The organism is Cellulomonas sp. P5_C5, from assembly GCF_054049655.1.
In genome coordinates, this window is record NZ_JBFULY010000027.1 from 1 (window position 1) to 52422 (window position 52422).

Annotated in this window: 41 protein-coding genes and 1 riboswitch; of the genes, 14 read left to right on the top strand and 27 right to left on the bottom strand. The window is 72.8% G+C overall.

Going from position 1 to position 52422, the window contains the following annotated elements; all coding sequences use genetic code 11:
- Positions 1-428: DegV family protein (locus ACXJKF_RS17810; protein ID WP_456789054.1), on the bottom strand; the 428-nt coding region annotated here is incomplete at its 3' end.
- 4 nt (positions 429-432) lie between these two features.
- Positions 433-3336: a leucine--tRNA ligase gene (gene leuS, locus ACXJKF_RS17815; RefSeq protein ID WP_456789055.1), complete on the bottom strand. Its 2904-nt coding sequence runs from the start codon at positions 3334-3336 to the stop codon at positions 433-435.
- Positions 3337-3414: 78 nt separating this feature from the next.
- Between leuS and ACXJKF_RS17820 the strand changes: the two genes are divergently transcribed.
- Positions 3415-5172, top strand: a complete 1758-nt coding sequence (locus ACXJKF_RS17820; RefSeq protein WP_456789056.1) for a helicase HerA-like domain-containing protein — start codon at positions 3415-3417, stop codon at positions 5170-5172.
- On the opposite strand, the gene ACXJKF_RS17825 is transcribed toward ACXJKF_RS17820, so the two are convergent.
- The 5 genes from ACXJKF_RS17825 to ACXJKF_RS17845 all read right to left on the bottom strand — a co-directional run bounded on the left by ACXJKF_RS17825 (position 5110) and on the right by ACXJKF_RS17845 (position 11211).
- Positions 5110-6342 carry an MFS transporter gene (locus tag ACXJKF_RS17825; RefSeq protein ID WP_456789057.1) on the bottom strand — a complete coding sequence of 411 codons (1233 nt, stop codon included), beginning with the start codon at positions 6340-6342 and terminating at the stop codon, positions 5110-5112. The genes ACXJKF_RS17820 and ACXJKF_RS17825 overlap by 63 nt on opposite strands.
- Before the next feature lie 69 nt (positions 6343-6411).
- Positions 6412-7104, bottom strand: coding sequence for a metal-dependent transcriptional regulator (locus ACXJKF_RS17830; protein ID WP_456789058.1), 693 nt, complete (start codon positions 7102-7104; stop codon positions 6412-6414).
- Positions 7105-7123: 19 nt separating this feature from the next.
- Positions 7124-8698, bottom strand: a complete 1575-nt coding sequence (locus tag ACXJKF_RS17835) for a D-alanyl-D-alanine carboxypeptidase family protein (protein WP_456789059.1) — start codon at positions 8696-8698, stop codon at positions 7124-7126.
- A gap of 80 nt (positions 8699-8778) precedes the next feature.
- Entirely contained in the window at positions 8779-10404 is a 1626-nt protein-coding gene (locus tag ACXJKF_RS17840; protein ID WP_456789060.1) for a metallophosphoesterase family protein, read from the bottom strand.
- 30 nt (positions 10405-10434) lie between these two features.
- Positions 10435-11211, bottom strand: a complete 777-nt coding sequence (locus ACXJKF_RS17845) for an LLM class F420-dependent oxidoreductase (protein WP_456789061.1) — start codon at positions 11209-11211, stop codon at positions 10435-10437.
- 108 nt (positions 11212-11319) lie between these two features.
- Between ACXJKF_RS17845 and ACXJKF_RS17850 the strand changes: the two genes are divergently transcribed.
- Positions 11320-11688 (top strand): VOC family protein, encoded by a 369-nt coding sequence (locus tag ACXJKF_RS17850; protein WP_456789062.1) that lies wholly within the window; start codon positions 11320-11322, stop codon positions 11686-11688.
- Here the strand turns inward: ACXJKF_RS17850 and ACXJKF_RS17855 are convergent.
- Positions 11675-12115 carry a MarR family winged helix-turn-helix transcriptional regulator gene (locus ACXJKF_RS17855; RefSeq protein WP_456789063.1) on the bottom strand — a complete coding sequence of 147 codons (441 nt, stop codon included), beginning with the start codon at positions 12113-12115 and terminating at the stop codon, positions 11675-11677. The two genes, ACXJKF_RS17850 and ACXJKF_RS17855, sit on opposite strands and share 14 nt — an antisense overlap.
- A gap of 56 nt (positions 12116-12171) precedes the next feature.
- On the opposite strand from ACXJKF_RS17855, the gene ACXJKF_RS17860 reads away from it, so the two are divergent.
- Positions 12172-12387: a hypothetical protein gene (locus ACXJKF_RS17860; protein ID WP_456789064.1), complete on the top strand. Its 216-nt coding sequence runs from the start codon at positions 12172-12174 to the stop codon at positions 12385-12387.
- Here ACXJKF_RS17860 and ACXJKF_RS17865 read toward each other — a convergent pair.
- Complete coding sequence (locus tag ACXJKF_RS17865; protein WP_456789065.1) at positions 12374-14194, bottom strand: hypothetical protein; 1821 nt, start codon at positions 14192-14194, stop codon at positions 12374-12376. The two genes, ACXJKF_RS17860 and ACXJKF_RS17865, sit on opposite strands and share 14 nt — an antisense overlap.
- Before the next feature lie 51 nt (positions 14195-14245).
- A riboswitch (TPP riboswitch) is annotated at positions 14246-14363 on the top strand.
- 137 nt (positions 14364-14500) lie between these two features.
- Here ACXJKF_RS17865 and ACXJKF_RS17870 point away from each other — a divergent pair.
- Genes ACXJKF_RS17870 through ACXJKF_RS17890 form a run of 5 tightly spaced genes read left to right on the top strand, consistent with a single transcriptional unit; the run spans position 14501 to position 19014 of the window.
- The gene (locus ACXJKF_RS17870; RefSeq protein WP_456789066.1) at positions 14501-15127 is read left to right on the top strand and encodes a YkoF family thiamine/hydroxymethylpyrimidine-binding protein; all 627 of its coding nucleotides are present in this window, start codon (positions 14501-14503) and stop codon (positions 15125-15127) included.
- Positions 15124-15735, top strand: a complete 612-nt coding sequence (locus ACXJKF_RS17875) for an ECF transporter S component (RefSeq protein WP_456789067.1) — start codon at positions 15124-15126, stop codon at positions 15733-15735. The genes ACXJKF_RS17870 and ACXJKF_RS17875 overlap by 4 nt, the downstream gene beginning before the upstream one ends.
- The gene (locus ACXJKF_RS17880) at positions 15732-17303 is read left to right on the top strand and encodes an ABC transporter ATP-binding protein (RefSeq protein WP_456789068.1); all 1572 of its coding nucleotides are present in this window, start codon (positions 15732-15734) and stop codon (positions 17301-17303) included. The genes ACXJKF_RS17875 and ACXJKF_RS17880 overlap by 4 nt, the downstream gene beginning before the upstream one ends.
- Positions 17300-18097: an energy-coupling factor transporter transmembrane component T family protein gene (locus tag ACXJKF_RS17885; protein WP_456789069.1), complete on the top strand. Its 798-nt coding sequence runs from the start codon at positions 17300-17302 to the stop codon at positions 18095-18097. The genes ACXJKF_RS17880 and ACXJKF_RS17885 overlap by 4 nt, the downstream gene beginning before the upstream one ends.
- Positions 18098-18138: 41 nt before the next feature.
- Positions 18139-19014, top strand: a complete 876-nt coding sequence (locus ACXJKF_RS17890) for a CHAD domain-containing protein (protein WP_456789070.1) — start codon at positions 18139-18141, stop codon at positions 19012-19014.
- Here the strand turns inward: ACXJKF_RS17890 and ACXJKF_RS17895 are convergent.
- The 3 genes from ACXJKF_RS17895 to ACXJKF_RS17905 are packed head-to-tail and all read right to left on the bottom strand — an operon-like array spanning position 19011 to position 23000.
- Positions 19011-19652 carry a hypothetical protein gene (locus ACXJKF_RS17895; protein ID WP_456789071.1) on the bottom strand — a complete coding sequence of 214 codons (642 nt, stop codon included), beginning with the start codon at positions 19650-19652 and terminating at the stop codon, positions 19011-19013. The two genes, ACXJKF_RS17890 and ACXJKF_RS17895, sit on opposite strands and share 4 nt — an antisense overlap.
- 55 nt (positions 19653-19707) lie before the next feature.
- On the bottom strand, positions 19708-22254 hold the full coding sequence (locus ACXJKF_RS17900) for an ABC transporter permease (RefSeq protein WP_456789072.1): 2547 nt from the start codon (positions 22252-22254) through the stop codon (positions 19708-19710).
- The gene (locus tag ACXJKF_RS17905) at positions 22254-23000 is read right to left on the bottom strand and encodes an ABC transporter ATP-binding protein (protein ID WP_456789073.1); all 747 of its coding nucleotides are present in this window, start codon (positions 22998-23000) and stop codon (positions 22254-22256) included. The genes ACXJKF_RS17900 and ACXJKF_RS17905 overlap by 1 nt, the downstream gene beginning before the upstream one ends.
- 215 nt (positions 23001-23215) lie before the next feature.
- Between ACXJKF_RS17905 and ACXJKF_RS17910 the strand changes: the two genes are divergently transcribed.
- The 3 genes from ACXJKF_RS17910 (at position 23216) to ACXJKF_RS17920 (ending at position 26121) form a co-directional block, all read left to right on the top strand.
- Positions 23216-24601, top strand: a complete 1386-nt coding sequence (locus ACXJKF_RS17910; protein ID WP_456789074.1) for a DEAD/DEAH box helicase — start codon at positions 23216-23218, stop codon at positions 24599-24601.
- 136 nt (positions 24602-24737) lie between these two features.
- Entirely contained in the window at positions 24738-25340 is a 603-nt protein-coding gene (locus tag ACXJKF_RS17915; protein WP_456789075.1) for a sulfite oxidase-like oxidoreductase, read from the top strand.
- Positions 25341-25374: 34 nt separating this feature from the next.
- Entirely contained in the window at positions 25375-26121 is a 747-nt protein-coding gene (locus ACXJKF_RS17920; protein WP_456789076.1) for a ferredoxin reductase, read from the top strand.
- A gap of 64 nt (positions 26122-26185) precedes the next feature.
- Here ACXJKF_RS17920 and ACXJKF_RS17925 read toward each other — a convergent pair whose 3' ends face one another.
- Complete coding sequence (locus tag ACXJKF_RS17925) at positions 26186-28867, bottom strand: phosphoenolpyruvate carboxylase (RefSeq protein WP_456789077.1); 2682 nt, start codon at positions 28865-28867, stop codon at positions 26186-26188.
- A 127-nt stretch (positions 28868-28994) separates the two neighbouring features.
- On the opposite strand from ACXJKF_RS17925, the gene ACXJKF_RS17930 reads away from it, so the two are divergent.
- A complete protein-coding gene (locus ACXJKF_RS17930; RefSeq protein WP_456789078.1) occupies positions 28995-29990 on the top strand; it encodes a ketopantoate reductase family protein in 996 nt (331 codons plus the stop codon).
- Between the two features lie 61 nt (positions 29991-30051).
- On the opposite strand, the gene ACXJKF_RS17935 is transcribed toward ACXJKF_RS17930, so the two are convergent.
- From ACXJKF_RS17935 to ACXJKF_RS17950, 4 genes are all read right to left on the bottom strand, one after another.
- Entirely contained in the window at positions 30052-31473 is a 1422-nt protein-coding gene (locus tag ACXJKF_RS17935) for an endo-1,4-beta-xylanase (RefSeq protein WP_456789079.1), read from the bottom strand.
- Between the two features lie 253 nt (positions 31474-31726).
- Positions 31727-32149, bottom strand: coding sequence for a DUF3237 family protein (locus ACXJKF_RS17940; RefSeq protein WP_456789080.1), 423 nt, complete (start codon positions 32147-32149; stop codon positions 31727-31729).
- Entirely contained in the window at positions 32146-33072 is a 927-nt protein-coding gene (locus tag ACXJKF_RS17945) for an alpha/beta hydrolase (RefSeq protein WP_456789081.1), read from the bottom strand. Before ACXJKF_RS17945 ends, ACXJKF_RS17940 begins: the two co-directional genes overlap by 4 nt.
- Before the next feature lie 139 nt (positions 33073-33211).
- Entirely contained in the window at positions 33212-34237 is a 1026-nt protein-coding gene (locus ACXJKF_RS17950) for a LacI family DNA-binding transcriptional regulator (RefSeq protein WP_456789094.1), read from the bottom strand.
- A 219-nt stretch (positions 34238-34456) separates the two neighbouring features.
- On the opposite strand from ACXJKF_RS17950, the gene ACXJKF_RS17955 reads away from it, so the two are divergent.
- A complete protein-coding gene (locus ACXJKF_RS17955) occupies positions 34457-35893 on the top strand; it encodes an endo-1,4-beta-xylanase (protein WP_456789082.1) in 1437 nt (478 codons plus the stop codon).
- Between the two features lie 292 nt (positions 35894-36185).
- On the opposite strand, the gene ACXJKF_RS17960 is transcribed toward ACXJKF_RS17955, so the two are convergent.
- The 6 genes from ACXJKF_RS17960 to ACXJKF_RS17985 all read right to left on the bottom strand — a co-directional run bounded on the left by ACXJKF_RS17960 (position 36186) and on the right by ACXJKF_RS17985 (position 43235).
- A complete protein-coding gene (locus ACXJKF_RS17960; protein WP_456789083.1) occupies positions 36186-36332 on the bottom strand; it encodes a hypothetical protein in 147 nt (48 codons plus the stop codon).
- A 90-nt stretch (positions 36333-36422) separates the two neighbouring features.
- Positions 36423-37040 (bottom strand): CG0192-related protein, encoded by a 618-nt coding sequence (locus ACXJKF_RS17965; RefSeq protein WP_456789084.1) that lies wholly within the window; start codon positions 37038-37040, stop codon positions 36423-36425.
- 59 nt (positions 37041-37099) lie between these two features.
- The gene (locus tag ACXJKF_RS17970; RefSeq protein WP_456789085.1) at positions 37100-38383 is read right to left on the bottom strand and encodes an RICIN domain-containing protein; all 1284 of its coding nucleotides are present in this window, start codon (positions 38381-38383) and stop codon (positions 37100-37102) included.
- Between the two features lie 33 nt (positions 38384-38416).
- Positions 38417-39886: an RICIN domain-containing protein gene (locus ACXJKF_RS17975; RefSeq protein ID WP_456789086.1), complete on the bottom strand. Its 1470-nt coding sequence runs from the start codon at positions 39884-39886 to the stop codon at positions 38417-38419.
- 188 nt (positions 39887-40074) lie between these two features.
- Positions 40075-42015, bottom strand: a complete 1941-nt coding sequence (locus ACXJKF_RS17980) for a glycosyl hydrolase 53 family protein (protein WP_456789087.1) — start codon at positions 42013-42015, stop codon at positions 40075-40077.
- 182 nt (positions 42016-42197) lie between these two features.
- Positions 42198-43235, bottom strand: coding sequence for a LacI family DNA-binding transcriptional regulator (locus ACXJKF_RS17985; protein ID WP_456789088.1), 1038 nt, complete (start codon positions 43233-43235; stop codon positions 42198-42200).
- Positions 43236-43354: 119 nt separating this feature from the next.
- Between ACXJKF_RS17985 and ACXJKF_RS17990 the strand changes: the two genes are divergently transcribed.
- Positions 43355-45463: a beta-galactosidase gene (locus ACXJKF_RS17990; protein ID WP_456789089.1), complete on the top strand. Its 2109-nt coding sequence runs from the start codon at positions 43355-43357 to the stop codon at positions 45461-45463.
- Here the strand turns inward: ACXJKF_RS17990 and ACXJKF_RS17995 are convergent.
- The 4 genes from ACXJKF_RS17995 to ACXJKF_RS18010 all read right to left on the bottom strand — a co-directional run.
- The gene (locus ACXJKF_RS17995) at positions 45406-47415 is read right to left on the bottom strand and encodes a beta-galactosidase (RefSeq protein ID WP_456789090.1); all 2010 of its coding nucleotides are present in this window, start codon (positions 47413-47415) and stop codon (positions 45406-45408) included. The two genes, ACXJKF_RS17990 and ACXJKF_RS17995, sit on opposite strands and share 58 nt — an antisense overlap.
- A gap of 232 nt (positions 47416-47647) precedes the next feature.
- Positions 47648-50665: a glycoside hydrolase family 2 TIM barrel-domain containing protein gene (locus ACXJKF_RS18000; protein WP_456789091.1), complete on the bottom strand. Its 3018-nt coding sequence runs from the start codon at positions 50663-50665 to the stop codon at positions 47648-47650.
- Positions 50662-51474: a carbohydrate ABC transporter permease gene (locus ACXJKF_RS18005; protein WP_456789092.1), complete on the bottom strand. Its 813-nt coding sequence runs from the start codon at positions 51472-51474 to the stop codon at positions 50662-50664. Before ACXJKF_RS18005 ends, ACXJKF_RS18000 begins: the two co-directional genes overlap by 4 nt.
- Positions 51467-52422: carbohydrate ABC transporter permease (locus ACXJKF_RS18010; RefSeq protein WP_456789093.1), on the bottom strand; the 956-nt coding region annotated here is incomplete at its 5' end. The genes ACXJKF_RS18010 and ACXJKF_RS18005, both read right to left, overlap by 8 nt.

Sequence of the window (52422 nt, forward strand, 5' to 3'; positions counted from 1 at the left end):
ACCGAGAAGCGTGCCGCGTCCAGCACCGCGAACCCGAGCGCCATGGCGACCGCACGGGAGTCGACCACGTGGACGGGCACGGGCGACGCCTCGGCAGCGAGCTGGGCCGCCCGGACGGTGCCCGACAGGTCGCCCGACAGGTGGATCGAGACGATCTCCCGTGCACCGGACGCCGCCGCGCGGTCGTAGGCCGCGGCGAAGGCGGCGGGCGGCGGTTGCGACGTCGACACCTTGGCACCCGCGGTGAGCGCGGCCAGGAGGTCGCCCGGCGTCAGGTCGACGCCCTCCACGTGCCGGGAGCCGTCGACCACCACGTCCAGCGGGACGACGCCGATGCCCCACCGTTCCGCCGCGCCCTCCGGGAGGGACGCGGTCGAGTCGGTGACGATGGCGACGGACGGCTGCTCGACGTGGCGTCGCGAGGGCATGCGGTCAGGCCGGGACGACGTTGACGAGCTTCGGCGCCCGCACGATCACGGTGCGGATGTCGCGGCCGTCGAGTGCCCGCTGGACCCCGGCATCGGCCAGAGCCAGCGCGCGCAGGTCGTCGTCGCCGACGTCGGGAGCGACGTCGGCCCGGCCGCGGACCTTGCCCTGCACCTGGAAGATGCAGGTCACGGTGTCCTCGACCAGGTACGCCGGATCCGCCACCGGGAAAGGCTCGTGCGCGAGCGAGCGCTCGTGCCCCAGCCGCGACCACAGCTCCTCGGCGACGTGCGGGGCGACCGGGGCCGTCATCAGCACGAGCGCCTCGACGGCCGCACGCGGCGTCGTCGGGAGCGTGGTCAGGTGGTTGTTCAGGACGATCAGGCGGGAGATGGCGGTGTTCAGGCGCATGGCGGCCATGTCCGCCGTCGTGTCGGCGATCGCGCGGTGCAGCACCTTGAGGGTCTCGACGGACGGCGCCTCGTCGGACACGACGGTCTCGCCGGTCCCCTCGTCGACCACGTTGCGCCACAGCCGCTGCAGGAAGCGCTGCGACCCGACGACCGCGCGGGTCTCCCACGGGCGCGACAGGTCGAGCGGGCCCATCGACATCTCGTACACGCGCAGGGTGTCCGCGCCGTACTCGGCGTACATCTCGTCGGGCGTCACCATGTTCTTCAGCGACTTGCCCATCTTCCCGTACTCACGGTGGACGGGTTCGCCCTGCCAGCTGAAGCCGGTCTCGGAGGCGGTGTCCTCGACGACCTCCTCGGCGGGCACGTACACGCCGCGCGCGTCGGTGTAGGCGTACGCCTGGATGTAGCCCTGGTTGAACAGCTGGTGGAACGGCTCGCCGCTGGAGACGTACCCCAGGTCGTGCAGGACCTTGTGCCAGAACCGCGCGTACAGCAGGTGCAGGACGGCGTGCTCGACGCCGCCGACGTACAGGTCGACGCCGCCGATCGAGCCGGGCTTCTGCTCACCGTGCCCCGGGCCCATCCAGTACTGCTCGAGCCCGGCGTCGACCACCTGGGTCTCGTTCGTGGGGTCCAGGTAGCGCAGGTAGTACCAGCAGGAGCCGGCCCAGTTGGGCATGGTGTTGGTGTCACGGCGGTACTGCTTCGGCCCGTCGCCCAGGTCGAGCGTGACGTTCACCCAGTCCTCGTTGCGGCCCAGGGGCGGCTCGGGGGTGGAGTGCGCGTCGTCGGCGGCGAACGTGCGCGGCGAGTAGTCCGGCACCTCGGGCAGGTTCACCGGCAGGGCGGACTCCGGGACGGCCAGCGGCAGGTCGTGCTCGTCGTAGACGATCGGGAACGGCTCGCCCCAGTAGCGCTGCCGGCTGAACAGCCAGTCCCGCAGGCGGTAGTTGATGACACCCTCACCGACGCCCTTGGCCGACAGCCAGTCGGTGATCGCGGCCTTGGCGTCGGCGACCCCCAGACCGTCCAGGCTGATCTCCTCGTTCGAGGAGTTGATCGCGGTGCCGTCGCCGGTGCGCGCGCCGGGTCCGGTGCCCTCCGGGGCGTCGATCGTGTAGATCACCGGCAGGTCGAAGGCCTCGGCGAACGCGAAGTCGCGCGCGTCTCCGCCGGGCACGGCCATGATCGCGCCGGTCCCGTACCCCATGAGCACGTAGTCGGCGGTGAACACGGGCAGCAGCTGGCCGTTGACCGGGTTCGCGGCCAGGTGGCCCGTGAACACGCCGGTCTTGCGACCCGCGTCGGCCTGGCGCTCGACCGCGGTCTTGGCTGCGGTCTCCGCGCGGTAGGACGCGACGGCGTCCGCCGGTGTGCGGTGCCCACCGGTCCACACGTCCTTGGTGCCGTCCGGCCAGGCCGTGGGCACCTCGTCCAGCAACGGGTGCTCCRGGGCGACGACGACGAACGTGGCACCGAACAGGGTGTCCGGGCGGGTGGTGAACACCTCGACCTGGTCGCCACCCTGCACCGCGAAACGCACGCGGGCGCCCGACGAGCGACCGATCCAGTTGCGCTGCATCGCCTTGACCTTGTCCGGCCAGTCGATGTGCTCCAGGTCGTCGATCAGGCGGTCGGCGTACGTGGTGATGCGCATGTTCCACTGCCGCAGGCTGCGCTGGAACACCGGGAAGTTCCCGCGCTCGGAGCGCCCGTCCGCGGTGACCTCCTCGTTGGCCAGCACCGTGCCCAGACCCGGGCACCAGTTCACGGGAGTCTCGGAGACGTAGGCCAGCCGGTGCGTGTCCAGCACGCGGCGTCGCGCCACCTCGTCGAGGTCGGCCCACTCGCCGCCGTTCGTGACGCTGCGCGACCCGGACTCGTACTCCGCCACCAGCTCCGCGATCGGGCGGGCGCGACCGACGCCGCCGTCGGGACGCGGGGCGGTCTCGTCGTACCAGGAGTCGAAGATCTGCAGGAAGATCCACTGCGTCCAGCGGATGTAGGCCGGGTCGATCGTGGCGAAGGTGCGGCGCGGGTCGTGCGCCAGACCCAGCCGGCGCAGCTGGCGCGCCATGATCACGATGTTCGCCTCGGTGGTGGTGCGCGGGTGCTGACCCGTCTGCACCGCGTACTGCTCGGCGGGCAGCCCGAACGCGTCGAAGCCGAACGCGTGCAGCACGTTGTCGCCCTGCATGCGCCGGAACCGGCCCACCACGTCCGTGGCGATGTACCCGAGCGGGTGCCCCACGTGCAGGCCCGCACCCGAGGGGTACGGGAACATGTCCATCACGAAGTACGCCGGCTGCGCCGGGTCCGCGTGCCGGCCGTCCCCGTCGGTGAGACCGCCCACGGGGTCGGCCGCGAAGAACGTGCCGCGGTCCGCCCACTCGTCCTGCCAGCGCAGCTCGATCTGGCGCGCGAGCTCCGGGGTGTACCGGAACGGGACGTCGTCGGTGGCAGTGGTGGCGGTGGGGGCGTCCGGCGAGGTCACCCGGCGAGTTTACCGACCGCGAGTCGGGGCGCCGTACCCGACCGGGTGGCGTGGGACGCGCGGTCGTATGCTCCGGACATGTCGGACAGCACGCCGTCGTCGGCTCCCCCCTCGTCCGCCGCCGACCTGGCCGCCCTGCGTGCAGCGGCCGCCCAGGCCGCCGCAGAGGCTGCGGAGGCGAAGGCACTGGCAGCCGCAGCCGCGMTCGCGGCGGCCGAGGCAGCGGCCGCGGCCGCAGAAGACAGCGACCCCGCGGCGGCTCCGGCGGCCGCCGCTCCGGCGGACGTGCCGGCGCTGTCCGAGCACGCCGCGCAGATCGTCGCGGGGTACACGTTCGCCGGGCCGATGCTCCCGGTCGGTGCTCTGGTCGAGGACGACGTCGCGATCCCCGGCGCCCCGGTCGGCATCCCGCTCGCGATGATGAACCGCCACGGACTGGTCGCCGGCGCGACCGGKACCGGCAAGACGAAGACCCTCCAGGTGCTGACCGAGGGCCTGTCGGCCGCGGGTGTGCCGGTCTTCGTCGCGGACATCAAGGGCGACCTGTCCGGGCTGGCCGTCCCCGGGGCGTCGAACGAGAAGCTGCTGGCACGGACGGCGAGCCTCGGGCAGCCGTGGGCGGCGACGGCGTCACCGGTGGAGTTCCTCAGCCTCGGCGGGCTGGGCGAGGGGTCGCCGGTGCGGACGACGGTCACCGACTTCGGGCCGCTGCTGCTGGCCAAGGTGCTCGGGCTGAACTCGACGCAGGAGTCGAGCCTCGGCCTGATCATGCACTGGGCGGACACGCAGGGGCTGGCGCTGCTGGACCTCAAGGACCTGCAGGCGACGATCGCCTACCTGGTCAGCGACGAGGGCAAGCCGCTTCTCAAGGGCATCGGCGGGCTGTCGGCGGCGACCGCGGGCGTGATCCTGCGCGAGATCGTGTCGCTGCAGGGACAGGGGGCCGACGCGTTCTTCGGCGAGCCGGCGTTCGACGTCTCCGAGCTGCTGCGGACCGCCCCCGACGGCCGCGGCGTGGTCAGCGCGCTCGAGCTGCCGGCGGTCCAGGACCGGCCGGCGCTGTTCTCGACGTTCCTCATGTGGCTGCTGGCCGAGCTGTTCCAGGCGCTCCCCGAGGTGGGCGACCCCGACAAGCCGAGGCTCGTGTTCTTCTTCGACGAGGCGCACCTGCTGTTCACGGGGGCGTCGGGCGACTTCCTCACGCAGGTGACGCAGACGGTCCGGCTCATCCGGTCGAAGGGTGTCGGCGTCTTCTTCGTCACGCAGAGCCCGAAGGACGTGCCCGCCGACGTGCTGGCCCAGCTGGGCAACCGCGTGCAGCACGCCCTGCGCGCGTTCACCCCGGACGACGCGAAGGCCCTGCGGGCGGCCGCCCGGACGTTCCCGACCTCGCCCTACGACCTGGAGCAGCTGCTGCAGTCGCTGGGCACCGGCGAGGCCGTGGTCACGGTCCAGTCGGAGCGCGGCACGCCGACGCCGGTGGCGTGGACCCGGTTGCGGGCGCCGCAGTCGTCGATGGAGCCGATGCCCGCCGCCGACCTGGCCGCGGCGGTCACGGCCTCCCCGCTGTCGGGCCGGTACGCGGTCGCCGTGGACCGCGAGTCGGCGTACGAGCTGCTCGCGGTGCGGGCCGCGGACGCGCAGGAGGCGGCACGCAAGCAGCAGGAGGCCGAGGAGGCGCAGGACCGTGCCGAGGAGGCGGCACGGGAGGCGAAGCGGGCCGCGCCGCGCAGGTCGTCCAGCCGGACCAGCCCGTTGGACAGCCTGCTGCGGTCAGCGGGCACTCAGCTCGGGCGTGAGATCACGCGCTCGATCTTCGGGACCCGCCGGCGCTGACAGGACCGGGACGGGACCGCGCCCGAAGACCAGCACGACGACGAGCCCCACCGCGGTCAGTCCGGCGCCCACCCAGGCCGGAGCGAGGTACCCGAACCCGGCGGCGATGACCAGACCGCCGGCGAACGCCCCGGCCGCGTTGCCCAGGTTCAGGGCGGAGTGGCACAGCGCCGCACCGAGGGAGGGCGCGGCGGGCGAGACGTCCATCAGCCGTGTCTGGAGTGACAGCCCGAGCACCTGCGACGTGACGCCGAGCAGGACGAGCGCGAGCACGGCGGGCACCGGGTACGCGCCGACCAGGGCGATGGCGACCAGCACGACGATGGTCGCGATCATCGAGCCGATCACGGTACCCAGCACCGACCGGTCCGCGAGCCGCCCGCCGACCACCGTCCCGATCGTCATGCCGATCCCATACAGGGCGAGCACCAGCGGCACGAGCCCGAGGCCCAGCCCCGTCACGTCGGTGAGCAGCGGCTTGACGTAGGAGTACACGGCGAACATGCCGCCGAACCCGACGGCACCCGCGCCGAACGCGATCCAGAGCCGCCGGTTGCGCAGGGCAGCGAGCTCGGTGCGGACGGTGGTGCCCGGGGGCGACGGCAGCGACGGCGTCCACGCGTGCAGCGCGGCGAGAGTGATCAGCCCGAGCACGCCGACGCCGACGAACGCCCAGCGCCAGCCGACGGCCTGCCCCAGGATCGCCGAGAGCGGGACGCCGACGGCGCACGCGACCGTGAGGCCGGCCATCATCGCGGCCACCGCCCGGCCCCGCCGCTCGGGGCCCACGACGGCGGTGCCCATGACCGCACCGACCCCGAAGTACGCGCCGTGCGGCAGCCCGGCGAGGAACCGCGCGAGCACGAGCCAGCCCATGCTCGGCGCGAACGCGGACAGGACGTTGCCCACCGTGAACGCGACCATGAGCAGCAGGAGGAGCCGGCGCCGGTCGAGGCGGGCGCCGAGGGCCGCGAGCGTCGGGGCGCCGATGACGACCCCGAGCGCGTAGGCGGTGATCGCGTGCCCGGCGACGGGGATCGAGACGCCCAGGTCGCCGGCGATCTCGGGCAGCAGGCCCATCGTCGCGAACTCGGTGGTGCCGATGCCGAAGCCGCCGAGGGCGAGGGCGAACAGCGCGGCGCGTGCGCGTGCGGGCGACAGCGTGACCAACGAGCCCTCCGGACGAATCGATTCGATCGCGATACGGAGTGCGCCGTCGTCAGCTCCGGTGGATGCCGCTCAGCGTACGGGGTTCCCGGCGACCGGGACCAGCCAGATGGCGCGCGCGGCCACCTCGCCGAGGTCGACCGTCGCACCGGCGACCCGCACCGAGATCACCCCGGCGACGGTGCGGCGCTCGACGACGGTGACCGGCGCGTCGAGCAGCAGGTCGACCGACTCCAGGTAGCGCAGCAGCCCGGGGTCCGCGTCGGAGATCCGCGCGACCGCCCACTCCCCCGGTGCCACGTCCCACAGGACGCTGGCCGCGGGGATGTCGAGGGAGCCGTCGGAGCCGGGGATCGGGTCGCCGTGCGGGTCCCGGGTGGGGTGGCCGAGCCGGGCCGAGAGCCGCTCGACGAACAGGTCGGAGACCGCGTGCTCCAGCACCTCGGCCTCGTCGTGGACCTCGTCCCAGCCGTACCCGAGCATCTCCACGAGGAAGGTCTCGATCAGCCGGTGCCGGCGGACGACCGCGAGCGCGTGCCGCTCGCCGTCGGCGGTGAGCTCGAMGGCGCCGTAGGGCTCGTGGGTGACCAGGCCGCTGTCGGCGAGCCGTCGGACGGTCTCCGAGACGGTGGAGGCCCCGACGCCGAGGCGGGTGGCCAGCATCTTCGTGGTGACGGGTTGCTCCGACCACTCGCGGGCCGACCAGACGACCTTGAGGTAGTCCTGCGTGACGGCGCTCAGCTCGGGTGTCGTCGGAGTGCTCACGGCGTCCAGCGTAGGGCGCTCACCAGCCGTCGACGCTCCAGTGCCACGGCTCGCCGGGCAGGTTCTCCAGGCCGTAGGCGGCCGCGTTCTGGGTGAGCCACAGGAACGCCGGCGACCCGGCGCGCAGCACCTTGCCCCCCACCGTGAAGTCGAGCGCGAGCCCACGCTCGTGTCGGGAGGTGCCCGGCGGCGCGGTCTGGGGGCGGCAGGCCACGACGGTGGGGTCGGCCTCGGTCGGGCTGCAGTTGGCGGCGCGCAGCGCGATCTGCTGGCTGGAGCTGCGCCAGCCCCAGGCGCGCAGGTCGATGCCGTCGGCCCGGGCGGCCGTCATCAGGGCGTCGAGCGCGTCGGCGAGGCACGGGTGCACCCGCACCCCGGACGCGGTGACCACCGTGTCGTCCTGCGGGACGGGTGCGGACACGTCGTCGCAGTCGGTCTCCACCTGGCGGCTCGTCATCAGCTCCACCGGGACGTCGACCCGCCACAGCTCCTGCCCCGTCGGCGCGCTCAGCAGCAGCGCACCCTCCTCGAGGCGGAGCGTCGCGCCCGGGTGGCCCGGTGTCGCGCTGGCCCACAGGACACCACCGTCGGCGCCGGTCAGCACGACGTTCCCGTCCTCCTGGACGGCCAGCGCAGTCCCACCGGGCGCTTCCGCGGTCCACACGACGGTCTCGTCGTAGGCGAGCACGAGCCCGTCAGCGCCCAGCTGCAGGTGCAGGTGCCCGTCCGGGGAGGTCAGCCGGCTGTCCACGGCCAGCGGCACACCGCTGACCAGCGAGGACGGGCCGATCACGGTCCCGGTGCTCCACACGGCGGCTCCGGCGGGGTCGTACAGGACGAGGTCGCCGTCGTCCTGCAGGACGAGCGACGACCCGGGGTGCCCGGCGGTACGGCTGCGCCACAGGCGGTCACCGTCCGGGTCGGTGACGACGAGGTTGCCGTCCTCGCCCAGGGTCAGTGTGGAACCCGGCTGGGTGGTGCCCGTCGACCACCGGGTCGCGGCGTCCGGGCCGAGCAGGGCGACGTCACCGTCGTCGAGCACGACGAGCGTCTGGCGCCCGTCCGGCGAGGACAGCGCGTCACCGGGCGCGAGGACCGCACCCGACGAGAGGATCGACGGCCGGACGGCCGTGCCGGACTCCCACACCTGCGCACCCTGCGGGTCGAGCACGACGAGGTTGCCGTCGTCCTGCAGGACGAGCCGCGACCCGACGGTCGCGGGTGCGTCCGGGCGCCAGCCGACGGTGCCGTCCGGGGAAGTCAGCGCCACGTCGCCGCTCTCCGCGACGACCAACGACGAGCCGGGTGCCGCGGGGTCGGACACCCAGCGCGGATCGGGTTCGGCGCCGAAGAGTGCGAGCACCCCGTCGGGCTGGACCACGAGGGTCTGCGTCCCGTCGGACGAGACGAGCCCTTGCCCGGACAGGAGCGACTCGCCGGGGCGCAGCTCCCCCTCGCCGGAGGCGGCGGAGGCCGACGGGGCGAGCACGAGGGTGCCGACGAGGACGCACGCGCTGATCAGCGCGGCGCGAACGGCGGGACGCGCCAGCGCGTCCCGCTCCCGACCGCTCACCGTCGCGGCTCCCCGGGTCACCCGTCCACCCCCTCGCACGGACCGACCTGACAGGAGCTCAGGTCGGCACGCATCCCCACCCTAGGTCAGGGTGACGCAGATCACACGGGTGAAGGACCGGCAACCTGCGGCGCGATCGGCCCGGGCCACTGCAGCCGGGGTGAGACGGACGCCGTGGCGTCGGGACGCACCTGGACCAGCTGGTAGTCGACGAACCGCAGGGTGTCGGGATCCCACCGCAGCACGGTCATCTCCGCGACGCCGTGCAGAGGCCCGACGGTCGCCTGGCCGAGCGTCGCGCCGGCCGTGCTCGAGCTGATGTACCGGACGGCGCGCCCCACGCGTTCCGGCCCGTAGCGACGGTGCAGGTGCCCCGAGATCTGCGCGGGGACGCAGCCGTCGTCCAGCGCCTGCTGGCCGACCGCAGGGGTGTGGATGAGCAGCAGGTCGACACCCTCGGCGTCCTCGCACGCGACCTCGGCGAGCCGCTGCGCCTCCTCGGCCGCGGTCTCCTTGCCCGCCTGCGCGGTGCCGCCGGCCCCGACCCGCGTCGCGTTCGGGTCGCTGTCGCCGAGGATCCGCAGCCCGCCCACCTCGACGACGGAGCCGTCGAGCACGGTGGCACCGGCGCGCGCGTAGTTCTTCGACGTCTCGGCGGAGTCGTGGTTGCCCGGCGACGTCACCAGCTCGACCCCGTCGGGCACCGCGCGTGCGAACGTCGTCACGCAGTACTGCTCGACCGACGTGCCGTTGATCGTCGTGTCGCCCGCGTCGAGGACCACGTCGGCCTCCGACCCCTCCACGACGGTGCGGATCAGCGGGGCCATCCCGACGTTGCAGTGCAGGTCGGAGACGACGACGAGCGTCACCAGGTCCTCGTCGTCCGCCGCCTCGCTCGCACGGGGCGACGGGCTGTCGGTCGAGGACGGCTCGGCGGCGGCGTCGAGGAGCTCCTGGCGCTCGTCCCAGGCGGCCTGCAGCGACGCGTTCGCCTCCGCGTAGAACTTCTCGTTCTTGCGCAGCTCCGCGATGACCTGTCCGCCGTAGGTGTCGATGACACCGCCGAGCCGGCCCGTCACCCGCGCCCCTTCCAGCGGCGTTCCGTCGAACACCGACGACGCCCGCTGCGACACCGGCGGCCGGTCCCGCCGCCCGACGCTGGAGGTCAGGACGGTGCCGACGAGCGCGATCGCCACGACCCCGACGACCACCGACCGCAGGTGGGGCTGCAGCCGGTCGTGCAGCTCCGCCCGTCGCGCCGCCCCGACCAGGAGCCGGCCCAGGTACCACCCCCCGACCAGGACGGCGAGCGCCAGCGCGGAACGTCCGAGCGCATCCGCGCCCAGCGCCCGCGCCACGTCCTGGATGGTCGCCTGCGGACCGGAGAAGAACTGCAGGTAGCTCTGCAGGTCGCCGCTGAGCGCCGCCAGGGTGCGTGCCTGGTTCAGCTCGGTGACCGATGCCGGGATCTCCTGCACGGTGACCCGGACGCCGAGGGTCAGGGGCAGCGGCGAGTCGATCTCGAGCGTGCCCAGCGGGCCGAGGTCGATGGTCACCGTGTCGTCCGTGGTGACGTCGTACCGGGCCTCGTGCGGGCCGAGGCTGCTCTCGACGGACGCCGTCGTGATCCCGAACGTGAGCGCGACGAGCAGAGCGGCGACCAGCAGGACGACCCGCGGCCACCATCGTCGCTCGGCGCTCACGTCCGGGCTGCTCGGGTCGCTCATCGCACCCGAGCCTATGCGGGAGCCGGCACGTCAGCCCTGCGCGTCGCGCCAGGCCACCCACTCGGCCGCGAGCGACAGGTCGTAGTCCGGACCGCCGGTGCCGACCGTGAACAGCGTCGCGCCGGCCGCGACGAGCGCGTCCGCGACCTCGCTCGGGGGCGCCCCGACGCCGATGGACCGCTCGACCAGGGAGGCCGTGTCCCGGCCGACCTCGGCACCGTGCTCGTCGAGGATCGCGCTCTTGCGGGTCAGGGTGTCGACGTTGCCGAACGAGTGCCACAGGTCGGCGTGCTCCGCGACGACGCGCAGCGTCTTGCGCTCACCGCCACCACCGATCATCACGGGGATCTGGCGCGTCGGGACCGGGTTCGACGCCGCCCAGCGTGCCGTGATGCGCGGCATCGCCTGCGCCAGGTCCGCGATCCGCGATCCTGCGGTGCCGAACTCGTAGCCGAACTGGTCGTAGTCCTTCTCGAACCAGCCCGCACCGATCCCGAGGATCAGGCGGCCGCCGCTGATGTGGTCGACCGTGCGGGCCATGTCCGCCAGCAGCTCGGGGTTCCGGTAGGAGTTGCACGTCACCAGCGCGCCGATCTGGACGCGGCTGGTCTGCTCCGCCCACGCGCCGAGCATCGTCCAGCACTCGAAGTGCTTGCCGTCCGGGTCGCCGGAGAGCGGGAAGAAGTGGTCCCAGTTGAAGATGATGTCGACACCGAGGTCCTCGGCGCGGCGCACCGCGTCACGGATCTGGGCGTAGTCGGCGTGCTGGGGCTGGAGCTGGACTCCGATGCGGATGGGATGCGTCATGGAGTCGAGCCTACGGACGCTCCCGCCCCGTCGCTGGTTCGGGCAGCGGACAGGATCTGACCTCTTCTCGCGGGAGGCTGGGTCCACGACCTCACCGAAGGAGTTCCCATGGACATGAAGCTCGAGCTCGTCCCGGTTCCCGTGACGGACATCGACCGCGCGAAGGCGTTCTACGTCGACCAGGTGGGCTTCGTCGCCGACCACGACATCCCGGTCGACGAGAGCCTGCGGTTCGTCCAGCTCACCCCGCCGGGATCGGCGTGCTCGATCGTGCTCGACGTGAACATGACCTCGATGCCCGCCGGAGCGCAGCAGGGTCTGCAGGTCGTCGTGGACGACGCGGACGCCACCTACGCGTACCTGGTCGGTCGCGGGGTCGCGGCCGAGCCCGTGGTCGACTACCCGTGGGGGCGGTTCACGTTCTTCGCCGACCCCGACGGCAACCGCTGGGCCGTGCAGCAGATCATCCGCGGGTAGGCGTCGCCGTCGCCGCGATCAGCAGCTCCGCCGCCGCGCGGACCTGCTCGATCTGGTCGGGGGTCAGCCCGAGTCCCTCGACCATGGCTCCGGGGATCCCGACGGCCGAGGCGCGCAGGGCGCTGCCGTCGTCCGTCACGACGATGTCGAGCGCGCGCTCGTCGTCGGTGGCGCGCTCGCGACGGACGAGCCCCAGGACCTCCAGGCGCTTGACCAGCGGCGACGCCGTGGCCGGCTCGAGGTGCAGCAGGGCGGCGAGGTCCTTGAGCGAGAGCCGGCCGTACTGCCAGAGCGCGAGCATCGCGAGGTACTGCGGGTGCGTCAGGCCGAGCGGCTCGAGCAGGGGACGGTAGAACGCGACGAGGCTGCGGGCGGCCGCGGACATGGTCAGGCAGACCTGGGCCTCGACGGCGAGCGGATCGTCCATGTCGCCAGCATAGATCGTGTGCATATAGTTAGGGCACGAACTAGCGAGGAGCGCTCGTGCCGAAGAAGCGACGCMGTGACATGACCGAGTGGTGGCTGACGTACCTGGGTCCCGCGCAGGTGGGCAACATCCGCGGTCCGCGCAAGGAGCTCACCGACGACGAGGTCGCCCGCGACACCGAGCTCCAGCAGCAGTTCGACCGCGTGGTCGACGCCCGCGGCCGGACGTTCCTGGTCGAGCGACCGGTCCAGCGCAGGGTTACTGGTAGCTGACGAGGTCCGGCACGGGCTGGACCTGGTACGTCTGCACCGGGTCCAGCATCGGGACGTCCTCGTCGTAGAAGTTCTTCCACCCCCAGTGCACGGGCGGCGCGTCCGCGTGCAGCGCGCTCCAGGTCCCCGCCTTGGCCGGCTGCGAACCCTGGCCGTCGACGTGGATCACCATCGCCAGCTCGTCGTGGGACGTGTCGAGCCGCGCGCGCTCCTGGATCATCCGGCCGGCGAACTGGTGCAGGACGAACATCTTCTGCGGCAGGGCGCGCTGGGCCGTGAACTCCGCCAGCCACGCCGAGACGCCGTTGACCTCGTCGACGCCGACGGAGCCGATCTGGCGCAGGTGCACCTGGTCCGGGGCGAGCCGCCACTCCGGGTCGAGGGCGAGCCCGACGTACCGGAGGGCGAGGAGCTCGGCGTACTGCTGCGCCTGCGTGAGGAAGTCGGTGCGCCCCGGCTGCAGGTCGAGCACGACCGCCATGCCCGCGGCACCCGCGGCCTCCACCAGGGGACGCAGCTCCTCGACGGGCCGCTCCTGCGAGTAGTTGCCGTCGTCCCCCGGGCCGGCCGACGCGATCGTGGCGATGATCTCCACGGCGGGCACGACGACGTCCGTGGTGAGCGTGCGGTACGGCGCCGCGGTCGCGTCGGCGCGGGCCAGCGTCGCGGGCACGTCCTGCTCCCCCAGCACCCCGAGCGCCTTCGAGCCCGGCGTGCCGTAGAGCGCGACGTACTTCTTGCCCGGGACGCCCGGGACCTGCGGGAAGACGAGCTGGCCGCCGCCGCCCAGGAGCACGCCGGTCGACGCGGTGGCGACGCGTCCTGCCAGCTGGTCCGCCGGGCCGAACGCGGACCCGAGCGCGATCGTGCGGTCCGGGGCGGCCGCGGCGAGCGCCTGGACCCCGGGCGTCGTGGCACGCGGGTCACCGCCGGGCACGTCGAGCACCGGGACCCCGGCGGCCCGCAGGGTAGCCAGCGCGGCGAGCGGGTCGACGCCGACCCCGGTGAGCGCGACCGTCGCGGAGACGGCCGCGGGCGGGCGGACCTGCGGGAGCACCACGACCGGCGACGGGCTCGACGACGGCGACCGGGTCGGGGCGGGGGCGGGGGCGGGCGTCGTGCTCGGGGTCGGGGTCGGTGCGCCGGGGACGACGAGCACAGGAGGTCGCGGTCCGGTGAGCGCGCGGACGGCCACGGTCTCCTGGCCGGCGGGCACCTCGGCGGAGGCCGCGAACCGCGCCCCGGTCACCGACCGCAGGAGCTCCGCGCCCGCGCCGGCAGGGACGGGTACGACGGCCACGGCACTCGGCGGTGCCAGGGTCACGGCACCCACCGCGAGCACGGCCTGCGCGTCGAGCCGCACGAGCTCCGCGAGCAGCGGGGCAGGGTCGATCGCGGGTCCGGTCAGCAGGACCGGGGCACCGAGCGCCACGGCCGCGGAGGCGGCGGTGAGCTGGGCGGCGACGTCGTCGACGGGCGCGACGACCACGACCGGCGCGGTCACGAAGACCGCGCGCGACGCCTCGAGCGCGGCGTCCTGCGGCGTGGCCGCCGGGAGGACGGTCGCGACCTCGGCGGGGGCCCCGACCTGCGCGGACACGGGGGTCGGCGTCGGGGTCGGCGCGGGTGACGGAGTGACCGTCGTCGTCGCGGTGGGCTCGACCGGGACGCCGTCGTCGGTGCACCCGGCGAGCGCGAGGAGGGCCACCACGACGGGCAGGAGCGCGACGGACGCAGCACCTCGTCGGCCCATCGGCACGGGTTCTACCTCCTGGTCGCGGTCGCCTGCCAGCATACGAGGGCCCACCAGGCGGACCTCGCTTCCCTCCCGGACGGTGGCCGGGCTAGGTTCGTCGCCGACAAGCCCCCGGGGAGCGCAGGAGCGCTGAGAGTGCGGCCGGACACCACGTCCCACCCGCAGACCCGTGGAACCTGATCTGGTTCACGCCAGCGTAGGGAGCAGGGCACTGTCGTCGGCTGCGTGCCGGCGGTCGGTCGTCCTCCGGGCCGGTCGCGCCGCGGCGCGCTCCTCCGGTGGACCCCGTCCGTCTCGCGCCGCCGGCGACCTCGTGCGGCTGCCCGGGGGTCCACCGCGACACACCGGAGGTCCCTGGTGACAAGCACGACGCACTCGACCGTTGCCCCGCCCGACCGACGAGCCACCGAGCTCGGGGTCGGCGCCCGCTTCTCGCTGCACCCGCACTGCGACGACTACGTCGACGTGATCCTCAGCGCGCTCGCCGCCGCCGACGCCTCCCGCGTGACCGTCAGCACCGACGACGTCTCGACGTTCGTGCGCGGCAGCGAGGCGGACGTCCTGCGGTACGTGTACGAGGTGCTCGCCGCGGCGGGCGGGACCCGCTGGCACGTCGTCGCCCACGTCCTGCTGTCGCGCGGGTGCCCCGGCGAGGTGGCGTGCGAGCTGCCCGACGACGCCCTGCTGGACCGCGTCGCCGTCCCGCAGCTCGCGCCGACCGGGCTGGCCGCGAGCGCGCACTGGGCGCTCTACCCGCTCGACGACACCGGCGGGGACCACCTCGCGCACATCATGACCGCCATCGGCACCGCGGGGTCCGCTGCCACGACGTCGCCCGAGCACTTCGTCACCCGGCTGGACGGGGACCTGGCCGACGTGCTGACGGCCGTCGCGGCGGGCTGGCTGGAGGCCGCCCGCCACGTCCGGCACGTCGTCACGCACGTCACGGTGTCGATGCACTCGCCGTCGGCAGGTGCCCGGTGAACCGCCGTCGGATCTCCCTGTCCGAGCTGGTCCTGCTCGCGGTCCTCGCGGTCGTGTCCGGCTTCGTCTACTGGGCGCTGGTGCAGGCGTGGATCGCGCTCCAGATCGCGATGGGCCCGTTCGGCGACCTCGCGCAGAACGTGCTCATCGGCGGCTGGATGGTCGCCGCGCCGCTCGCGATCTACATCGTGCGCCGACCGGGGGTCGGGATCGTCGTGGAGCTCGCGGCCGCCCTGGTCGAGGTGGTGTTCCTGGCGTCGCCGGTCGGTCCGATGCTGCTGGTCGTCGGACTGGTGCAGGGCGCGGGCGCCGAGCTGGCGTTCACGCTGACGCGGTACCGCCGGTACGACTGGGGCGTCTTCATCGTGTCCGGGGCGCTCGCCGGCCTGGCCAGCACGGTGCTCGGGATGGTCCGGTTCGGCTGGCTCTCGCAGGACTGGTTCGCGTGGCGGCTGGGCCTGCAGGTGGCCAGCGGGATCCTGCTGTGCGGGATCGCGGCGAAGGTGATCGGCGACGCCCTCGCGCGCACCGGCGTGCTGGACAACACCGCGCTCGGTCGAGCCCGCCGCGAGGGAGCGCCGGCCACCGAGCCCATGCCGGTCGCATGATCGAGGTCCGCGGTCTGGGCGTCACCTTCCCCGGCGCCGCGTCCCCGGTGCTGCGGTCGGTGGACCTCGACGTCCGCGCCGGCGAGCAGGTGCTCGTGCTCGCCGGCTCCGGCGCCGGCAAGAGCACGCTCCTGCGGGTGCTGGCCGGGATCGTGCCGCAGGTGGTCGACGCCGAGGTCACCGGCGTCGTCCGGGTGGCCGGGCTCGACGCCACGACGACCCCGACCGCGGACCTGGCCGCCCGGGTGGGCACCCTCACGCAGGACCCGGCGGACCAGCTGTGCCTGCCGACGGTCCTCGACGAGGTCGCGTTCGCGCTGGAGAACCGCGGGGTCGCCCCGGCGCGCATCGGCCCGGCCGTGCACCGCACGCTCGCGTCCGTCGGCGCGGCGCACCTGGCCGGACGCCGCACCGCCGAGCTGTCCGGCGGCGAGGGCCAGCGCATCGCCCTGGCGGCCGCGCTCGTCGCGGACCCGAGCGTGCTCCTSCTCGACGAGCCGACGGCCCTGCTCGACCCGGCCGCCGCGCGGGGCGTGGCAGGTGCGGTGCGCGCGGCGGGTGGCGCGCGGACCACGCTCATGGTCGAGCACCGCCTCGACGAGCTCGGGCAGCTCCCCGGACGGGTGCTCGTCCTCGGTCCCGACGGCCGGGTCCGCGCCGACGGCCCGACGGACCAGGTGCTGCGCGACGACGCCCGGGCGCTCGCCGCCCTGGGCACGTGGCTCCCGCTGTCCGCCGAGCTGGCGGCCGCAGGCGTCGGGTCGCTCGATCGCCTCACCGTCGGTCCGACCCCCGCGTCGGTGCCGGGCGCACGCGTGCTCGGCGCGCGCGGGCTCCGCGTCCGGCGTGGGCGGCGGACGGTCCTGGACGGGGTGGACCTCGACGTCCACGCCGGCAGGGTGACCGCCGTGGTCGGCCTCAACGGGTCCGGCAAGAGCTCGCTGCTCCTCGCCCTCGCCGGGCTGCTGCCCTCCGACGGGACCGTGACGGGCGGCTCGGTGGGGCTGGTGTTCCAGCACCCCGAGCACCAGCTCCTCGCCCGCAGCGTCCGCGACGAGCTCGCGTGGGGTCCGCGCCGCGCGCGGCTGCCGGACGTCGACGACCGCGTGTCGGCCGCCCTGGACGCCTACCGCCTCACCGGCCTGGCGGACCGCGACCCGTTCCGGCTGTCCGGCGGGCAGCAGCGCCGGCTGTCGCTGGGAGCGATGGCCGTGTGCGGGCACGACGTGCTGCTGGCCGACGAGCCGACGTTCGGGCAGGACCGGCACACGTCCGCCGCCTGCGCGGACGCCCTGCGCCGGCTCGCCGACGAGGGCCGGGGCGTCGTGCTCGTGACGCACGACCTGCGGCTCGTCGGGGAGGTCGCCGACGACGTGCTGCTCCTGCGCGACGGGCACACCCTCGCGCACGGCCCGGTCGACGCCGTGCTCGCCGACGACGCCCTGCTCGCCCGCGCCGGGCTCCCACTGCCCGCGGTGCTCGCCGCGTGCCGGACCACCGGCCACCCCGTGCGCGCGGTCCTGCAGTCGCTGCGCGCGGCGGCCGCGCCGACGGCGGTCCCGGCGTGAGCGGCCTCGGGCGCGCCCTGCCCCACGACTCCGTCCTGCACCGGCGCAACCCCACCGTCAAGCTCGCCGTCTTCCTGGTCGTGTCGCTCGTCGTGCTGGTCCCGGTGGACCCGTGGACGCCGCTGGCGCTGCTGGTCGTCGCCGCGCCCGCCGTCGCGCTGGCGGGCCGGATCCCGTGGGCGACCCTCGGCCGCGCGGCGGTGCTCTTCGGCCCGTTCGCGTTCTCGCTGCTCGCCGTGAACGCCGTCACGCGCGACGGTCCGCCGGTCGCCGAGGTGCTCGGTCTGCAGGTGACCCGCACCGGGCTGGCGATCGGGGCGGCCCTGGCTCTGCGGACCGTCCTCGTCGGCACCCTCGCCGTCGCGTTCACGCTCACCACCGACGGCGCCCGGCTCATGACCAGCCTGCACCAGCACGCCCGGCTGGGTGCGCGCCCGACGTTCGCGGTGCTCGCCGGCTACCGCGTGCTGGAGGACCTGCCCGTGCGGTGGACGACGATCCGGCAGGCGCAGTCGGTGCGCGATCCCCGCCGTCGACGGGGCACCCTGCCCGGCGACCCCGGGTCGCTGTCCCGCGCGGCGTTCGCGCTGCTCGTCGTCGCGCTCCGGCAGGGCGAGCGGATGGCGATCGCGATGGAGACCCGTGGTCTGGGCTCCGGTCCGCGGACGGTGCACCGGCCCGTCGCGCTGGATCGTCGGGACGGGGCCTTCGCCGCACTCGTGCTCGGCGGGTGCCTGCTCGTGCTGCTCGTCTCGTGGCGCTGCGAGGTGCTGCGGACGTGGTCGACCGTCTGACGTGCCGGGCGGGAGGGCGGGGAGCGTGCCAGGCTCGACAGATGGGATCCGCCGTGGAGGTCGTGCAGGCGTACGTCACGGCCCAGGTCGAGCGGCTGCTCGCCGCCGTCCCCGGTGTCCGGGACGGCGACGACGACGCCGTGCACGACGCCCGGGTGGCCACCCGGCGGCTGCGCGCGGCGCTGTCGGTGTACCGCCCGGTGCTGGACCGCTCCGTCTCGGACCCGGTGAGCGACGAGCTGGCKGACCTCGGCCACGTGCTCGGCGCCGCCCGTGACGCCTACGTCGAGGGCCACGCGCTGCGACGCAGGCTCGCGCACGAGGACCCCGCGCTCGTCGTCGGCCCGGTCGAGCGGCGGATCGACGAGGACCGGTCCGCGGCCCGCCTCCAGGCACAGGACCGCGTGGACGCGTGGCTGGCGTCGGCACGCTTCGCCGAGCTCGTCGCGAGCCTCGCGCAGGACCTGCCGGCCGGTGCCCGCGCCTCCCGCTCGGCCGCCGAGGTCCTCCCCCGCCGCGCTCGTCGCGCGTGGGACCGCCTCGACCGCGCCCTGGAGGCCTCCGCGGCGGCCGCTCCCGGGGTGGACCGCGACGAGGCGCTGCACGAGGTCCGCAAGGCGGCGCGGCGCGCCCGGTACGCCAGCGAGGTCGCGGTGGCAGCCGTCGGCGCGCCCGCACGGCGCAGCGCCCGGCGGGCGCACCGCGTGCAGGAGGTGCTCGGGACGCAACACGACGCCGTGACCCGGCAGGAGACGCTGCGGCGCCTCGCCCACCAGGCCGACCTCGACGGGGAGAGCACGTTCACCTACGGCCGCCTGCACGCGCTGGAGCAGCGCGCCGGGGAGGCGGCACGGCACGCGGCCGAGAAGCCCCTGCGCCGGGTGTCCCGACGCGGGCACCGCCGCTGGATGCGCTAGTCCGAGGGGTCGCCCGTGCGGTGGTTGTGGCCGAGGCTCTGCAGGAACCGCGGGCCGTCGGCGGCGAGCTCGGCGACGTACGCGGCCGCCCACGTGCCGTACGGCGCCCCGGCGAGCGCGTCGTTGGAGAACCGCGGGTCCGAGGTCACCTCGGTGATGCAGAAGTCGGGGATGGTCAGGTCCGTGACCGGGCCGCCGCGCTCCACCTCGGCGATCATCAGCGGCGCGTTGCCGCCCGTGAACGTGTCCACCACCCAGCCGTCGTCGCCCAGCCACACCGAGTGGCGGGTCTTGGCCACGCGGGCGCCGCCCCGGCGGACCAGCTCGATCCCGACGGAGACGTCGAGCTCGCGCTCCGCCTCGTAACGGGTGCCCTCGTTCATCGGGCCCTTCACGGTGATGGCGCAGAAGTCCATCTGGTCGGCGTACCGGTCGAGGATCGCCAGCTCGTCCAGGCCACGGTCCAGGACCAGCCCCTCGACGGTCGCCTGCACCCGGACGCGGACGGCGAACCCGGCGTCGGCCAGGACGTAGCTCTGCACGATGAGAGCCGGGGACGCGTCGAGCAGGTCGCCGGGCACGTCGCGCGCCCAGAAGCGACGCTCGAACTCGAAGTCGCCGTACCCCGTGTCGCTCACCCTCCGAGGGTATCGGCCGAGGTCACCACGGGCGTGCACATCGACCGCCCGTCGCCTACTCGGTGCTCACCGCCTCGAGCACGGGCAGTCGCGCGGCGCGGACGGCCGGCCAGAGCGCGGCCACCACCCCGACCACCACGGCGAGCGCCAGCATGAGCGCGAGGCTCGCCCAGGGGACCGCGAGCGTCCGCAGTCCCACGTCCGCGAACACCGTGGGCAGCGTCGCGGCGAGCGCGACCCCCATGACCAGCCCGACGGTGGTGCCGAACACCGCGGTGAGCACCGACTCCAGCGTGATCGTGCTGCCCAGCTGGAGGCGGCCCAGGCCGACCGCGCGCAGCAGCCCGATCTCACGGGTGCGCTCGATGACGGACAGCGCGAGCGTGTTCACGATGCCGAGCACCGCAATGACGACCGACAGCCCCAGCAGGGCGTAGAGGATCACGAGCACGCGGTCCACCTGCGCGGCGAGGTCCGAGACGAACTCCTCGCTGTCCATGACGGAGACGACGACGTACGGGCGGACGGCCGCGGTGAGCTCGTCGCGCAGCGCCTCCACGTCCGCCCCGTCCACCGCCGTGACGAAGACCGTGGTCACCCGCTGCTCGTCGGGCGGGAACAGCGGGTCGAGCACCTCCTGCGACACGACGAACGGCACGCCGAACGCGGGCGAGTCGATGACCGCGCCGATCGTGAGCGTCGTGGCGCCCGACGAACCGACGAGCTCGAGCTCCTGGCCGAGCGACCAGTCCTCGTCGTCCATCGTGGTCCGTTGCACGGCGACCTCACCGGCTGCGAGCGCGGCGGGGAAGTCGCCCTCGACCACGTCGGTCCGGATGCTGCGCCCGACGGCCGTCGGGTCGATGCCGGTCACCGCGAACGGGGTGTCGTCCACCAGCACGCTGGCGGTCGCGAACGTGTCGGCCGCCTGCACGTCGGGCAGCGCCCGGACGTCGACCACCGCCTGCTCCGGCACGGTGCCCTGGGCGGCGCCGCGCAGGATGTAGTCGGTGGTCGCCTCCTGCGTGACGATGGCGCTGGTCGACGCCTGGGTGGTCGCCGCGATCACGGCGGCAGCGCCGACGAGGGCCATCCCGACCATGAGGGCCCCCGCCGTGTTCGCGGTGCGCCGGGGGTTGCGGGTGACGTTGCCGCGCGCGAGCGGACCCACGGGACGCCAGCCGGCGAACGGGAGGGCGGCTACTCGCAGGAACCCCCGCGCCAGCACCGGCGACGCGGCGAGCACGCCGAGAACCACGGCGCCCGCACCGATCCCGAGCATCGCTCCCGCGTGGTCCGCCGTCGGGTCGAGCAGCGCGAGGACCACCGCGGCGACCCCCAGCGCCACCAGCACGATCCCCACGACCGCGCGCCGGCTCAGGGAACGCTCCGGCAGCGTGACCTCGTCGCGCAACGCCTCCACCGGTGGGACCAGCGCCGCGCGACGGGCCGGCAGGGCCGCGGCCAGCACGCTCACCAGGGTGCCCACGAGCACGGACACCATCAGGGTGAAGCCGTCCAGCGGCACCCGGCCGGTGAGCTCCATGCCGAACCTGCCGAGCACCTCGCGCAGCACGACGACGAGACCGAGCCCGCCCGCGACGCCGAGGACCGCACCGACCACGCCGACGATCGCGGCCTGCAGCACGATCGAGGTGAACACCTGCAGCGGGGACGCGCCGACCGCGCGCAGGAGGGCCAGCTCGCGCGTCCGCTGCCGGACCCACATGGAGAACGTGTTGGCGATGATGAAGCCGCCGACGAACAGCGAGACGCCCGCGAACACGAGCAGGAACGTCGTGATGAACCCGAGCACCGTGAGGATGTTCGCGGTGGACTGCTCCCGCACCTCGTCCCCGGTGACCGCCTCCGCCGGAGTGCCGCTGGACGCCAGGACGGGGGTCAGCCGGTCGACCAGCTGCTGCTCGGTCAGCCCGTCGTCCGCCAGCACGGAGATCGTGGCGACCGTGCCGTCCGGCGCGAACACGGCCTCGGCGGTCGCCGGGTCGAGGAAGACCACGGTCGCACCGGCCAGCGCCGCACCGAGACCGATCTCGCCCACGACCGTGACGGGGAGGACCTCACCGCCCACCACGACGCTCGTCGCGTCGCCGACCACCAGTCCCGACGCGGCGAGCGACGCGGACTCGACCGCGATCTCGTCGCCCGCGGCCGGGGCCCGCCCGGCCACCACGTGCACCGCCGGGTCCCGCGGGTCGTAGGAGAACGCGAAGCTCGGGGCCTGCGTGCTCTGCACCGCGGTGCCGTCGGCGCCGACCAGGACGAGCGGTCCCTGCACGTCGGGAAGGACCGCGGCCACCCCGTCGACCTGCTCGAGCTCGTCCACGAGGGTCAGCGGCACCGGGTTGCGCACCTCCGGGGTGATCCGGTCCGGCCCGCCCGTGCCCCCGGCGGGCTCGGAGCCGCGCACGTAGGCGTCACCCAGGGTCGTCGTCGCGACGATGTCCGTGAACGTGGAGCTGAGCATGGTGCGCAGCGCGAACGTCCCCGCGACGAACGCGACACCGAGCGCCACGGCGAGCACCGAGAGGCAGAACCGGACGAGGTGCGCCCGCACCCCGCGCAGTGCGACGCGGACCATCAGACGGCGGTGGGACGGGCCGTGAGCACCGTGAGTGCAGAGAGCACGCTCTCCGCCGTGGGGTCGCGCACCTCGCCCACCACACGCCCGTCCGCCAGGAACAGCACCCGGTGGGCGTAGCTCGCCGACGTGGGGTCGTGCGTGACCATCACGACGGACTGCCCGAGGTCGTCGACGCTGCCGCGCAGGAACCCGAGCACCTCCGCCGCGGACGTGCTGTCGAGGTTGCCGGTGGGCTCGTCGGCGAACACCACGGCCGGCCGCGCCACGAGCGCCCGCGCGCACGCGACCCGCTGCTGCTGCCCCCCGGACAGCTCGCTCGGCTTGTGCCCGAGCCGGTCGGTCAGCCCGAGCGTCTCAACGACGAGGTCGAGGTGGGCGCGGTCGACGGGCCGCCGGGCGATGTCGAGCGGGAGCGTGATGTTCTCCAGCGCCGTCAGCGTGGGCACCAGGTTGTACGCCTGGAAGACGAAGCCGATCCTCGTCCGGCGCAGCGCGGTGAGCCGCCTCTCGGACATGCTGCTCACCGTCTGGCCGTCGACCACCACGCTCCCGGACGTCGGACGGTCGAGCCCCGCCAGGCAGTGCATGAGCGTCGACTTGCCCGAGCCGGACGGTCCCATGATCGCGGTGAGCTCCCCGCGGACGAGCTCGACGTCGACCCCGTCGAGGGCCCGGACGGACGTCGCGCCCGCACCGTAGACCTTCACCAGGTCGTGCGCGGAGGCGATCACAGCAGCGGTCATGCGGGGGCGTTCCTCCTCGTCAGGCGGGCGTCTGCCACCGATCGTCCCCTGTGACGCTCACCACCGCGAGCCCGCTGTCGGCATCCCGTGTGAGAGGGTAAGCACACCAAGGGCTGCGCGAACCTGCGCGCCCCGCGTCGTGGAGGTCCCCCGGAGCACCCGCTCTGGTTGCTCTGGCGGCGGACCCCGACCAAGCCCCGAGAGGCTCTCTCTTTATGACGTCGTTCACCGATCTTGGCGTGCCCGCTGCCCTCACGGCAGCGCTGACCGCGCAGGGCATCACCGCCCCCTTCCCCATCCAGACCGCCACGCTGCCCGACTCGCTGGCCGGCCGTGACGTCCTCGGCCGTGGCCGCACGGGCTCCGGCAAGACCCTCGCGTTCGCCCTGCCGCTCGTCGTGCGGCTCGCCGCCACGGCCGGCAAGGGCAAGGCCCCCCGCCGCCCCCGCGCGCTGGTGCTGGCACCGACGCGTGAGCTCGCCTCGCAGATCGACGCCACCATCGCGCCGCTGGCCAAGGTGCTCGGCCTGAACACCACCGTGATCTTCGGCGGCGTGTCGCAGGGCAAGCAGACCTCCGCGCTCAACGGCGGCATCGACATCGTCATCGCCTGCCCGGGCCGCCTCGAGGACCTGCTGAACCAGAAGGCCCTCACGCTCGACGACGTGCAGATCACCGTGCTCGACGAGGCCGACCACATGGCCGACCTCGGCTTCTTGCCCGGCGTCAAGCGGATCATGGACAAGACGCCGAAGAACGGCCAGCGCCTGCTCTTCTCGGCCACCCTGGACAAGGGCGTCGACCAGCTGGTCAAGCGGTACCTGACCTCGCCGGTCGAGCACTCCGTGGACAGCGCCGAGTCCCCGGTCGCCGCCATGACGCACCACCTGTTCGAGGTGCGCGACGCCGACGCCAAGAAGCAGGTCGTCCACCACCTCGCCTCCGGCACCGGCCGCCGCGTCCTGTTCATGCGGACCAAGCACCAGGCCAAGAAGCTGGCCAAGCAGCTGACCATGGACGGCATCCCCGCCGTGGACCTGCACGGCAACCTGGCGCAGGGTGCCCGCGAGCGGAACCTCGAGGCGTTCTCGTCCGGTGCCGTCCGCGTGCTGGTGGCCACCGACATCGCCGCGCGCGGCATCCACGTCGACGACATCGAGCTCGTCGTGCACGTCGACCCGCCGGCCGAGCACAAGGCGTACCTGCACCGCTCCGGCCGCACCGCGCGTGCCGGGTCGGGCGGCGACGTCGTCACGATCGTCCTGCCCGAGCAGCGCGGCGACGTCCRCCAGCTCACGCGGGCCGCGAAGATCACGGCGACGCCGAAGCCCGTCTTCCCCGGCGACGCGACGCTCACGCGCCTCGTCGGCGAGGTCGCCGCGCCGGTGAAGTACGTGGCCCCGCCCGCTCAGCCCACCAGCGGTGGCGGCGGTGGTGGCGGCGGACGTGGCCGCGGACGTGGCCGCGGTGGTGCCCCCGCAGCGGCCGCTCCGGCTGCCGGCTCCGGCCAGCGTCGCCGTCGTGGCGGCAGCGGTCGCGGCAACGGCGGGTCCGGTGCATCGACCTCCGGCGGTCCGCGCGTCGTCTACTCGCGCGGCTGAGCAACCGAAAGCACAGGTCAGAGGCCGGTCCGATTCGTCGGGCCGGCCTCTGGCGTTCCCGCCGGGCCCGGCCGCATGATGATCCGGAGCGTCTCCGACACCCGGGAGTGAGCATGTCGAACCGCACGGCGTCCTGATGGCGATCATCTCCCGCGGGTTCCGCGGCAAGCGTGAGGTCGACCCCCGGATCCCGCCCGGCCAGTACCTCGAGCGCGGGTTCCCCGTGCTGTCCGCAGGCCCGACTCCGCGCGCCGACCTCTCCACGTGGACGTTCTCGATCACCGCCGGCGGAGCGCAGCGCGCGACCTGGACGTGGTCGGAGCTGACGCACCTGCCCCACGACGACATCGTCAAGGACATCCACTGCGTGACCAAGTGGAGCAAGCTCGACTCCGCGTGGCGCGGCATCTCGCTGGACACGTTGCTCGACGGCGTCGAGGTGGCGCCCGAGGAGCAGTACGTGATGGCGCACTGCGACGGCGGCTACACGACGAACCTCCCGCTGGCGGACCTGCGCGGCGGCAAGGCCTGGATCGCGTACCAGTACGACGGCGCGCCGCTGCCCCCCGAGCACGGCGGGCCCGCCCGGCTGCTCGTCCCGCACCTGTACTTCTGGAAGTCCGCCAAGTGGGTCCGCAGCCTCGACCTGATGACCGAGGACACGTGGGGGTTCTGGGAGCGGCTCGGGTACCACGCGTACGGGGACCCGTGGAAGGAACAGCGGTACTGGGGTGACTGACTCACCTGCCGGCTCCCTCTATGCACTGCCGTGGATGGTCGGCACMCTCGTCTCCCGCACCGCCGAGACGCCCACCGCGATCACCCTGGAGCTCGACGTGCCCGGCTGGCGCGGCGCGCTGGCCGGCCAGCACGTCGACGTCCGCCTGACCGCCGAGGACGGCTACTCCACGCAGCGCTCCTACTCCCTGGCCTCCCCCGGCACGATGGGGCTGCCCGGCGTCCCGCCCGACCCGGCTGCGCACGACAGCCGGATCGCGCTCACCGTGCAGGTGGTCGACGACGGTGAGGTGTCCCCGTACCTGACCGAGGACCTGCAGGTGGGCGACGAGATCGAGCTCCGCGGACCCGTCGGGCACTGGTTCGTCTGGCAGCCTGCCGACCCGCACCCCGTGCAGCTCATCGGCGGCGGGTCCGGCCTGGTGCCGCTCATGTCGATGCTGCGCACGCGACGGCTGGCCCGCAGCCGCGCCCCGTTCCGCCTCGTCGTCTCCGTCCGCACCCCGACGGACGCGATCTACGCCGACGAGCTCGAGGCGCTGGGCGGCGACGTCGAGATCACGCGCGTGTGGACCCGCCAGGGACCGGACGGCTGGACCGGACGGGTCGGCCGGATCGACGCGGCCCTGCTGGCGGCCGCCTCCTTCCCGCCCGACGAGCGCGCGCACGTGTACGTGTGCGGGCCGACCCCGTTCGTGGAGTCGGTGGCCGACACGCTGGTCGACCTGGGCCACGACCCGGAGCGCATCCGCACCGAACGGTTCGGGCCGACCGGGCCGTAGACGCCGGAAGGACCCGGCGCGAGGCCGGGTCCTTCCGTCGACCACGGTCCGGGGACGGCGCCGGTCAGCCCGTGTTCTGCAGGCCCGCGGCCACGCCGTTGACGGTGAGCAGCAGGAGCCTGCGCAGGTCGTCCGCCTGCTCGGGGGCGTCGCCCGTGCGCAGGCCGCGCAGGGCGCGCAGCTGGAGCAGCGACAGGGCGTCGACGTACGGGCTGCGCAGCTGGACGGCCCGGCCGAGGATCCGGCGGCGGGACAGGATCGCCTCGCTCTGCGTGATGGCCAGCACCCACTGCCGGGTCAGCGCCATCTCCTCGAGCACGAGCTGCGCCAGGTCGTCGCGGTCCCCGAGCGCCAGGTACCGCTCCGCGATGCGCTCGTCGGTCTTGGCCAGCGACATCTCGACGTTGTCGATCATCGTGGTGAACAGGGGCCACTGCGCGTACGCCTCGCGCAGCTCGTCCAGGTCTCCGGTCGCCGCCAGCGCGGTGCCCAGGCCGTACCAGCCGGCCAGGTTGATCCGCGCCTGCGACCAGCTGAACACCCACGGGATCGCGCGCAGGTCGTCCAGCGACTCGACCGACAGGCCACGGCGCGCGGGCCGGGAGCCGATCGGCAGCAGACCGACCTCCTCCAGCGGGGTGACCTCGGCGAACCACTGCGGGAAGCCCGGGGCCTTCACCAGCTCGTGGAACCGGGTGCGGGACGCCTCGTCGAGCTGCGCGGCGAGCGACGTGAACCGTTCGGTGGCCGCGGAGTTGCGGCGCTCGACGGACGGCGCACCGGCCAGGAGCGTCGCCGCGGCGACCTGCTCGATGTGCCGGGCGGCGATCACCGGGTCGCCGTAGCGGGCGAAGATGACCTCGCCCTGCTCGGTGAGCTTGAACCGGCCGTCGACGGACCCGGGCGGCTGCGCGAGCAGCGCACGGTTGGCGGGGCCGCCACCGCGCCCCAGCGCACCGCCGCGCCCGTGGAACAGCGTCAGCACGATGTCGTTGCGCCGCGCCCACTCGGTGATGCGGCGCTGCGCGGCGTCCAGCGTCAGCGTGGCGGAGACCGGCCCGACGTCCTTCGACGAGTCCGAGTAGCCGAGCATGACCTCGACGCGACGGCCGTTCTCCGCCAGCCGGCGCTGCACCTGCGGGAGGGCCAGCGCACCCTCCAGGATGTCGACCGACGCCTCGAGGTCCGCGAACGTCTCGAACAGCGGGATCGCGTCGATGACGGGTGCATCGACTCCCGCGAACGCGATCTCGGCCAGCTGGTACACCGCGGCGAGGTGCTCGGCGGACTGCGTGAACGACACGATGTAGCGGCGGGCCGCGAGCACCCCGTAGCGGCGCTGCACGGCGCCGATGGCGCGGAACGTGTCGATGACCTCGACGGTGCGCGGCTCCAGGGTGCCGTCGATACCGTTCTTCGCGAGGTCCGCCAGCGCCCCGGCGTGCACCTGCGAGTGCTGCCGCACCTCGAGCTCGGCCAGGTGGAACCCGAAGGTCTGCACCTGCCAGAGGAGCCGCTGCAGGTCCCCGTAGGCCGCGCGCGTCGCGCCCGCCTCCGCCAGGGAGCGCTGCACGACGTCGAGGTCGGCCTCCAGCTCCGAGGCCGCGCCGTACCCGAGGTCGGCGTTGCGCGTCCGCGTGGCGGCGATGCGCTCGGCCAGGAAGTAGACGACCCGCCGGTGCGGCTCGTTCGGGGCGTCACCCGCGATCCGGGTGGCCAGCGACGCGGACAGACCGCGCTGGCGCTGCCAGAGCGCGCTCAGCTCGGCCGAGCCGGGCGTCCCGGAGGCGTCGAGGGTGAGCCCGTGGGCGGTCTTGCGGGCCGACGACTCGAGCTCCAGCAGGGCGTGCTCGGAGGCCATCGCCGCAGCGGTCTCTGTGATCTCGGCGGTGACGTTCGGGTTGCCGTCGCGGTCGCCGCCGATCCAGGTCCCCAGTCGCGCGAACGAGCGCACGGCAGGAGCCGTCGTGCCCGCGGCGTCGGCCAGCAGCCAGTCGTCGAGGCGGCGGTAGACCGCCGGAAGCACCTCGGCCAGCGTCGCCTCGAACACGTTGATCACCGTGCGGACCTCGTCGAGCACCGACGGCTTGGCCTCGCGGAGCGGGGCGGTGCGCCACAGCGTGTCGATCTCGCCCAGCAGCCGACGGTCGTTCTCCGCCAGCGACATCCCGCCCGTGTAGCGCAGGTCGCGCTCCGCGACGAGCTCCGCGATCCGGCGGATCGCGCTCGACACCGCCCGGCGACGCGCCTCGGTCGGGTGAGCGGTGAACACGGGCCGGAACTCGAGCTCCGCGAGCCGCTGCCGCGCGACGTCCTCCCCCACCTCGTCGGCCAGCTGCGCGACCGCCGAGGGCAGCGAGTCGTCCGGTGCCAGGTGGTGCGGCAGGAGGTTGGCCTCGCGGTCCCGCAGGACGCGCACGCGGTGGAACTCCTCCGCGGTGTTGGCCAGGTGGAAGTAGCACGTGAACGCCCGTGCGACCTCTTCGGCGCGGGCCAGGCTGAAGCCCGCGACGAGCTCCTCGGCCTGGGCGAGCGCTCCGGCGTCGGGACCGTTGTGCGCCCGGATGGCGAGCTCGCGCAGGTGCTCGACGTCGGCCAGCAGGTCGTCGCCGCCCGCCTCGCGCAGCACCCGGCCGAGGAACTCGCCGAGCACGCGGACGTCGTTGCGCAGCGGCTCGGGGACCTCGTGGCTCACGGGGCTGGTGGCACTCGTGGCGGTGTCGCTCGGGGAAAGAGGTGCGGTCACGGGCCAAAACTAAGGCACGCGGCCCGATCGGGTCCCCTGAGTCCGAGCGATGGGCAGTGTGACGTACTCGACCCCGGCGTACGCAGCCCGCGGGCGACCGGCCCTGACTTCGTGCGACGGTGTCCCGGTGCGACACATCATCATCGGGACAGGTGCCGTCGGCGGGGTCATCGGCGGGCTCCTGGCGAGCGCCGGGAAGGACGTCGTCCTCGTCGCCCGCGGAGCGCAGCTCGAGGCTCTGCGCACCGACGGGCTCGAGGTCACGACGGCTGCCGGCACCGTGCGCGTGCGCCCGCCGACCGCCGCAGGACCGCAGGACGTCGACCTGCAGCCGGACGACGTGCTGGTGCTGGCCGTCAAGAGCCAGGACACCGCCGCGGCGCTCACGGCCTGGGCGGACCGCCCCGTGGCCGGTGGTGGGACGGCCGCCGAGCGGCTCCCCGTCGTCTGCGCGCAGAACGGCGTGGACAACGAGCGGGCGGCGCTGCGCCGGTTCGCCACGGTCGTCGCGATGTGCGTCTGGCTGCCCGCCACGTTCCTCGAACCCGGTCGCGTCTCCGCGGGCGGCACCCCCGTGCCGGGCATGCTCACCGTCGGGCCCGCCGCTCCGATCGCCGACCCGGGCCTGGTGACCGCCTACGCGCGCGACCTCACCGACGCCGGCTTCTCCGCGCCCGTGACCGCCGACGTGATGGCGTGGAAGTACCGCAAGCTGCTGTCCAACCTGGCGAACGCGGTCGAGGCGCTGTGCGGCACCGCGCGCGACGACGCGGGCGCCGAGCTGGCCGCCCGGGCCGACGCCGAGGGTCGTGCGGTCCTGGCGGCCGCCGGGGTCGCCGTGCTCGACGAGGACGTGCACGACGCCGCGCGCGCCGACTTCACCATGAGCCGTCTGCCCGGGCAGGAGCGCACCGGCGGGTCGTCGTGGCAGTCGCTGGTCCGTGGCACCGGGTCGATCGAGGCCGACCACCTCAACGGCGAGATCGTGCTCCTGGGCCGGCTGCACGGCGTGCCGACCCCGGTGAACGCGGTCCTGCAGCGACACGCGCGGCGAGCGGCCGCCGCGGGCGCGAGGCCGGGCTCGACCACGGCGGAGGCCCTGCTGCACGAGGCGACCGGCTGACGCCGGAGCGGGCACGGCCCCCGGGTGGAGGCCGTGCCCGCTCCGCTGTCGTCTCAGACCGTCAGGAGGCCGAGCACGTGACGCTGGGCCACGTCCAGTTGCCACCGTGCTGGACGGTGAAACCGAACGACGTGGTCTGACCGGCCGAGAGCGCACCGCTGCCGCTCGGTCGCATGGTCATCACGTTGCCGGACGAGTCCCACGACGCGGACCCGTTCCACGTCGCGATGATCTTCTGCGGGCTGCGCACCGTGACGGTGGACTGCCAGCCGCTGATGTTGGAGTTCGCCCGGATGGTGACCGTGCCGTTGAAGCGGTCGTTCCACTTCTGCCCCTCCGAGTACGTCGCCGTGCAGCTGCCGCCCGAGGGCGGGGGCGTCGTGGTCGTCGGCGAGGGCGACGAGGTCGGGTTCGACGTCGGGTTCGAGGTCGGGTTGGACGTCGGGGTGGTCGTGCCGCCCGCGTTCAGCTGGTTGAGCACGCTGGTGTACGCGGCCTTCTTGTTGCCGGAGCCGTCGAAGAGCAGCGGCGTGCCCGAGGCGCGCCAGGAGTCCGAGTCACGCACGCCCCAGACGGTGATGCCGGTGCAGCGGGCGACGGACAGGCAGGCCTGGACGACTCCCTGGTACTGCTGGGCCTGGGAGCTGCCGGAGCCCTCGATGTCGAGCTCGGTGATCTGCACGTCCACGCCGAGCGCGGCGAAGTTGCGCAGGGTCACGTCGTAGTTGGACGGCACGGGGTTGCCGGAGTTGAAGTGCGCCTGGAAGCCGACGCAGTCGATCGGGACGCCGCGGGACTTGAAGTCCTTGACCATGTTGTAGACGCCCTGCGTCTTGGCGTGGCTCCAGTTGTCGGTGTTGTAGTCGTTGTAGCAGAGCTTGGCGCCGGGGTCGGCGGCGCGGGCGGCGTGGAACGCTGCCTCGATCCAGTCGTTGCCGGTGCGCTGCAGGTTGGAGTCGCGACGACCGCCGGACGAGCCGTCGGCGAACGCCTCGTTCACGACGTCCCAGGCGTAGATCTGCCCCTTGAAGTGCGTGGCCACCTGGGTGACGTGGTTCAGCATGGCGTTGCGGAGCGCGCTGCCGGACATGTTCTGCATCCAGCCCGGCTGCTGGGAGTGCCATGCGAGCGCGTGGCCGCGCACCTGCTTGCCGTTCTGCCGCGCCCAGGACACGATCCGGTCGGCGCCGTTGCCGTAGCTGAACTGGTTCTGGTTCGGCTCGGTGGCGTCCATCTTCATCTCGTTCTCGGCCGTGATCATGTTGAACTCACGGTTCGCGATGTTCGAGTACGTGCCGTCGCTCAGCCGGTTCGCGGCGATGGCCGTGCCGAAGTAGCGACCGCTCTCGGTGGCCGCTGCCTGCAGGGTGCTGCCCGCGGCCGCGGCCGGGACTGCCAGCGCCACGGTGAGGGCGGTGACGGCGAGGCCGCTCACGGCGGCGACGAGCCGTCCGCGTCGGTGCCTGAGTCGTGGGGTCGTCATTGATCCTCCTGGGGGTGCATGCGTCGGCTGATCGCCGGCGCGCCACACACTCGACCGGTTCCGACGAGCGGGTCAAGGATCCGAGATGCTTCGGTAGTTTCGACGTCCCGTTCGAAACGTTTTTCCACTCTTACGGGTGATCTGCACCGGTGTAAATTGGTTCGATATCGATATCGAACGCACGCTTCGTGGCCGCGCTCCCACCACCTGCTCGGGTGAGGCAGCGCAAGTATCGGAGTCGTTCCCTGCGGCGTCAGAGGTCCGCACCGACGAGGTGGACCTCGATCCGCACCCTGCCCTCGTCCAGACGCGGCGTGAGCAGTCCGACGTAGACCCCCGTGCGCAGGTGCACCGGCCCGCCGTCGCCGACGTCGAACCGGGGCGACGTCAGGATCGGCGCCGGGGCGTCGGCGGCATGGACGGCCGTGTTCGTCACCGAGACGACCGCCCCGTCGGCCAGCCGGAGCTCGTACCGCGCCCACAGCTCCACCGAGCCGTCGGGACGCTCGAGGTTCCAGTCGGCGCCGCCGGGCAGCACGACCCCGACGAGCCCGTCGGACACCGTGCCCCCGACGATCGGGATCACGCGACGGTGGCCGGTCGGCGTCCGGCCGACGTCGACGACCGGTCCCAGGAGCGCGTCGATGGAGAAGACGTGCGTGCCCCGCACCCTCACGGCCGCTCCCCCGCGCGCGCGTCGGCCAGCACGCGTCGCAGGAAGTCCGCCATGCGGGCCCATGCCGCGACGGCGTGCTCCTCGGGGCCGACGTGGGTGAAGCCATGACCGCTGCCGGGGACGACGACGTGCTCGACGACGACGCCCGCCTCCCCCAGGCGCGCGGCGAACAGATCGCCCTCGGCGCGCAGGAGGTCGTGCTCGGCGGTGATCACGAGGGTCGGCGGCAGGCCGGCGAGGTTCGCCGCCAGGACCGGCGAGGCGAGCTCGTCCGAGCCGTCCTCCGGCGTCGGCAGGTACCAGGCGTTGAAGCGGGCGCCCACGCTCGCGAGCTCGGCGGCACCGGGCGAGCCGGCGTCGGCGAGCTTCGCGCTGGGCGGTGTGGCCAGGTCCAGCGGGGCGTAGTCGACGATCAGGCCGCGCACCTGAGGGGTGCCGTGGCGCCCGGCGACGAGACAGGCCGCGACCGACAGGTTCCCTCCGGCGCTGTGCCCGCCGACGGCGATCCGGGAGCCGTCGGCGCCGATCGTCTGCGCGTCTGCCATCAGCCACGCCAGGAGCGCGGCGGTCTGGTGGACCGCGGCCGGGAACTTGTGCTCGGGCGCCAGCAGGTAGTCGACGTTCACGACCACGCATCCCGCCGCGTCGGCGAGGTACCGGCAGTAGGGGTCGTCGTCCTGCCAGTCGCCCCGCACGAAGCCCCCGCCGTGCAGGTTGACGAACACTCCCGGCACGTCCGGCCCCCCGGCCGGCCGGTAGACCATGAGCTCGGCGACCGGTGCGTCCCGCGGCAGACGCACCCGTTCGCCCGTGCCGAGCGGCAGGTGCGGCAGCGCGCGCGGCAGCCGGCGGGCATGCTCCCGTGCGTCCGACCGGAACGTGGCGATGTCGTCCTCGATGGCGGGCTGTGCGGTCGGCTGCACGGCTCCCCCTCTCGTCGTCGTCGGCTGAGGCCGTCGCGTCGCGGACGACCGGATCGCTTCTACACCGGTGTAGATCGGCATGAGGCGTCACCTTCGCAAGGCCCGTGGGAGGTGTCAATCGTCGCCTCCGGCCGTCGCGTCAGCCGGGGCGTCGCGGCGTGCTCTCCCGCTCCACGAGCCGCATGCCGGCCAGGTAGAGGACGGGCGAGCCCTGCTCGGCGTCGGGGCGCTGCGGCTCCTGCAGGCGGCGACGCAGGATGTCGACCGCGACGTTCGCGATCTCTCGCCGGCCGGGGTCGACGGTGGTGAGCGTCGGCACCGAGTACCGGGAGTCCTCGATGTCGTCGAAGCCCACGACGCCGACGTCCTGCGGGATCGCCAGCCCGCGCGCCTGCAGCTCGTACATCGCGCCGATGGCCAGGGCGTCGTTGAACGCGACCACGCCGTCGACGCGCACCCCGGAGTCGAGCACGTCCGCCATCGCGCGGGCGCCGTTGCCCCGGTGCCAGGCGTCGTCAGCCCAGCCGAGCAGGCGGGTGTCGACCTCGATCCCCCGCGCCTCCAGCGCCTTGCTGTACCCGGTGTAGCGCAGCCACGCCGATCCGGCCGTCTCGGCGTGCAGCATGCCGATCGCGGCGATCTGTCGTCGACCGGCGTCGAGGAGCAGGTCGGTGGCCGCCTGCGCGCCGTCGATGTTGCGCATGGTGACGTGGTCGACGCTGGAGGAGAACATCTGCTCCCCGAGCAGCACGAGCGGGTAGCCCAGGTCGTCGAGGAGGTGCGCATCGGCCTGGACGAGGGCCGCCGGGCTGAAGATCAGGCCGTCGACGAGCCCACCGCGCGGCACCCGCAGGGCAGCGAGCTCACCTTCCCGGGTGAAGCCGGTCGGCTCGATGAGCACCTGGAGCCCGTGCCGCCGGGCGGCCGCGAGGATCTCGTCGGCCAGCTCACCGAAGTACGGCTGACCGAGCTCGGGGACCGACAGCCCGACCACCCCGCTGCGCCCGGACCGGAAGATCTTCGCGGTCACGTTGATCTCGTAGCCGAGGGCGTCGACGGACGCGCGCACGCGCTCTCGCGTCGTCTCGCGGACGTGGGGGTAGCCGCTGAGCACGTTCGAGACCGTCTTCACGGACACGCCGGCGTGCCGCGCGACGTCGGCCATCGTCGCCACATGCCCTCCTTCACCTCGCTGCGTCGCAGCGCGGGCCAGGGCGGCCTGAGCGCCGCGACCCGGGCGGTCGCAACATACCCGACGGTCGTGGCGCCACGGTGGGGTGATCGATCTACACCGGTGTAAATCGTTTCGCGCCCTGGAGGCGGGAAGCCGGCGCGGGCAGTGTGAACGCTCACCGACCGTCCCGTTCTCGAGGAGAGGTGCCGCATGACCACCACACCACGGCGAGGGCGGCGCGCCTTCGTCGCCGCGACGCTGGCCGTCGCGACAGTCCTGACAGGTCTCGCCGCCGCCCTGCCCGCGCAGGCCGCGGCCAGCACCCTGGGCGCCGCCGCCGCGCAGAGCGGCCGCTACTTCGGCACTGCGATCGCCGGCGGGCGGATGAACGACTCGACGTACATGACCATCGCGAACCGTGAGTTCGACATGATCACGGCCGAGAACGAGATGAAGCAGGACGCGACCGAGCCGAACCAGAACCAGTTCAGCTATGCCAACGGCGACCGGATCGTCAACTGGGCGCTGAGCAACGGCAAGCGGGTCCGCGGCCACACCCTGGCCTGGTACTCCCAGCAACCGGGCTGGATGCAGAACATGTCCGGGTCGGCGCTGCGCAACGCCATGATCAACCACGTCAGCCAGGTCGCGACCCACTACAAGGGCAAGATCTACGCCTGGGACGTGGTGAACGAGGCGTTCGCCGACGGCTCCTCGGGTGCGCGTCGCGACTCGAACCTGCAGCGCACCGGCAACGACTGGATCGAGGTGGCCTTCCGGACCGCCCGCGCCGCCGACCCCGGCGCCAAGCTCTGCTACAACGACTACAACACCGACGACTGGTCCCACGCCAAGACCCAGGCCGTCTACAACATGGTCAAGGACTTCAAGGCGCGCGGCGTCCCGATCGACTGCGTCGGCCTCCAGTCGCACTTCAACCCGCAGAGCCCGGTGCCGAGCAACTACCAGACGACGATCTCCAGCTTCGCCGCGCTCGGGGTGGACGTGCAGATCACCGAGCTCGACATCGAGGGCTCGGGCTCCTCGCAGGCGGAGAACTACCGTCGCGTCGTCCAGGCGTGCCTCAACGTCGCGCGCTGCACCGGCATCACCGTGTGGGGCGTGCGTGACTCCGACTCGTGGCGCTCGTCGGGCACGCCGCTGCTCTTCGACGGCTCCGGCAACAAGAAGGCCGCCTACACGTCGACCCTCAACACGCTGAACGCGGCGTCGCCGACCCAGAACCCGACCACCCCGAACCCCACCCCGACGACGCCCGACCCGACCCCGACGACGCCGACCCCCACCCCGACCTCGGGACCGGGCACCGGCTGCTCGGTCGTCTACACCGCCCCGAGCCAGTGGCCGGGCGGCTTCACCGCCAACGTCCGCATCACCAACCTCGGGACTGCGGTCAACGGCTGGACGCTGACCTGGTCCTTCCCGGGCAACCAGGCGGTGACCCAGGCGTGGAGCGCCGCGGTGACGCAGAGCGGCTCAGCGGTGACCGCCCGCAACGTCGACTACAACCCACGGATCGCCACGGGGGGCACGGTCGACTTCGGCTTCAACGGCTCCTGGAGCGGCAGCAACACGGCGCCGACCAGCTTCCGGCTCAACGGCACGCTCTGCAACGGGAGCGCGTAACCGAGGCGACCCCGACCCTGACGCCCACACCCACACCCACGCCGACCGCCACCACCCCGACGGGCACGCTCCCGTCGAGCTTCCAGTGGTCCTCCACCGGGGCGATCGGCCTGCTGACGCAGACGGGCTCGACCTGCTGAGCGCGCCCCGCTGAGCCCCGTGCCCGACCGCCCGTGCAGATGGCGGTCGGGCACGGACCCCGTCTGCGCCACCGGGTCGTCGCACCCGCGCTCAGACCATGGTCAGGCTGCGGTATCACCCGGGAGGTCGACGACACCCTGCCGCGCTCGGGTCAGACGTCCTCGCCCTCCGCCGGCTCGCTGGCGTGCTCGCGCACGTCGGGTCCGCCGGACCCTGCCGTCCCCTCGGCGCCCTCGGCCGGTTCGGTGGCGTGCTCACGGGTCTCGTCGTCCGGGAGCGGCGGGGTGTCGGTGCTCATGTCTGTCTCCTCCTCCGGGTGGCCCTCGGCGGGCCTCCCGGCGACCGTACGCCCGGGACGACGAGCCGTCCTGGCGAGCGGCCCGCCACCTCACTCGGCGTAGGCGAGCAGGACCGGGGACTCCAGACCCGACCACGTGCCGGTCAGGGTGGACTCGCGGTCGGTGGGAGCCGCGTGCCGGTCGAGACGTCGGCGCACGACGATGCGCAGGGCTCCGGACAGGTCCAGGACCGTCGTCGAGACGTCCGAGGACACGCGCACGTCGCCGACGGGCGGGACGTCGCCCGGGCGGGAGCCGCTCCCGGTCACGCGGATGCTCGGTTCGCGCGGGGTGTCGGTGCCCTCGACGATCTCCTGGGCCTGCTCGACCCCCGCCAGCAGCACGGACGCGAGCACGCCGGCGTAGACGGGGTCACCGGTCGCGTCGTAGATCCAGCGCTGCCCGAGCACCGAGTGCTCCATGGTGCAGATCAGGAGCTCGTCCGCCCCGTCCAGCGGGGTGCCGCGATAGGTCAGCGGAACCTGGAGCAGGTGCCCGTCGGCGGACGACAGGACATGTGTCTCGATGCCGACCTCGCCGTCCGGGTCGTCGAACCGGTACGCACCGACCAGCTCGAACCCTGCCACGCCCCACGGCTGGGCAGGGACCCAGGCGGCGAGCAGCTCCGCCTTGGTGGGACGGATGGTGGCGCGGTGGAGAAGGGCCATCCGCCGACCCTAACGTGCGACCGGACGACCCCCGTCGCTCGACTGCGAGCTGGGTGACGTCACCTCACGTAGGCCGCCAGTCCGAGCCCCTGGTCCCGGACCGCTCGCGCGACGAGGCCGGCGATCTGCCGGGCGCCCGCGGCCTCGAAGTGGGTGTGGTCGTCCGCGAAGAAGGCGCCGACGGTGCCAGCGGTGTAGTCGCCGTTGAACGGGCAGAACTTCTGGCTGGTGTAGTAGGTGTAGCTCAGCCGGTGCAGGTCCACGACGGGGGTCCCGGTGGCGGCGCCCACGTCGAACGTCTCGGTGAGGAACCCCCGGTTGGGCGTGGCGGTGCTGCCGTTGCAGGTCAGCGCGGCCACGGGGGTGAGCAGGACCGGGTGGGCGCCGCGCTGGCGGGCGGCCGCGACCATCGCGGTCAGCAGCTCCCGGTACCGGGCCGGGCCGACGTGCCGAGGGCAGGTGGTCGATCCGTCGTTGATGCCGAACTGGATGAGCAGCCAGTCCCCGGCCTTCAGCCCGGTCGATGCGGTGAGCATCGACTGCCAGCGGGTGGCGTAGGCGGTGGAGGACAGCGCGCACTCGCCCGCAGCCGTCGTCCCGCTGGTCACGGCCGACTCGTACAGCCAGGTCTGCACGCTGCGTCCGCCGACGGCGTTGTTGACCACGGTGGCATCCGCCGTGAGGTAGCCGCCGAGCTCTCGTCCCCAGCCGACGATGCTGCCGCCCGACGAGCTCGCCATCGTGGAGTCACMCGCCAGCCAGACGGTGACCGGCCCGCTCGAGGTGGGCGGGGTGCCCACCCGCGCGAGCTGCCACTGCTGGCTGCTCGCGCCGGTGTCGCCGTTCTGGACGACCTTCGCGCCGTCGGCCGTCGACGCGCCCGCGACGTCCACCGCCTTGCCGCTGTTCTTGTTGATCAGCCGGACGAAGCCGCCGTCCGAGTCGGCGAGCCGGAACAGCTGGTTCGCACCCCCGTTCTCCGCGTACTGCACGAGCGGGGCCCCGTCCGCGGTCGACCGGGCAGACACGTCCAGCACCTTGCCGGAGCTGCGGGACCGGAGCTTGTAGTAGCCCCCTCCGCTGTCGACGAGCTGCCACTGCTGGTTGGTGCCACCCGTGTCGCGGTACTGCACGATGGCGGCGCCGTCGGCGGTCGAGCGCCCGGTGACGTCGAGCACCTTGCCGCTGGTGCGGTTGACCAGCACGTACCAGGCCGACGTGTCGACGGTGGCTGCCGACGCCGCTGTCGCCAGAGTGAGGCCGCCGGTGACGGCCATCACGGCGGCGACCGCGACGGCGAACCACGTCCGCCATCCACGCTTCCGAGAGATCTTTCCTGGCATGCTCGTCACTCCCTCAGCTCGCTTGTCGGTGGGTCAGCGCGCCGGGGTGGCCCACTGCTGGTTGGTGCCGCCGTTGTCGGACCACTGCACGACGGGCGCGCCCTCGGCGGTCGACCGTCCGGAGACGTCGAGCACCTTGCCGCTGTTGCGGTTGACGAGCCTGACGTAGCCGTTGCCCGCGTCGACCAGCAGCCACTGCTGGTTGGTGCCGCCCGTGTCCCGGTACTGCACGACGACGGCACCGTCGGCGGTCGAGCGCCCGGTGACGTCGAGCAGCTTGCCGCTGGCGGCGTTCACGAGCTTGACGTAGCCGCCGCCCGCGTCGACGACGTTCCACCGCTGGCTGACGGCGCCGGTGTCGGTCTGCTGGACGACGGCGGCAGCGTCGGCGGTGGAGGCACCGGCGGGCGCGAGGACCTTGCCGCTGTTGCGGTTGACCAGCGCGACGGTGCGAGTGGCCGGGACCGTGCCGCCGAGGTGGCTGGCGAGGACCGGACCGAGCCGGTCGGCGATCGCACGGTGGCCCGCGTCGTTGGGGTGCACGGAGTCGCTGAGACCGCTCGCCGGCAACCAGCCGGTGGTGTCCACGAAGTGGACGTTCGCGTCACCGGCGGCGTTCCGGGCCTGCACCGCCGCCTGCGTCTCGGCGGAGTACCGACCGATGAACGTCCGCATCGCCAGCACCGTGGCCCGCGGGTACCGGGCGCGGACCTCCTGGAGGAAGGTGACGTACCTGGCCTGGAAGTCCGGTCCCGACACACCATGGCTCTTGTCGTTGGTGCCGAGGTTCACCACCACCACGTCCGCCGCGTACCGGGAGAAGTCCCACTCGGGGGTGCCCAGCGTGCCGCTGGCGAGCCGATAGCGCCGCTCGTGCCCCCAGCAGCCGTCCGCCGTCTCGGCCAGGCACATGCCGCCGATCGCGATCTGGGTGTGGTCCACCCCGAGCCGCTCCCCCACGACGAACGCGTAGTCGGTGACCGCGAGCTTGCTGCTGGTCGCCCCGGCGGTGATGGAGTCGCCGACGAACTCGACGAGCCTGGACCGGGCCGGCGGTGCGTAGGTCTGGGCGCCCGCGTCCAGGCTCAGACCGGTGAACACAGCATCCCCGCGGTAGGACCCGGCCACCTGCCGGTAGCTGACGACCAGCGTGTGGTTGCCCGCGCGCAGCGGCGTCGGCGTCAGGTTGACGGTGCCCGACACGTTCGGGTGCGCGACGAAGTCCCCGCCGTCGATGCTGGCCCACAGGTCGACCGTGCTGCGCTGCTTGAGCTTCACCGTCGTCCCGGTGAAGCCGACCCGCAGGTACGCGCCCGCCCAGTTCGGCACGGCGTCGGCCGACGACCGGTTCCAGCGCCCGACGAAGACGATGTTGGGGTCGGACGGCGATCCGTCACCCGTCGCCGCCTGCGCTCCACCGGGACCGACCAGGCCGGAGATCACCAACGTGACCCCGAGCACGGCTGCCGTGGCAGCGCGCCGCATCGTTCGTGTCCACCACATGTTGTGTCCCTCCGAGCGGAGATCGGGTGGAGCCCGACCCTGCCCCGGAGCGAACGTAGGGAGTGGACACGCTGCGGATCCAGGCGATGAAACCTTTCACTGGAGATCGCTTACCGGGCGGCACCAGCGAGCACCACACCGGCGGTGGCCCGCGAGGGGCCACCGCCGGCCGTACGCCGGGCGAGCGCTCAGGAGGGGGTGAGAGCTCTCCGGACGACGTCGACGACCGCGGTCACCGGACCGTGCGCGGCCGTGGTCCCGCTGATGACGACCTGCCCGGGGCGCGACGGGGCGCGGGGCKGGACCGCGTCCCAGGTCACGGGCACCGCGTGACGCGTGCCGTCGGCGTCCAGGACGTCGACGGTGCGGGGCAGCGTGATCGCGCTCGAGGTGCGGACCGACCGGTAGACGGTGTCGGCGACCACGAACTCGGCGTCGCTGGCCTCGTAGACCTCGATCGTCTCGTGGAACGTGAGCACCGGCCACGCGCTGCTCGACCAGTTGATCATCTCCTGCCAGTTCGCGGGCTCCCAGACCAGGACGCCGGCGCCGCGGTTGTCGGGCAGGTCGTTCGCGATCCGGAAGACGTCCTGCAGGAACAGGCCGGCACCCTCCGCCGTCTTGGGGTACGGCGAGTTCGGGACCGGGATCCCGTCCCAGTCGTTCGACTGGTGCGACGTCTCGGCGATCTCCATGGCGTAGCCCGGGTGCGCCGCGGCCACCTGGTGCAGGTTCGACTCGTAGTGCTCGGGCGTGCCGTGCCAGTCGGGGTAGTACGAGTGCGCGATGACGTCGATGTCCTGGCCCTTGGCCTTCAGCCGGGTGAGGAACTGGTCCCAGAACTCGAGCGTCTTGTCGACCCGCCCGTTGTCGATGATCACGTGGGTCTCCACGGGGATGTCCGCACCGTGCGCCGCCGCGACGTCGCGGACGGCGGCGATGCCCGACGCCTGCAGGGTGGTGAACCGGTCCCAGGCGGCGTCGTAGGCGGCCTGCTCGGCCGGGTCGTCCGAGCCCCAGTAGTCCCAGAGCAGGGCACCGCCGGGCTGCGAGACGAACGACGGGTCCTGGTTGAAGTAGCACGAGCCGCACCACGCCGCGTCGTCGAACCACGGCAGCGGGCGCTCGCTCCCCCACATGAACCCGTTGATGAGCTCGTTGCCCACCGCGACCTTCTCGGGGGTGGTGCCCTGGGCGACGAGCGCGTCCACCGTCGCGTAGGTGTAGTCGTAGACCGCCTGGGTCAGCTCGTCGAAGGGCAGCTCACGCCACGCGGTGGGCTTCGCCTGCTTGCTCGGGTCGGCCCACGAGTCCGCGTAGTGCAGGTCGATGCCCAGGCCCATGCCCTGATCCACGACCTTCTGCGCGACGTCGAGGGTGCGCTCCGGGCCCTGGTACGCGGGCTCGAGGTACTCGCCGGTCTTCTCGTCGCGCGGGTCGTTGAAGACGCGCAGGCGGGTGTACTCCATGCCGGCGTCGGCCGCCGCCTCGAGGAGAGGTACCGCCGGGGCGCCCTCGTCCACGACGTAGGTGAGGCCCTGTGCGTCATCCTGGTCGGCGTACGAGAGGTCCGCGCCCAGCACGACGTCGTCGCGCAGGTAGTTCCACACGGACAGCTCGCTGATCCCGGCGACGGCGCCCGGGGACACCTCCGTGATCGTGACGCGCAGGTAGGCGATCCCGGCGCGCGCGACGAGGTGCTCCTCGCCGCGACCCGCCACCGTGTTCTTCTTGCGGTCGACGAGGGTCTTCCACCGGTGGCCGTCGGCGGAGGCCTCGACCGTGTACCGGTAGGTGCCGTGCGCGTCGGGGAAGACGAGACCGACCTTCCGGATGTTGTCGTACGCGCCGCCGAGGTCGAGGACGAGGGAGGGCCGGCCCTTGCCTCCCTTGTTCTGCACCGTCCACGCGGTCGCCGGGTCGCCGTCGACGGCGAGCTCCGCACGGGCCTGCCCCTCGCTGGCGCTCGCCGTGACCCAGGGCTTCGCGGCGAGGTTGCTGCGGACGGGTGCGAAGTGCACCTGGCCGTCGGGTTCCTCGGCCGGGGCGGGGCCCGCACTGCCGAGGACGAGGGCGCCCGCGGCGAGGAGGGCGAGCGTGGCGGTTCGGCGTCGGCTGATCGGCTGCATGGGACGTCCTTGTCTCATCGGGGTGTGCACGTGCACAGCACCTGGTCACCGTAAGAGCGCGCGAAAGCGGCGTCAAGATGTCGCGTATGTCTGGCGACATTGGGAGCGTGCACAGCCATCGACGGCGCCGGCAGCGGGACCGCCACACGCGTGCCCACCGGGCAGCCGCGTCCCTCGGCTCGTCAGGACTGCGTCGGGGCAGCCGGTCCGGTGCTGGCACGCACGACGAGCGAGGTCGGCAGCGTGACGGCAGCTGGCTCGCCGCCCTCCACCACCTCGATCAGGAGCCGCACCATCTCGACGGCTATCCGTTCGAGCGGCTGCCGCATGGTGGTGAGCGGCGGGTCGAGCGTGGCTGCGAGCCCCGAGTCGTCGAAGCCTCCGACCGCGACGTCCTGCGGGACGCGTCKGCCGGCCTCACGGAGCACCTGCAGGGCCCCCGCCGCCATCAGGTCAGAGCCCACGAAGACCGCGTCCAGGTCGGGTCGGCGTTCGAGGAGGGTCCGCATCCCCGACGCACCGCCGTCGCGCGAGTAGTCGCTGTGCGCCACGAGCGACTCGTCGTAGAGCGACCCGAGCTCGTCGCGGTAGCCCTCGAGCCGGAGCCTGCCTCCGGGGGTGTCCAGGGGCCCGGTGATCGTCGCGATCCTGGTGCGGCCGATGTCGAGCAGGTGCCGCGTCATCCGCCGGCCGCCGCCGAGGTCGTCGGCGGAGACGTAGCCGAGGCTGCCCTCGAAGCCGAGCGGGATGCCGCAGGCGATCATCGGGATGCCCTGCCGCACCAGCGCGTCGAGCAGGGGGTTGCCGCTGTGCGACGAGATCGCGAGGACGCCGTCGACGTGCCCGGCACCGACGTAGGACGAGACCTGCTTCTGCTCCTCGGGGGTGCCCGCGACCATGAGCAGGAGCGGCATGCGGCGTGCGGCCAGCGCCTGGGCGGCCCCGCGCAGGAGGATCGAGAAGTTCGGGTCCTCGAAGAGCAGGTGCTGGGGTTCGGTGAGCAGGAACGCCACCGAGTTCGACCGTCCGGTGACCAGGCTGCGTGCGTGCGGGTTCGCGGCGTAGCCGGTGGTCCGGATCGCCTTCTCGACGGCCGCGAGCGAGTCCGGGGACACCCAGTGCCCACCGTTGATCACGCGCGAGACAGTGCCCCGGGACACGCCGGCCGCAGCCGCGACGTCACGGATCGTCGGGCGCTTGCGCGGCGCGGTGGGTCCCATCGCACGTGACTCTAGGGGAACGGGGTCACACATCACGCCTCGACCGCGGTCGGGATAGCGTCACGCAGGCGGCGATCGCGCTGCTCGCACAGATGCAAGGCACGGGAGGTCTGACACACGTGGACGAGATCCTGTACGGCGCCGCCTACTACGACGAGTACATGCCGACCGACCGCGTCGACACCGACGTCGCGATGCTGCAGGCGGCGAACCTCACCGTGGTCCGCATCGCCGAGTCGACCTGGAGCACGCTGGAGCCACAGCCCGGCGTCTTCGACTTCACGCACGTCGACCGGGCGCTCGACGCGATGGAGGCCGCCGGCATCCACGTCATCGTCGGGACGCCCACCTACGCGGTGCCCACGTGGCTCGTGAGGTCGCACCCGGACGTGCTCGCCGAGACGAGCACCGGCCAGAAGCGCTACGGCGCACGCCAGATCATGAACATCACCCACCCGGAGTACCGGCTGCACAGCGAGCGGGTCATCCGCGCGCTCCTGGAGCACACCGCGCACCGCCCTGCCGTCATCGGCTTCCAGCTCGACAACGAGACGAAGTACTACGACGTCGTCTCCAGCGACGTGCAGCGCATGTTCGTCGAGCACCTCCGCGCGACGTTCGGCGACGACCTCGACGCGATGAACCGTGCGTACGGCCTGGACTACTGGTCCAACCGCGTCGACGCCTGGGACGACTTCCCGGACGTCCGGGGCACGATCAACGGGTCCCTCGCCGCCGCGTTCGACACGTTCCGCCGTTCGCTGGTCGAGGAGTTCCTCGCCTGGCAGGCCGCCATCGTCCGCGAGTACGCGCGGGACGACCAGTTCCTCACGCACAACTTCGACTTCGACTGGGGGCCGGGCTGGTCCTACGGGCTGCAGCCGTCGGTCGACCACTTCCGGGCTGCGGCCTGCGTGGACGTCGCCGGCGTCGACATCTACCACCCGACGCAGTCCGCGCTCACCGGCAAGGAGATCGCGTTCGGCGGGGACATGACCCGCTCGATCAAGGGCGGCGCGAACTACCTCGTGCTGGAGACCCAGGCCCAGGGGCAGCCGGCCTGGCTGCCCTACCCCGGCCAGCTGCGCCTGCAGGCCTACAGCCACCTCGCGAGCGGCGCCGACGCCGTCATGTACTGGCACTGGCACTCCATCCACAACTCCTTCGAGACGTACTGGCGCGGACTGCTCAGCCACGACCTCCAGGCGAACCCCACCTACGACGAGGCCGCCGTCGTCGGTGCGGAGCTCCGGCGGGTAGGACGGTCGCTCGTGCACCTGCGCAAGGCCAACCGGGTCGCGGTCATGGTCAGCAACGAGGCCCTGACGGCGCTGACGTGGTTCAGCATCGAGACCGGGTTCCCCTCCTTCGTGCGACCCTCGATCGGCTACAACGACGTGCTCCGCTGGGTGTACGACGCCCTGTTCGAGCTGAACGTCGAGTGCGACTTCGTCTCGGCCGACACCGAGGACCTCGGCCGGTACGCGATGGTCGTGGTCCCGGCGCTGTACTCGGCGCCCGAGTCGACCCTGCAGCGGCTGCGCGCGTTCGTCGACGACGGTGGCCACCTGGTCTCGACGTTCAAGTCGTTCGTCGCCGACGAGCACGTGAAGGTCTGGCACGACCGGCAGCCGCACGCGCTCACGGGCGTCCTCGGGCTCACCTACAACCAGTTCACCGTCCCGGTCGACGTGCGCCTCACCCTGCACGGCGACCTGGCGTCCGCTCCCGGCGCCGCCGCGCTGAGCCCCGACGACCGCTCCGCCGTGCACTTCATGGAGCTCCTGCAGGCCGACGGCGCGGAGGTGCTCGCGTCGTACGACCACCCCGCCTGGGGCGGTCAGGCGGCGGTGACCCGGCACCGCTCGGGCGCCGGGACGGCGATCCACCTCGGCACCATGACCGGTCCCGCCCTGGTCCGCGAGGTGCTCGCCCTGGCGGTGCGCGACGCGGGCCTGTGGCAGTGGCCGCAGGAGCTCGCCGGCACCGTCGCCGTCCGCCGAGGCGTCAGCCCCGCGGGAGCGCAGCTGACCTACCTCCTGAACTACTCCGACCGCCCGGTGCAGGTCACGAGCCCGGTCACGGCGAGGTCCGTCCTCGACGACGCCACGGTCGAGGACGGCACCGAGCTCTCGGTCGGCGCCTGGGACCTCACGATCCTCGAGGAGGCTCAGTCCTCCCGGACCACGACGACGCCCCGTGCAGGGACGACCGCCCCCGCCTCGTGACGTCGGTCGGCCACGAGGTCGTGCCCGGAGACGTGCAGCGGCACGTCCGCGCCGGTGTGGTTCAGCGCGAACAGCCAGCTCCCGGTGGCGCTCGTCCGACGGACGACCTCCAGGCCACCCGGCGACGGGACGAGGGACGACACCCCGGCAGCCGCGACCACGCGCCCGAGCAGGTCGCCGAGGGACGGGTCGTCGAGGCGGGTCGACAGGTACCACGCGGCACCGCCCGACCGCGTGCTCCGGCGGGTGACCGCAGGACCGCCGGAGGACGGACCGTCGACGTAGGTCGCCAGGACCTCGGCGTCGGGCGCCGTCATCCGCTCGGTCCAGACCTCCCCGGTGCCCCCGTCGCTCAGCGTCGTGGTCCCCTCGGCCCCCAGGGGCGCGAACTCCTCCACGCGCACGCCCAGCAGGTCCCGGAACGCCCCCGGGTACCCACCCAGGAGGACCCGGTCGGAGGTGTCGACGATGCCCGAGAAGTACGAGACGAGCACCTGCCCGCCGCGAGCCACGACGCCGGTCAGCCGGTCCGCAAGGTCAGGTGGGGCGAGATAGAGCGTGGGCACCAGCACGACGTCGTACCCGTCGAGCGGCGAGCCGGCCGGCAGGACGTCCACCGCGACGCCCGCGTCGAGCAGCGCGCGGTGCATGCGCTGGGCGAGGTCGAGGTACCGCAGGTCGACGGTGGGGTGGGCATCGAGCTCAGCGGCCCACCACGCCTGCGTGTCCCACAGGAGCGCCACCCGAGCCTGCTCGACCTCGCTCCCCCGCACCCCGGCGAGGCGACCCAGGGTCGCGCCGAGCTCGACGACGTCCCGGAACAGCCGGGAGTCCCGTCCGGCGTGCGGCACCATCCCGGAGTGGTACTTCTCCGCACCGGCGCGCGACTGCCGCCACTGGAAGAAGAGCACCCCGTCCGAGCCGCGGGCGACGTGCTGCAGCGCGTTGCGCAGCATCTGCCCCGGCTCCTTGGCGATGTTGCGCGGCTGCCAGTTGACCGCGCTCGTGGAGTGCTCCATGAGCATMCACGGGTGCCCCCCGGCCAGCCCGCGGACCCGGTCCGCGCTGAACGCCAGCTCCGCCCAGCCCCGGGGGTCCTCGGCCCACAGGTAGTGGTCGTTGGACACGATGTCGACCAGCGGCGTGGTCTGCGTGTAGTCGATCTGGTGGAAGTCGCCCATGACCATGTAGTTGGTGGTCACGGGCAGGTGCGGCGTGACCTCGCGCAGCACGGCCGCCTCGGCCTCGAGGTGCGCGACGAACGCGTCCGACGAGAACCGCTCGAAGTCGAGCCGCTGCCCCGGGTTCGAGATGGTGGTCGTGCGGCGCGGCGGCAGGATCTGGTCGAAGTCGGCGTAGCGCTGGCCCCAGAACGCCGTGCCCCAGGCCAGGTTCAGCGCGTCGATGTCGGCGTACTCCTTGCCCAGCCAGTCCCGGAACGCGGCTGCGGACACGTCGCAGTAGCAGCGCCCGTTGTGGCAGGCCAGCTCGTTGGAGACGTGCCACATCTTCACCGCGGGGTGCTGGCCGTACCGCTCGGCGATCACGCGGGCGATGCGGGTGGCGTGGTGCCGGATGACCGGCGAGGAGACGCACCAGGACTCGCGGCTGCCGTGCGTGAGCCGCAGGCCGTCCGCGTCGACGGGCAGCATCTCGGGGTGGGCGAGGTGGAGCCACACGGGCGGCGCCGCGCTGGGGGTGGCCAGGTCGACCCCGATCCCGTTCTCGTGCAGGAGGTCGATGATCCGGTCGAGCCACCCGAACTCGAACACGCCCTCCGACGGCTCCAGCTGGCCCCAGGAGAAGATCCCGACGCTCACCAGCGTCACGCCCGCCTCACGCATGAGCGCGACGTCCTCGGCCCAGACCTCCTCCGGCCACTGCTCCGGGTTGTAGTCCGCGCCGAAGGCGATGCCGTCGGTGGGCCAGGGGCCGGTCCAGCGCGCGCTCACCGGGTCACCGCCACGAGCACGGTGGCGGCGCCGCCCGCAGTGGACCGAGCCGGGGTGTGCTGCGCCGCGACGACGTCGAGGTCGGTAGGAACGGTTACCACGGTGGCCTCCCAGGACCGGCTGTGAACGACGTGCACGCGCGCGCGCCGTCGGTGAAGGGTCGAGCTGTGGACGGTGCTCTCCCGGGCCCGCGCTCCGTCGAGGACGGGCCCGAGAGTCGCACCCGGTCGTGCTAGAGGAGCCCCCGGAAGGCGAACCGGAACGTCAGCTCGGTCTGGGTGGGCAGCCGGTACTCGGCATGGGTCTGTGCCCCCCAGGAGTCGTCGCCGCCGACCCCGCGGCGCTGGAGCGCCGGCCGCAGGATCGTCTGGTAGATCGGCGGCAGCTCGGTGTGGTGCGCGGCGTTCTCGATCTCGAACGGCGTCCACGGCAGGGCCGACAGCTCCATGKGCTCGTCCGACTCCAACCGCAGGCCCGCCCCCTGGTCGTCCGTCACGGTCGCCCAGCGCACGCCGGTCCGGCTGCCCGCCTCCTGCKGGCGCAGGTAGGGCGTGAGCGAGGTACGGACGTCGGCCTCCCACACGCCCAGCCGGGCGCCTGCCCGACGGTCGACGTAGGACTCCTCGGGGCCGTCCCCGTACCAGCGCAGGTGACGGAACGCGCGGTCGGTCGCCAGGAGGAGACCGAGCTCGGGCATGTCCGACAGCCCTGCACCGGGTCGCACCGTGAGGGTCACCTCGACGCGACCGTCACCGTCCACGAGGTAGGAGAGCTCGCACTCCCCCGCGGGCGAGGTGGGCAGCTCGTACCGGAAGCGGACGAGGACCCCCGCGTCCGTCTGCTCGACAGAGGGGTGGTCGGCGCCCCGGACGGCCGTCGCGTACCGGCTGGCGACCAGCCACGCGCCGTCCAGCGCAGGACCGCCCCAACCGCGCTCGTTGGAGGTGGGTGCGTGCCAGAACGACGGCTGGGGCACCGAGCGCAGCAGCTCACGGCCACCGTCCCCGGTCAGCCCGTAGCGGTAGGACTGCAGCCCTCCGTGCAGCCGCGAGAACAGGGCGGTGAAGTGCCGGCCCCGGACGCCCACGTTGTGGATGCCGTAGACGACCTCCGGCGCTGCGGCCCGGCGGACCGGCGCGGCAGCTCGCACGGTGGCCGGGACGACCACCACCGTCTGCTCGTGCGCGACCTCGTGCCCGGCCGGCGCCCAGCGGGTGGTGCGACGCAGCCGGAACGACACGTCGACGGTGTACTCGCCCGGCCCGGACGGCACCGTGACCGGGAGCGCGTAGACCTGCGAGTCCCCCGGTGCGACGTCGGTCTCGAGCACCTGCTCCTGGAGCACCCGGCCCTCCCGGGCGAGCGTCACGACGCACTCGTGCGCCGACGACGAGGTGGCGAGGTGACGGTTCTCGACCGTGACCTTGTCGCTGCCCACCGAGAGCCGGTAGCCCTGGTAGAGGTACTGCACCTCCTGGGCGAGCGGCTTGAGGGACCGGTCGGCGAAGACGATGCCGTTGCCGCTGAAGTCCGAGTCGTGCGGCGCGTCACCGAAGTCGCCGCCGTACCCGAAGTACTCGCGGCCGGCGGGGTCGGTACGCCGCAGCGCCTGGTCCGCGAAGTCCCAGATGAAGCCCCCCTGGAACAGCGGCTCACGGTAGGCGAGGTCGACGTACTTGTGGACCGCCCCGAACGAGTTGCCCATCGAGTGCGCGTATTCGCACAAGACGTAGGGCTTGTCGCGGTGCGTCGCGAGGAACTCCTCGATCTCGGCCGCCGGCGCGTACATCCGCGAGACGACGTCGGTGGTCTGCGGGTACCGCGGGTCCCAGTGGACACCTTCGTAGTGCACTGGCCGGGAGTCGGCGCCCCGGAAGTACTCCGCGACCTCGAGGATGCCCCGCCCGCCGAACGACTCGTTGCCGCACGACCACATGACGACGCTCGGGTGGTTCTTGTCCCGCTCCAGCATGCTCGTGGCGCGGTCGAGCAGGGTGGGCAGCCACTCCGGACGGTCCCCGGGCAACGCCGTCTCGACCTCGGCCCCGGCGAACCTGATCAGGTCCCACATCCCGTGCGACTCGAGGTTCATCTCGTCGATGACGTACAGGCCGTACTCGTCGCACAGCTCGTAGAAGAAGGAGTTGTTCGGGTAGTGGCTGGTCCGCACGGCGTTGATGTTCAGCCGCTTCATGAGCTGGATGTCGGCCTCGGTCTGCTCGCGGGTCATCACGCGACCCTGCAGGCCGAACTCGTGCCGGTTGACCCCGTTGAAGACCACGCGGGAGCCGTTGACCTTCAACAGGCCGTCCTCGATGCCGAACCGTCGCACCCCCACCTGCACAGGGATGTGCTCGGTCAGGCGGCCCGTCCGGTCGTACACGTCGAGCGTGAGGTCGTACCGGTGCGGGTCTTCCGCGCTCCACAGCCGCGGGTTCTCGATGCGGACCACGAGCTCGTCGTCGCCGGTGAGCTGCCCGACGCCGGCGATCCGGGCGTCCACGTGGCCGTCGCCTGCCAGGAGCACGCGCACGCGCACCGTCGCCTCGGAGAGGTCGTCGGCGACGTCGGTCACCACCCGGACGTCGTCGACGTGCACGGTCGGCCGGCGGTACAGGACGACGTCCCGGAACAGGCCCGAGAACCGGAAGAAGTCCTGGTCCTCGACCCACGACCCGGCGCTCCACCGGACCACCTGCGCCACGATGAGGTTCTCGCCGTCCACCACCCCGTCGGTGAGGTCGAACTCCGACGGGGTGAAGGAGTCCGTCCCGTAGCCCACGTAGGCGCCGTTCAGCCAGACCGCGACGGCGCTCTCCGCACCGTGGAAGTTGACGCTCAGCCGCTCGCCGGGCTCGAGGGGGTGCTCGAGGGTGAACGTCCGGCGGTACGTCGCCACGGGGTTGTACCGCTGGGGAACCTGCCCCGGCTCGAGYTGCTCGTACCCGTCCCACGGGTACTGCACGTTGCTGTACTGCGGGCGGTCGTAGCCGAGCAGCTGGAGGTGGGCCGGTACCGGCACGTCGTCCCAGCCGGAGTCGTCGACGTCCACCCGCTCGAAGCCGGGGACGACGAGGGCGGGGCTCTTCGCGTAGTGCAGCTTCCACAGCCCGTTGAGCGACTGCTCGAAGGAGCTCGTCCCGGTCGCCGCCTCCTGCGGGGACGCGAACCACCGGTGGTCGGAGTGCGCGTCGAGCCGGTTCTCGTGGACGAGGGTGGGGTCGGCGATCCGGTCGAGATCGAAGGTCACTTGATGGCCCCCGTGACGCCCTCGGCGAAGCTGCGCTGCAGCAGGAGGAAGACGACCATCGTCGGCACCGACACGATGAAGACGGCGAGCATGAGGCTCCCGTAGTCAGTGACGTACCCGGCGCGCATGTTCGAGAGCAGCATGGGCAAGGTCTGGTACGCGTTGTCGACGAGGATCACCTTCGGCCACAGGAAGTTGTTCCACGAGAACAGGAAGGTGATGACGCCCGCGGCAGCAAGGGTGGGCTTCATCGTCGGCAGGTAGATGCGCGCGAAGATGCTCACCTCGCCCAGCCCGTCGAGGCGCGCGGCCTCGATGATCTCGTGGGGGAACGACCGCGAGGCCTGCCGGAACAGCAGGATCAGGAACGGCGTCGCGATCAGGGGCACGATGACGGCGAACGTCGAGTTCACGAGTCCGAGCTGAGCGAAGAGCCGGAACAACGGGATCATCGTCGCCGCGAACGGGATCATGATCGCCAGCAGCAGGATGGCCATGACGGCGTCCTTCGCCCGCGAGTGGTAGATCTCGAACGCGTATCCGGCGATCGAGCACAGGATGAGCGCGAGCGCCGTCGTCGCGATGGCGTTGACCGACGAGTGGTACAGCGCCGTGAACAGAGGCTGCGAGTCGACGAGCGTCTGGAAGTTCTCCAGGAGGTGGCTGCCCGGCAGCAGCTTCGACGCCACGACCTCGTTGCTCGTGTTCGTCGCCGACACGGCCATGAAGTAGAGCGGGAAGACCGACAGGACGACGGCGAGGGACAGGAACAGATATGCCGGGATCCGGCGGAGCTGTGTCTTAGTCACGCTTGTCGCCCACCTTCAGCTGGATGGCGGCCAGGATGGCCACGATGATGAGGATCGCGTAGGAGATCGCGGCCGCGTACCCGAAGTTCGGGCTGTTGCGGAACGACACGTTGTACAGGTAGTGCGACACCGTCATCGTCGTGTTCCCCGGGCCACCGTTGGTCAGGTTGTACGACTCGTCGAACATCTGCAGCGTCCCGTTGGTCGACAGGATCGCGCAGAGCAGGATGATCGGCTTGAGCTGCGGCATCGTCACGTACCAGAAGGTCTTGAACCCGTTCGCACCGTCGACGCGAGCAGCCTCGAGCGTCGAACGGTCGATGTTCTGCAGCGCGGCCAGGAAGAAGATCATGTTGTAGCCGGTCCAGCGCCACAGCAGGCCGAGGATGATGACCATCCGCGCGGTGCCGGTCTGACCGAGCCAGTTGACGGGACTGTCGAGCAACCCGAACTGCGTGAGCAGGTCGTTGGCGAGGCCGTCCGTCGCGAAGATCTGCCGGAACACCAGCGCGTACGACACCAGGCCCACCGCGCACGGCAGGAAGATCGCCGTCCGCCAGAATCCCTTCCACCGCAGCCACGGCGCGTTGAGCAGGTTCGCCAGCACCATGGCGAGCACGAGCATGATCGGCACCTGGATGATCAGGTAGATGAACGTCGTGCTCAGCGTCAGCCGGAACGTCTCGTCCTCGAACAGCCGCTGGTAGTTCAACCACAGCGGCTCGGCCCAGGTCAGCCGGGTCCCGCGTCCCGTCTGCAGCGACAGGAACAGCGCCTGGATCATCGGCCAGAAGTTGACCAGCACGATGAGGGCTGCGGCGGGGATGATGAACGCCCACCCCGTCAGGCTGCGGCGGCGCGCTATCGCCGACAGGGGTACCCGCTTCGAACGGCCTGGGGACTCCTTCGTCCCTGGGGGGGGTGCGCTTGGTGCGCGGTCCTCGGTTG

Excerpts from the sequence above, each read along its gene's own strand:
- ACXJKF_RS17840 (WP_456789060.1), bottom strand. The coding sequence starts at position 10,404 with ATGAGCGACCCGAGCAGCCCGGACGTGAGCGCCGAGCGACGATGGTGG.
- ACXJKF_RS17845 (WP_456789061.1), bottom strand. The coding sequence starts at position 11,211 with ATGACGCATCCCATCCGCATCGGAGTCCAGCTCCAGCCCCAGCACGCC.
- ACXJKF_RS17850 (WP_456789062.1), top strand. The coding sequence starts at position 11,320 with ATGGACATGAAGCTCGAGCTCGTCCCGGTTCCCGTGACGGACATCGAC.
- ACXJKF_RS17855 (WP_456789063.1), bottom strand. The coding sequence starts at position 12,115 with ATGGACGATCCGCTCGCCGTCGAGGCCCAGGTCTGCCTGACCATGTCC.
- ACXJKF_RS17900 (WP_456789072.1), bottom strand. The coding sequence starts at position 22,254 with ATGGTCCGCGTCGCACTGCGCGGGGTGCGGGCGCACCTCGTCCGGTTC.
- ACXJKF_RS17905 (WP_456789073.1), bottom strand. The coding sequence starts at position 23,000 with ATGACCGCTGCTGTGATCGCCTCCGCGCACGACCTGGTGAAGGTCTAC.
- ACXJKF_RS17915 (WP_456789075.1), top strand. The coding sequence starts at position 24,738 with ATGGCGATCATCTCCCGCGGGTTCCGCGGCAAGCGTGAGGTCGACCCC.
- ACXJKF_RS17935 (WP_456789079.1), bottom strand. The coding sequence starts at position 31,473 with ATGACGACCCCACGACTCAGGCACCGACGCGGACGGCTCGTCGCCGCC.
- ACXJKF_RS17950 (WP_456789094.1), bottom strand. The coding sequence starts at position 34,237 with ATGGCCGACGTCGCGCGGCACGCCGGCGTGTCCGTGAAGACGGTCTCG.
- ACXJKF_RS17955 (WP_456789082.1), top strand. The coding sequence starts at position 34,457 with ATGACCACCACACCACGGCGAGGGCGGCGCGCCTTCGTCGCCGCGACG.
- ACXJKF_RS17960 (WP_456789083.1), bottom strand. The coding sequence starts at position 36,332 with ATGAGCACCGACACCCCGCCGCTCCCGGACGACGAGACCCGTGAGCAC.
- ACXJKF_RS17965 (WP_456789084.1), bottom strand. The coding sequence starts at position 37,040 with ATGGCCCTTCTCCACCGCGCCACCATCCGTCCCACCAAGGCGGAGCTG.
- ACXJKF_RS17975 (WP_456789086.1), bottom strand. The coding sequence starts at position 39,886 with ATGTGGTGGACACGAACGATGCGGCGCGCTGCCACGGCAGCCGTGCTC.